32 protein-coding genes and 2 pseudogenes (1 of these 34 only partly in view) are annotated in these 57671 nt (G+C 73.5%); 13 read left to right on the top strand and 21 right to left on the bottom strand.

Going from position 1 to position 57671, the window contains the following annotated elements; genetic code table 11:
- The 7 genes from ACGFZP_RS19235 to ACGFZP_RS19205 all read right to left on the bottom strand — a co-directional run.
- Positions 1–1179: the start of an amino acid adenylation domain-containing protein gene (locus ACGFZP_RS19235; RefSeq protein ID WP_392934186.1), read on the bottom strand. Its footprint begins 8550 nt before the window's first position; 1179 of the gene's 9729 nt are visible here — the first part of the coding sequence; its start codon is at positions 1177–1179; its stop codon lies beyond the left edge, outside the window.
- Positions 1176–13661 (bottom strand): amino acid adenylation domain-containing protein, encoded by a 12486-nt coding sequence (locus ACGFZP_RS19230; protein ID WP_392934184.1) that lies wholly within the window; start codon positions 13659–13661, stop codon positions 1176–1178. Before ACGFZP_RS19230 ends, ACGFZP_RS19235 begins: the two co-directional genes overlap by 4 nt.
- A 136-nt stretch (positions 13662–13797) precedes the next feature.
- On the bottom strand, positions 13798–14787 hold the full coding sequence (locus tag ACGFZP_RS19225) for an ABC transporter substrate-binding protein (RefSeq protein ID WP_392934183.1): 990 nt from the start codon (positions 14785–14787) through the stop codon (positions 13798–13800).
- 122 nt (positions 14788–14909) lie between these two features.
- The gene (locus tag ACGFZP_RS19220) at positions 14910–15170 is read right to left on the bottom strand and encodes a phosphopantetheine-binding protein (protein WP_392934181.1); all 261 of its coding nucleotides are present in this window, start codon (positions 15168–15170) and stop codon (positions 14910–14912) included.
- 70 nt (positions 15171–15240) lie between these two features.
- Positions 15241–16599, bottom strand: a complete 1359-nt coding sequence (locus tag ACGFZP_RS19215; protein ID WP_392934179.1) for a lysine N(6)-hydroxylase/L-ornithine N(5)-oxygenase family protein — start codon at positions 16597–16599, stop codon at positions 15241–15243.
- A 259-nt stretch (positions 16600–16858) separates the two neighbouring features.
- Complete coding sequence (gene argB, locus ACGFZP_RS19210; protein WP_392934177.1) at positions 16859–17800, bottom strand: acetylglutamate kinase; 942 nt, start codon at positions 17798–17800, stop codon at positions 16859–16861.
- Between the two features lie 325 nt (positions 17801–18125).
- On the bottom strand, positions 18126–21116 hold the full coding sequence (locus tag ACGFZP_RS19205) for a hypothetical protein (protein WP_392934174.1): 2991 nt from the start codon (positions 21114–21116) through the stop codon (positions 18126–18128).
- 363 nt (positions 21117–21479) lie between these two features.
- Between ACGFZP_RS19205 and ACGFZP_RS19200 the strand changes: the two genes are divergently transcribed.
- Positions 21480–22655 carry a cytochrome P450 gene (locus ACGFZP_RS19200; protein ID WP_392934173.1) on the top strand — a complete coding sequence of 392 codons (1176 nt, stop codon included), beginning with the start codon at positions 21480–21482 and terminating at the stop codon, positions 22653–22655.
- 86 nt (positions 22656–22741) lie between these two features.
- Here the strand turns inward: ACGFZP_RS19200 and ACGFZP_RS19195 are convergent, their stop codons facing one another.
- Complete coding sequence (locus ACGFZP_RS19195) at positions 22742–23743, bottom strand: LacI family DNA-binding transcriptional regulator (protein ID WP_392934171.1); 1002 nt, start codon at positions 23741–23743, stop codon at positions 22742–22744.
- A gap of 153 nt (positions 23744–23896) precedes the next feature.
- Here ACGFZP_RS19195 and ACGFZP_RS19190 point away from each other — a divergent pair, with 153 nt between their 5' ends.
- The 3 genes from ACGFZP_RS19190 (at position 23897) to ACGFZP_RS19180 (ending at position 28173) form a co-directional block, all read left to right on the top strand.
- A complete protein-coding gene (locus ACGFZP_RS19190; RefSeq protein ID WP_392934168.1) occupies positions 23897–25633 on the top strand; it encodes an amidase in 1737 nt (578 codons plus the stop codon).
- 217 nt (positions 25634–25850) lie between these two features.
- A complete protein-coding gene (locus ACGFZP_RS19185) occupies positions 25851–27131 on the top strand; it encodes an esterase/lipase family protein (protein WP_392934167.1) in 1281 nt (426 codons plus the stop codon).
- A 13-nt stretch (positions 27132–27144) separates the two neighbouring features.
- Positions 27145–28173: an alpha/beta fold hydrolase gene (locus tag ACGFZP_RS19180; protein WP_392934164.1), complete on the top strand. Its 1029-nt coding sequence runs from the start codon at positions 27145–27147 to the stop codon at positions 28171–28173.
- Between the two features lie 149 nt (positions 28174–28322).
- Here the strand turns inward: ACGFZP_RS19180 and ACGFZP_RS19175 are convergent, their stop codons facing one another.
- From ACGFZP_RS19175 to ACGFZP_RS19155, 5 genes and pseudogenes are all read right to left on the bottom strand, one after another.
- On the bottom strand, positions 28323–32462 hold the full coding sequence (locus ACGFZP_RS19175) for an SAV_2336 N-terminal domain-related protein (protein ID WP_392934161.1): 4140 nt from the start codon (positions 32460–32462) through the stop codon (positions 28323–28325).
- 76 nt (positions 32463–32538) lie between these two features.
- Complete coding sequence (locus ACGFZP_RS19170; RefSeq protein ID WP_392934158.1) at positions 32539–33468, bottom strand: AAA family ATPase; 930 nt, start codon at positions 33466–33468, stop codon at positions 32539–32541.
- Positions 33465–35540, bottom strand: coding sequence for a hypothetical protein (locus tag ACGFZP_RS19165; protein WP_392934156.1), 2076 nt, complete (start codon positions 35538–35540; stop codon positions 33465–33467). Before ACGFZP_RS19165 ends, ACGFZP_RS19170 begins: the two co-directional genes overlap by 4 nt.
- Positions 35537–36499 carry an alpha/beta hydrolase gene (locus tag ACGFZP_RS19160; RefSeq protein WP_392934153.1) on the bottom strand — a complete coding sequence of 321 codons (963 nt, stop codon included), beginning with the start codon at positions 36497–36499 and terminating at the stop codon, positions 35537–35539. The genes ACGFZP_RS19165 and ACGFZP_RS19160 overlap by 4 nt, the downstream gene beginning before the upstream one ends.
- Before the next feature lie 367 nt (positions 36500–36866).
- A pseudogene (locus tag ACGFZP_RS19155) lies at positions 36867–37136 on the bottom strand (galactose-1-epimerase); the annotation flags it as partial.
- 707 nt (positions 37137–37843) lie between these two features.
- On the opposite strand from ACGFZP_RS19155, the gene ACGFZP_RS19150 reads away from it, so the two are divergent.
- The gene (locus tag ACGFZP_RS19150; RefSeq protein ID WP_392934150.1) at positions 37844–40306 is read left to right on the top strand and encodes an RICIN domain-containing protein; all 2463 of its coding nucleotides are present in this window, start codon (positions 37844–37846) and stop codon (positions 40304–40306) included.
- 59 nt (positions 40307–40365) lie between these two features.
- Here the strand turns inward: ACGFZP_RS19150 and ACGFZP_RS19145 are convergent, their stop codons facing one another.
- Complete coding sequence (locus ACGFZP_RS19145; protein ID WP_392934147.1) at positions 40366–41421, bottom strand: LacI family DNA-binding transcriptional regulator; 1056 nt, start codon at positions 41419–41421, stop codon at positions 40366–40368.
- A gap of 740 nt (positions 41422–42161) precedes the next feature.
- On the opposite strand from ACGFZP_RS19145, the gene ACGFZP_RS19140 reads away from it, so the two are divergent.
- From ACGFZP_RS19140 to ACGFZP_RS19120, 5 genes are all read left to right on the top strand, one after another.
- Positions 42162–43112 carry a carbohydrate ABC transporter permease gene (locus ACGFZP_RS19140; RefSeq protein WP_392934144.1) on the top strand — a complete coding sequence of 317 codons (951 nt, stop codon included), beginning with the start codon at positions 42162–42164 and terminating at the stop codon, positions 43110–43112.
- Positions 43109–43996 carry a carbohydrate ABC transporter permease gene (locus tag ACGFZP_RS19135; RefSeq protein WP_360463806.1) on the top strand — a complete coding sequence of 296 codons (888 nt, stop codon included), beginning with the start codon at positions 43109–43111 and terminating at the stop codon, positions 43994–43996. The genes ACGFZP_RS19140 and ACGFZP_RS19135 overlap by 4 nt, the downstream gene beginning before the upstream one ends.
- A gap of 75 nt (positions 43997–44071) precedes the next feature.
- Positions 44072–45418, top strand: a complete 1347-nt coding sequence (locus tag ACGFZP_RS19130; protein ID WP_392934141.1) for an ABC transporter substrate-binding protein — start codon at positions 44072–44074, stop codon at positions 45416–45418.
- 77 nt (positions 45419–45495) lie between these two features.
- Positions 45496–47247, top strand: a complete 1752-nt coding sequence (locus tag ACGFZP_RS19125) for a beta-galactosidase (RefSeq protein WP_392934139.1) — start codon at positions 45496–45498, stop codon at positions 47245–47247.
- A 214-nt stretch (positions 47248–47461) separates the two neighbouring features.
- Positions 47462–48268, top strand: a complete 807-nt coding sequence (locus ACGFZP_RS19120; protein ID WP_392934137.1) for a DeoR/GlpR family DNA-binding transcription regulator — start codon at positions 47462–47464, stop codon at positions 48266–48268.
- Between the two features lie 8 nt (positions 48269–48276).
- On the opposite strand, the gene ACGFZP_RS19115 is transcribed toward ACGFZP_RS19120, so the two are convergent.
- Both ACGFZP_RS19115 and rpe read right to left on the bottom strand, forming a co-directional pair.
- A complete protein-coding gene (locus ACGFZP_RS19115) occupies positions 48277–49236 on the bottom strand; it encodes a pirin family protein (protein ID WP_392934135.1) in 960 nt (319 codons plus the stop codon).
- 156 nt (positions 49237–49392) lie between these two features.
- A complete protein-coding gene (gene rpe / locus ACGFZP_RS19110) occupies positions 49393–50076 on the bottom strand; it encodes a ribulose-phosphate 3-epimerase (RefSeq protein WP_392934132.1) in 684 nt (227 codons plus the stop codon).
- A 218-nt stretch (positions 50077–50294) separates the two neighbouring features.
- Between rpe and ACGFZP_RS19105 the strand changes: the two genes are divergently transcribed.
- Positions 50295–51152: a hypothetical protein gene (locus ACGFZP_RS19105; RefSeq protein ID WP_392934130.1), complete on the top strand. Its 858-nt coding sequence runs from the start codon at positions 50295–50297 to the stop codon at positions 51150–51152.
- A 112-nt stretch (positions 51153–51264) separates the two neighbouring features.
- Here ACGFZP_RS19105 and ACGFZP_RS19100 read toward each other — a convergent pair whose 3' ends face one another.
- The 5 genes from ACGFZP_RS19100 to ACGFZP_RS19080 form a co-directional block, all read right to left on the bottom strand.
- A complete protein-coding gene (locus tag ACGFZP_RS19100; protein ID WP_392934127.1) occupies positions 51265–51909 on the bottom strand; it encodes a C39 family peptidase in 645 nt (214 codons plus the stop codon).
- A gap of 172 nt (positions 51910–52081) precedes the next feature.
- Complete coding sequence (locus ACGFZP_RS19095; RefSeq protein WP_392934125.1) at positions 52082–53953, bottom strand: serine/threonine-protein kinase; 1872 nt, start codon at positions 53951–53953, stop codon at positions 52082–52084.
- A 161-nt stretch (positions 53954–54114) separates the two neighbouring features.
- The gene (locus ACGFZP_RS19090) at positions 54115–54729 is read right to left on the bottom strand and encodes a DUF4188 domain-containing protein (protein WP_392934124.1); all 615 of its coding nucleotides are present in this window, start codon (positions 54727–54729) and stop codon (positions 54115–54117) included.
- A gap of 96 nt (positions 54730–54825) precedes the next feature.
- A complete protein-coding gene (locus ACGFZP_RS19085) occupies positions 54826–55434 on the bottom strand; it encodes a TetR/AcrR family transcriptional regulator (protein WP_392934122.1) in 609 nt (202 codons plus the stop codon).
- Positions 55435–55603: 169 nt separating this feature from the next.
- Positions 55604–56149: a GNAT family N-acetyltransferase gene (locus ACGFZP_RS19080; protein ID WP_392934120.1), complete on the bottom strand. Its 546-nt coding sequence runs from the start codon at positions 56147–56149 to the stop codon at positions 55604–55606.
- Positions 56150–56407: 258 nt separating this feature from the next.
- Between ACGFZP_RS19080 and ACGFZP_RS19075 the strand changes: the two genes are divergently transcribed.
- Together ACGFZP_RS19075 and ACGFZP_RS19070 are read left to right on the top strand one after the other, a co-directional pair.
- Positions 56408–57109 carry a 2-phosphosulfolactate phosphatase gene (locus tag ACGFZP_RS19075; protein WP_392934117.1) on the top strand — a complete coding sequence of 234 codons (702 nt, stop codon included), beginning with the start codon at positions 56408–56410 and terminating at the stop codon, positions 57107–57109.
- Positions 57110–57379: 270 nt separating this feature from the next.
- Positions 57380–57671, top strand: a pseudogene (locus tag ACGFZP_RS19070) (hypothetical protein); the annotation flags it as partial.

Genomic DNA, 57671 nt, shown 5'->3' with positions numbered 1-57671 from the left:
GTTCTCCACCACGAGCAGGGTGTCGAACAGGCTGCCGTCGACGGCGCTGCGGCGCTGGATCGCGCCGAGGCCGAGGTGCTGGTGGGCCATCAGCTCGGCCTGCTCGCGCTGCACCTGGGCGGCGGCGCCGGCCAGGGTGGCGCCGGGGGCGAGCCGGACCCGGACCGGCACGGTGTTGATGAACAGGCCGACCATGGCTTCGGCGCCCGGCAGGTCGTCGGGGCGGCCGGAGACGGTGGTGCCGAACACCACGTCGGTGGTGCCGGTGAGGGAGCCGACCAGGACGCCCCACAGGGTGTGGGCGAGGTTGCCGAGGGTCAGGCCGCGGCCCCGGGCGGCGGCCGCGACGCGCTCGGACAGCACCGGGTCGGCGTACCGGGTGACCAGGCCCGGCTCGACGGCGGCCGCGGTGCCGGCGCCGGGCGCCACCGGGTGGGCCTGCTCGAAGCCCGCCAGGGCGGTGCTCCAGGCGGCCTCGGCGGCGGCGGTGTCCCGGGTGGCCAGCAGCGCGAGGTGGTCCTTGTAGGGGCGGGCGGCGGCGAGCACCGAGGGGTCGCCGGCCGAGCCGTACAGGGCCATCAGCTCGCGGAACACGATCGGCATCGACCAGCCGTCGAGCAGCAGGTGGTGGCAGGTCAGGACGAGCCGGGAGCGCTCGGCGTCCAGCCGCAGCAGGGCCAGCCGCAGCAGCGGCGGGGTGTCCAGGTCGAAGCGGCGGTGCCAGTCCTCGTCCATGGCCGCGCGGACGGCGGCGTCCTGGGCGTCCCCGTCGAGCGCGGTCAGGTCGACCTCGCGCAGCGGGGTGTCCACGGTGCGCTGGACGAACTGGACGACGGCCTCCGGGTCCTCGTACCAGAAGCCGGCCCGCAGGTTGGCGTGGCGGGTCAGCAGGGCGTCCAGGGCGGCGGCGAGGCGGGGCGTGGCGAGCGGGCCCGCCAGGTCCAGGTGGGACTGGACCACGTAGACGTCGCGGGCCCCGTCGTCGTACAGGGCGTGGAAGAGCAGGCCCTCCTGGAGTGAGGACAGCGGGTAGACGTCCTCCAGGTCCGATGCGGCCGCGCCCTCGGCCTGGGGGTCGTCGATCGGTGCGGTGGAGTCGTTCATCACGGTCTTCTCGGTCCTGGGGGTGGTCGGGGCGTGGTGGTCGGTCGGGTCCGGACGGACGGGCTCGGTGCTCATCGGCGCCGCCGCCCGCGCAGCCGGGACTCCAGCCGGTCGATCTGGGCCTGCTTGAGCGAGACGAGGCTGAGGTCGGAGGGGGTGACCCCGCCGGCCCCGCCGCCGGCGGTGTGCCGGGCGAGGGCGTCCAGGGCGGCGAACCAGGCGTCGGCGAGCGCGGTGACCTCGGCGTCCGTGAGCAGGGCCTGCGGGCGGCTCCACTCGACGGCCAGCTCGGGCCGTCCGTCGGCGCCGGGGCGGACCACCGCGTCGATCTCCAGCGGGTAGCCGGCGGCCATCCGCGGGTCGGGGCCGGCGCCGGCCGCGACGGCGTCCCGCTCGGGCTGCGGGGCGAGCGGCCAGCCGCCCGGCGCTCCGGTGGCGCCGTCGGCGCGTCCCCGGTAGTTGAACAGCACCTGCGAGCGCGGCGCGGCGGCCAGCAGCGGCGCGGTCTGCGGGTTGAGGTGGCGCAGCAGGCCGAAGCCGAGTCCCTTGTCGGGGGCGGCCCGCAGCTGCTCCTTGACCTGCTTGAGCACCTGGCCGGCGGCCGGGCCGCCGGTGAGCGCGGCGGCCGGGTCGATCCCGGCGAGGTCCAGCCGGACGGGGTGGACGGTGGTGAACCAGCCGACGGTGCCGGCGAGGTCGGGGGCGAGCCCGTCGTGGCCGCCGCGGCCGTGCCCCTCCAGGTCGACCTGGAGGGCTGGGGCGGCGCCCGGGCGGGCGGTGGCCACGGCGAGCACCAGGGCGGCGAGCAGCACGTCGTCGACCCCGGCGCCGAAGGCCTTGGGCACCTCGGTGAGCAGCGGGGCGGTGCGGTCGGCGGGCAGGGTGCGGCGCAGGGTGCGCACGGTGGCGACGGTGTCGCGGTCGGGGTCGGCGCTCAGCGCGGCGAGCGGTCCGGGCGGCCCGGCGAGCGCGGTGCGCCAGTGGGCGGCCTCGGCGACCCGGGCGCGTTCCTGGGCGTGCGCCAGCAGGTGCTCGGACCAGGCGCGCAGCCCGTACGCCTCGGGTTCGAGGGCGGGCCTGCGGCCTGCGGCGAGGGCCTGGTAGGCGGCGGCGAGCCCGGGCAGCAGGGTGCGCCAGGAGACGCCGTCCACCGCCAGGTGGTGGACGGTCAGCAGCAGGCGGCCGTCCCGGGTGTCGCCCGCGTCGAACCAGGCGGCGCGCAGCACCCGGCCGGCGGCGGGGTCGAGCGCGGCGGCGCTCGCGTCGGCCTCCCGGGTCAGCAGCGCGGTGAGGTCGCCCTCGCGGGCGTCGACGCGGCGCAGGGTGTCCGGCTCGGTGGTGGCGGGTGCCTGGCCGGTCGGCAGGATCTCCTGGGTCCAGAGGCCGTCGGTCCGGTCGAGGCGCAGCCGCAGCGCCGGGTGGTGGGCGGCCAGCGCGGCCAGGGCGGCGCGCAGCGGCTCCTCCCGCAGACCGGCGGGGACGCTGACCAGCACCGACTGGTTGAAGCGGTCGACGGGGCCGCCGCGCTCGCGCAGCCAGTGCACCACCGGCAGGGCGGGCAGTTCGCCGTCGGCGGGGGCCTGCGGTGCGGCCGGGGCCCGGTCGGCCGGGCGGGCCGTCGGCAGGCCCTTGGCCTCGGCCAGGGCGGCCGGGGTGGGGTACTGGAAGACGTCCTTGGCGGCGAGCTCGTAGCCGGCCTTGCGGGCCCGGCTGATCAGCTGGATCGAGACGATGCTGTCCCCGCCGAGGGCGAAGAAGTTCTCGTCCTCGCCGACCTCGGCCAGGCCGAGCACCTCGGCGAAGACCCGCGCCAGGGCGGCGGCCGGGGACGGTCCGGCGGCCGCGGGGGCGGCCTGCCCGGTGCGGCGGCCGGGGGCGGGCAGGGCCTTGCGGTCGAGCTTGCCGTTGACGCTCAGCGGCAGCGCGTCCAGGACGGTGACGACCGCGGGGACCATGTGCTCGGGCAGCACGGCGGCGACGGCCGCGCGGACGGCCTCGCCGCCCACGCCCGCCCCGGCCTGCGGGACGACGTAGCCGAGCAGTTGGCGCGCACCGCCCTCGGTGACGGCGCGGGCGGTGACGGCGGCCTGGCCGACGCCGGGGACGGCGGCGAGGGCGGACTCGACCTCGCCGAGCTCGATCCGGAAGCCGCGGACCTTGACCTGGTCGTCGGTGCGGCCGAGGTACTCGACCTCGCCGTCGATCCGGCGGCGTACGAGGTCACCGGTGCGGTACATCCTCCCTCCTTGCCCGCCATCGGGCAGGAGGGGCCCAGTCGGCGCGAACGGGTCGGCGACGAAGCGGCTCGCGGTCAGGCCGGGGCGGCCGAGGTAGCCGCGGGCCAGCTGGACCCCGGCGAGGTACAGCTCGCCGGGGACGCCCACCGGGACGGGCCGCAGCCGGGCGTCCAGCACGTGCAGGCGGGTGTTCCAGACCGGGCGGCCGATCGGGACGACGCCGGAGCCGGCCCAGGCGCGGTGGTAGGTGACGTCGACGGCGGCCTCGGTGGGGCCGTACAGGTTGTGCAGCCCGATCTGCGGCCACAGGGCGAGGAAGCGGTCGACCGCGGCGGCGGGCAGCGCCTCGCCGGAGCAGAAGACCCGGGACACGCCCGCGAAGCCCTGCCGGACGCTCGCGTCCTGCTCGGCGGCGCCGGTGAAGGCGGTGAGCATGGACGGCACGAAGTGGCAGGCGGTGACGGACTCGCGCGCGGCGAGGGCGGCCAGGTACTCCGGCTCGCGGTGGCCGCCGGGGCGGGCCAGCACCACCCGGGCGCCGCTGACCAGCGGCAGGAAGAACTCCCAGACGGACACGTCGAAGCTGGCCGGGGTCTTCTGCAGGACGCGGTCCTCGGCGGTGATGCCGTAGACCTCGCGCATCCAGTCGAGCCGGTTGACGATCGCCCGGTGGGTGACCACGACGCCCTTGGGGCGGCCGGTGGAGCCGGAGGTGAAGATGACGTAGGCGGCGTGGTCGGCGTCCGGGGCGGCGGGCGGCACGGGCGCCGCCGCCCGGGCGTCGACGGTGAGCACCGGCACGCCCGGCACGGCGGGCAGGCCGGCCTCCAGGCCGGGGACGGTGAGCACGCACACCGGGGCGGCGTCCTCGACCATGCCGGTGAGGCGCTCGACGGGGTACTCGGTGTCCAGCGGCAGGTAGGCCGCGCCGGCCTTGAGGACGGCGAGCAGGGCGACCATCAGCTCGACGGAGCGGGGGACGGCGACGGCGACGATCCGGTCGGGGCCGGCGCCGGCGGCGGTCAGCGCCCCGGCGAGCCGGGCGGCCCGCTCGTCCAGCTCGCGGTAGGTCAGTTCGGCGCCCTCGAAGACGACCGCGACGGCGTCGGGGGTGGCGGCGGTGCGCTCGGCGATCCGGCTGACCAGGGTGCCCTCGCGGACCGCGATGGCGGTGGCGTTCCACTCCCCCGCGAGGCCGCGGCGCTCCTGGGCGGCGGTCGGCTCGATCCGGCTCACCGGCCGCTCGGGGGCGGCGAAGGCCTGCTCCATCACCCGCATCAGGCGGGCGCCGAACAGCCGGGCGGTGGCGCGGTCGAACAGGTCCTCGGCGTGGATGACGGTCAGGTCGGTGCGGCTGCCGTCCGCGGCCTCCACGAAGGTGAAGGCGAGGTCGAAGCGGGCCGCGTGGACGGGGTCGGGCAGCAGCGCGGTGGCGGCGCCGAGCAGGTGGTCCAGGCCGTCGGCCTCCCGGCGGTGCTGGACCATCACCTGGAACAGCGGGTGGCGGCCGAGCGAGCGCTCGGGGTTGACGATCTCCACCAGCCGGTCGAACGGCAGGTCCTGGTGGGCGAGCGCGCCGAGCACGCTCTCCCGGGAGCGGGCGACCAGCTCGTCGAAGTCCGGGTCGCCGGCCAGGTCGTGGCGCAGCACCAGGGTGTTGACGAAGAAGCCGACGACGGACTCCAGCACCTCGTCGGTGCGGCCCGCGACGGGCGTGCCGAGCACGACGTCGGTGGTGCCGGCCAGCTTGCCGAGCAGCAGCGCGGCGGCGGCCTGGGTGACCATGAACGGGGTCGCCCCGGTGCGCTGGGCGTAGCCGCGCAGGGCGGTGTGCAGCTCGTCGGGCAGCCGCAGCCGGACGGCGCCGCCGCGGCCGCTCGCCTCGGCCGGGCGGGCCCGGTCGGTGGGCAGCGCCAGCTCGGCGGGCAGGCCCGCCAGCCGCTCGGTCCAGTAGCGGCTCTGGTCGGCCGCCGGTCCCTGCTCGGCGGCCAGCAGCTCGCCCTGCCACAGCGCGTGGTCGGCGTACTGCAGCGGCAGCGGCGCGAACCGCGGGGCCGTCCCGGCCCGGCGGGCGGCGTAGGCGAGGTCGAGGTCGCGCAGCAGCACGCCCTCGGACCACTCGTCACCGGCGATGTGGTGCAGGGCGATGCTGAGCACGTGCCGGGTGGGCCCGGCGGTCAGCAGGGTCGCCCGGACGGGGATCTCGGTGGCCAGGTCGAAGGCGTGGGCGCCGGCCGCGGCGACCTCGGTGTCCAGGCGGTGCCCGGAGGCCTCGGCCGTGCTGAACGGCACCCCGGCGCTCTGCGGGTCGAGGATCCGCTGGTAGGGCCGGCCCTCGTGGTCGGGGAAGACCGTGCGCAGCGCCTCGTGGCGGGCCAGCACGTCGGCGAAGGCGGCGCGCAGCGCGTCCGCGTCCAGCTCGCCGTCGATCCGCAGCGCGCACGGGATGGTGTACGCGGTGCTCGGGCCCTGGAGGCGGTAGAGGAACCAGAGCCGGGCCTGGGCGGCGGACAGCGGGATCCGCTCGGGGCGCGGGCGGGCGGCGGGGGCGGTGCGCCCGGTCGCCGCGCCGTCGAGGCGGGCGGCGAAGGCCGCGGGGGTGCGGCTCTCGAACAGGTCGCGGACGGCGACCTCGCTGCCGAGGGCGGCGCGCAGCCGGCCGATCACCCGGGTGGCGAGCAGCGAGTGCCCGCCGAGCTGGAAGAAGTCGTCGTCGATGCCGACCGCGGGCAGGCCGAGCACGTCGGCGTAGACGCCGCAGATCACGGCCTCGCCCTCGGTGCGCGGGGCCCGTCCGGCCGGGGCGGCGAAGGCCTCGGCGCCGGGCTCCGGCAGGGCTTGCCGGTCGAGCTTGCCGTTGACGTTCAGCGGCAGTGCGGGCAGCGGCACGATCGCGGCCGGGACCATGTACTCGGGCAGCGCCTCGGCGAGCGCGGTACGCAGGGCGGCGGGGTCGGCGACGGCGCCGGGGGCCGCGACGACGTAGCCGACCAGCCGCTTGGCGCCTGCGGCGGCCGGGCGGGCCAGCACGGCGGCCCGGGCGATGCCGGGCAGGGCGGCGAGGGCGGCCTCGACCTCGCCGGGCTCGACCCGGAAGCCGCGGATCTTCACCTGGTCGTCGTCGCGGCCCAGGTAGTCGAGGCTGCCGTCGGGGCGGTGGCGCACCAGGTCGCCGGTGCGGTACATCCGCCCGCCGGGGGCGCCGAACGGGTCGGCGGTGAAGCGGCTCGCGGTGAGTGCGGGCCGGTTGCCGTAGCCGCGGGCCAGGCCGGGGCCGGCGATGTACAGCTCGCCGGGCACGCCCGCCGGGACGGGCCGCAGCCGGGCGTCCAGCACGTAGACCCGGGTGTTGCCGATCGGGCGGCCGACGAACGGGGTGGGGCTGTCGTCGAGCGCGGCGCCGAGGGCGTCGACGGTGTACTCGGTGGGGCCGTAGAAGTTGTGGCCGAGCACGCCCTCGGTCTCCCGGATGCGGGTCCACAGGGCGTCGCCGACGGCCTCTCCGCCGACCAGGAAGAGCAGCGGGCGGTGCCGGTCGGAGTCCAGCAGGCCCCACTCGACGAGCTGCTGGCCGAAGGACGGGGTGACGTCCAGGGTGTCGACCCGGTCCGCGAGCAGCCGCTGGACGAGGGCCTGCGGGTCGCGGCGCAGGTCCTCGCCGTAGACGTGCAGCTCGTGGCCCTGGATCAGCCAGAGCAGCTGCTCCCAGGAGGAGTCGAAGGAGAACGAGGCGGTGTGCGCGGCGCGCAGCCGGCGCCCGTCGGCCAGGGCGGCGGCCCGGGCGAAGACGGTGTTGCCGTGGTGCTCCAGCATGTTGGCCAGGCCGCGGTGCGGCACCTGCACGCCCTTGGGGCGGCCGGTGGAGCCGGAGGTGTGGATGACGTACGCCAGGTCGTCGGCGTGCGGGCGGACGGGGTCGGCGCTCAGCGTGCCGAGTTCGGTGAGGGTGACGACGCCCTTGCCGTGGGCGGCCAGCACCGGGTGGCGGCCGGCGACCTCGGCGGTGCTGAGGGTGAGCAGCGGGTCGGCGTCCGCCAGCATCAGCGCGATCCGCTCGTCCGGGTGGTCGAGGTCGATCGGCAGGTAGGCGGCGCCGGAGGCGAGGACGCCGAGCAGGGCGGCGACCAGGTCGGCCGAGCGCGGCAGGGCCAGTGCGACGACCCGGCCCGGTCCGGCGCCGAGCGCGGCGAGGTGGCGGGCCGTGCGGTCGACCCGGGCGGCGAGCTCGGCGTAGTCGAGCCGCTCGGCGCCGAAGACGACGGCGGTCTCCTCGGGCATGGTGGCCGCGCGGGCGGCGAAGGCGTCGACGACGGTGCCCTCGGGGACGGGGCGCGCGGTGGCGTTCCAGTCCTCCAGGACGGTGCGGCGCTCGGCCGGGGAGAGGACCTCCAGCGCGCCGACGGCGGTGTCCGGCGCGGTGGCGATGGCGGTGAGCAGCCGCAGCAGGCGCTCGCCGACGGCGCCGGCCTGCTCGGCGGTGAACACGTCGGGGCGGTACTCGACGGTCAGCTGCGGGGCCTCGCCGGGCAGGGTGAGGACGGTGAGCGGGTAGTGGGTGGCGCCTCGGTTGCCGATGCCGGCGACCCGCAGGCCGCGGGCGGTGAGGTGGTCGGGGTCGACCGGGTAGTTCTCGAAGACCAGCAGGGTGTCGAACAGGGTGCCGTGGCCGGCCGCCGCCTGGATGTCGGCGAGGCCGAGGTACTGGTGGTCGAGCAGGGCGGACTGCTGGGCCTGGAGGCGGACCAGCATCCGGGCGACCGGCTCGTCCTCGTCCGGTTCGAAGCGCACCGGGACGGTGTTGCTGAACAGGCCGACCATCGACTCCACGCCGGGCAGGTCGCCGGGGCGGCCGGAGACGGTGGCGCCGAAGACCACGTCGGTGCGGCCGGTGAGCCGGCCGAGGAGGACCGCCCAGGCGCCCTGGACGAGGGTGTTGAGGGTCAGGCCGTGCTCGCGGGCGGTCGCGGTGAGGGCGGCGGACAGCTCGGCGGGGATCGGCAGTTCGATCTCCCGTCCGGCGGCGGCCGGGCCGGCGGCGGGGGTGCCGAGGCCGTCGGCGAGCAGGGTCGGCGCGGCGAGGCCCGCCAGGGCCTGCCGCCAGGCGGCGGTGTCGGCCCCGGTGTCGCGGGCGGCCAGCCAGCCGAGGTGGTCGGCGTAGGGGGCGGTGGCGGGCAGCGCGGCGGGGTCGCCCCCGGCCCCGTACGCGGTGATCAGCTCGCGCAGCAGGACGGGCGTGGACCAGCCGTCCATGACGATGTGGTGGCGGGTCAGGACCAGCCGGTGGTGGTCGGGGCCGAGGGCGACCAGGGCGCAGCGCACCAGCGGCGGGCGGGCCAGGTCGAAGCGGCGGGAGGCCTCGGCGTCCTCGATCCGGGCGGTCTCGGCGGGCTGCCGGTCGGCGGGCAGCGCGGTGAGGTCGTGCTCGGTCCACGGCACCCGGACGCGGCCGGCGACCAGCTGGAGCGGCTCCGGCAGGCCGTCGCCGAGGAAGCCCGAGCGCAGCGCGGTGTGCCGGTTGACGACCGCGTCGACGGCGCGGACGAGCGCGGCGCGGTCGAGCGGGCCGCGCAGGTCGAGGGAGGTGAGCGAGGTGTAGAGCTCGTCGGCGCCCTGGTCGTCCTGGAGCAGGGTGTGGAAGAGCAGGCCCTCCTGGAGCGGGGAGAGCGGCAGGACGTCCTCGGTGTCCGGGTGCTCCTCGGCCAGATGGTCCAGGACGGCCTGGGTGACCGGGGCGAGCGGCACGTCGGAGGGGGTCAGGCCGCCCGCGTCGGGGCGGTCGGCGTAGCGGGTGAGCGCGTCGAGGTGGGCGAACCAGCCGTCGGCGATCTCCCGGACGGCGTCCTCGCCGAACACGCCCTGCGGCCAGGAGAGCTGGACGGTCAGCTCGGGGCCTGCCGGGCCGTCGTGGACGAAGGCGCCGATCTCCAGCGCGTGGACGCAGGGCAGGCCGGGGTCGGTGGAGGCGGTGATGGCGTCCCCGGCCTCCGGGGCGACGGCCCACTCCTCGCCGGTGGCGCCGAAGCGGCCCAGGTAGTTGAAGAGCAGCTGGGGCTCGGGCAGGTCGGCGAGGGCGGCGGCGGAGGTTTCGTCGAGCCGGCGCAGCAGGCCGTAGCCGGCGCCCGCGTTGGGCAGGGCGCGCAGCTGCTCCTTGACCAGCGCGAGGGCGCGGCCGGCCGCGGGCCCGCCGGCCAGCGCGGCCTCGGGGTCGACGCCGGTGAGGTCGAGGCGGGCGGGGAACTCGCTGGTGAGCCAGCCGACCGTGCGGGAGGTGTCGGCGCCGGGGACGAGCTGGTCCTCGCGGCCGTGGCCCTCCAGGCGCAGCAGCAGGTCGGGGCGGGCGTCGGCGCCGAGGCGGGCGCGGCGGCGGGCGAGCAGGGCGAGGGCCAGACCGGTGAGCAGGACGTGGTCGACGCCGGCCCGGTGGGTGGCGGGGACGGCGCCGAGCAGCGGCGCGGTGCGCTCGGCGGGCAGGGTCAGCCGCAGGCGGCGGGTGCCGGCGGCGGTGTCCCGGCCGGCGTCCAGGGCCCGCTCGCCGAGCAGCGGTCCGCCGCCGTCGGCCAGGACGGCCTGCCACAGGGGCAGTTCGGCGCGGATCCGGTCCTCGGCGGCGGCCTCGGCGAGGCCGCGGGCCCAGGCGCGCAGCGGGGTGGTGACGGGCTCCAGGGCGCGGCCCTCGTAGGCGGCGCGCAGGTCGGGCAGCAGGATGCGCCAGGAGACGCCGTCGACGGCGAGGTGGTGGACGGCGAGGACGAGCAGGCCGGGGGTGTGGTCGCCGGCGTCGAGGTGGACGGCCTGGAGGACGACGCCCAGTTCGGGGTCGAGGCGGTCGGCGGCGGCCTCGCGCTCCAGGGCGGCGGCGGTGGCCAGCTCCTCGGCGGTGACGGTGATGTGGCGCAGCCGGTCGGCGGCGGGGGCGCTGCCGACGGGCCGGACCTCCTGGGTCCAGCGGCCGTCCTCGGCGACGTTCAGGCACAGCCGCAGCGCGTCGTGGTGGTCGGTCAGGGTGTCCAGGGCGGCGGCCAGGCGCTGCCGGTCGAGGCCGGCCGGGACGGTGACGACGGTGTGCTGGCCGAACCGGGCGACCGGGCCGCGGCGCTCGCGCAGCCACTCGCTGATCGGGGTGGTGGGCAGTGGGCCGGTGGCGTCGGCGGCGCGCAGGGCGGGGGCGCCGGCCGTGCGGGTGTCCTCGGCGACGGCGGCGATGCGGGCGACGGTGCGGCGCTCGAACACCACCCGCGGGGTGATCTGGAAGCCCGCCCGGCGGGCCCGGCTGCCGAGCTGGATGGCGGAGATGCTGTCCCCGCCGAGGGAGAAGAAGTTGTCGTCGACGCCGACCTGGTCGCCGGGCAGGGCGAGGACCTCGGCGACCAGCGCGGCGAGGATGCGCTCGGCGTCGGTGCGCGGGGCGCCGCCGCCTGCGCCGCGGCCGGCGGCGGGCGCGGGCAGGGCCTTGCGGTCGAGCTTGCCGTTGAGGCTCAGCGGCAGGGCGTCCAGGCCGATCAGGACGGCCGGGACCATGTGCTCGGGCAGGGTGCGGGCGAGCTCGGAGCGCAGCGCCTCGGGGTCGGCGGGGGCGGGCACCAGGTAGCCGACCAGCTGGCGGGCGCCGCCGGGGGTCAGCTCACGGGCCGTCACGGCGGCCTGGACGACGCCGGGCAGGGCCTCCAGGGCGGCCTCGATCTCGCCGAGCTCGATCCGGAAGCCGCGGACCTTGACCTGGTCGTCGGTGCGGCCGAGGTACTCCACGGTGCCGTCGGGTGCCCAGCGGACGAGGTCGCCCGTGCGGTACATCCGCTCGCCCGGGCCGCCGTGCGGGTCGGCGGTGAAGCGCTCCGCGGTCAGGCCGGGGCGGCCGAGGTAGCCGCGGGCCAGCTGGACCCCGGCGAGGTACAGCTCGCCGGGCACGCCGACCGGCGCGGGGCGCAGGGCGGCGTCCAGCACGTACAGCCGGGTGTTCCAGACCGGGCGGCCGATCGGGACGACGCCGGCGGCGGGCGCGGTGTGGTGGTGGGTGACGTCGACGGCGGCCTCGGTGGGGCCGTACAGGTTGTGCAGCGGCACCCCGGGGAGGGTGGCGTACCAGCGGTCGACGACGTCGCCGGGCAGGGCCTCGCCGGAGCAGAACGCGCGGCGCAGGCCGGCGCAGCGCTCGGCGACCGAGGGCTCCTCCAGGAAGGCGCGCAGCATGGAGGGGACGAAGTGCAGGGTGGTGACGTGCTGTCCGGCGATCAGCGCGGCGAGGTAGGCCGGGTCCTTGTGGCCCTCGGGGCGGGCGAGGACGACGGTGGCGCCCTCGCAGAGCGCCCAGAAGAACTCCCAGACGGACACGTCGAAGCTGGCCGGGGTCTTCTGCAGGACGCGGTCGTCGGCGCCGAGCCGGTAGGTGTGCTGCATCCAGGCGAGCCGGTTGACGATGGCCCGGTGGGTGACCACGACGCCCTTGGGGCGGCCGGTGGAGCCGGAGGTGTAGATCAGGTAGGCGGCGTGGTCGGGGCCGGGCGCGGGCAGCGCGGGGCCGTCCTGGGCGGGCGTCGCGGCGGCCGCGTCGTCGATCACCAGGGCGGTGGCGCGGGCGGCCTCGGGCAGCCGCTCCAGCAGCGCGCGGACGGTGACCACGCGGACCGGGGCCGCGTCCTCGACCATGTAGGCGAGCCGCTCGGCCGGGTAGTCGGCGTCCAGCGGCAGGTAGGCGGCGCCGGACTTCAGGACGCCGAGCAGGGCGACCATGAGCTCGGCGGAGCGGGGCACGGCGACGGCGACCACCCGGTCCGGGCCGGCGCCGGCGGCGCGCAGCGCCAGGGCGAGTTCGCCGGCGCGGGCGTCGAGCTCGGCGTAGGTCAGCTCGGCGCCCTCGGCGACGACCGCGACGGCGTCGGGGGTGGCGGCGGCTCGCTCGGCGATCCGGCTGACCAGGGTGCCCTCGCGGACCTCGCGGGCGGTGTCGTTCCAGCCGTGCAGGATGTCCTCGCGCTCGGCGTCGGCGAGCAGCGGCAGGCCGGCCAGCGGCTGTCCGGGCGCGGCGGCGAGGCGGGTCAGCAGGCCGGCGAACCGGTCGGCGTGGCGGGCGAGTTCGCCGGCGCCGTAGAGCGCGGGGTTGGCGTCGAACTCCAGCACCAGGCGGTCGTCGGGGGTCTTGAGGACGGACAGCGAGAAGTCCTCGACCGGTCCGGAGGCCAGGTTGACGGTGGTGCCGGGGCTGCCCGCGAAGTCGAGGTCGAGGTCGAAGGGCTTGATGTTCAGCATCGGCCCGTGGAAGCGGTCGTCGCTGCCGACCAGGCCGAGGTCGCGGCGGATCTCCTCGCCGCGGTGGAGCTGGTGGCGGCGCACCGCCTTGAGCTCCTGCGCGGAGCGGCGCATCAGGTCGGTGAAGGCGTCCTCGCCGCCGACGGGGAGCCGCACGGGGAGGATGTTGACGGCCATGCCGGGGACGCGCAGGGTGCCGGGGGCGGTGCGGGCCATGAAGTGCATGCCGAGGACGGCGTCCGCGGTGCCGGTCATCCGGTGCAGGTAGGCGGCGAGGGCGGCGTTCGCGGCCTCGGCCCAGGTGGCCTTGGCGGCGCGGGCCGCGGCGAGCACCGCGGCGCTCGGCCCGGCCGGGAGCTCGACGCGGTGGCGCAGGCCGGCCGGGGAGGCCGCGGCGGCCTGCTCGGTGAGGCTGACGACGGTCGGGCGGTCGGCGAAGCGCTCGCGCCAGTAGGCGCGGTCGGCCTCGGCCCGCTCGGAGGCGAGGTAGTCGCGCTCGGCCGCGGCGAGCAGGGCGGCGGGGCGGAACGGGCTCTCGGGGACGTCGGCCCCGGTGGCGAGCGCGGTGTAGACCTCGGCGACCCGGCGGCTGAACAGGGCGACGCTGTAGCCGTCGACGACCAGGTGGTGGAACCACTGGAACCACAGGTGGTCGGCGGGGCCGACGCGCACCAGCAGCGAGCCGGTGAGCGGGCCCGCGTCGGGGCCCTCCAGCACGGTCGGGACGGCCAGCTGCTCGTGGACCAGGGCGGCGGCCGCGGCGACCGGGTCGGTGGCGCCGCTGGTGTCGAGCCGGTGCAGCCGCCAGGACTCGGCGTCGAACGCGCCGGGCAGCAGGACGGTCCGGTCCTGCTCCCCGGTGAGCCGGATGTGCAGGCCGTCGGCCTCGGTGAGGGTGCGGCGCAGCGCGGCCTCCAGCAGGCCCTCGTCGAGGTCGCCGGCGATGCGCACGTACTGGCCGACGTTGTAGGCCGGGTTGTCGGGGTCGATCCGTTGCGCGGCGAGGATGCCCGCCTGCGCTGCCGTCGGCTCCTGCGGAGCGTCCTGCTCGGCGTGCTGCGTCGTCGTGCCAGCCATGGGTCGGCCCTTCCCGGGTTCACGGCCCCGCCGACCGTGCCAGCCCGGGGCGCTCGTGCGCTTGGTGCGATGTGGTGGTGTCCGTCCGGGCGGCCGCGGGGGGTGGGCGGCCGCCCGGACGGGCGGGGGACAGGGCCTAGAGGCCCTTGAGGACGGTCTCGATCTGGTCGAGGACGTTCAGCGAGGTGCCGTAGCGGTCGCTGGTGGCGTAGGTGACCGGGACGACCTTGCCGGCCTGGACGGCCTTGAGGTTCTTCCACGACGGCTGCTTGTCGAGGTCCTTGGTGTCCTGCGGGACCTCGCCGGTGGCGGCCGTCCTGGGCACCAGGATGATGTCGGCGTCCGCGAGGACGTCGAGCTTCTCGGTGGAGTAGGTGACCTCGTGCTCCGCCGGGTCGGTGGAGGCCTGGGAGAACTTGGCGCCCGCGTCGTTGAGGACCCGGCCGACCCAGGAGCTGCTGGTGTCGACCAGGAACTCGCCGCCGCCGTAGGAGGAGGCGATGGTCCACTTCACGGAGTTGAGCTTGGCCGCGTAGTCCGTCTTGATCTTCGCGGCCTTGGTGTCGTAGTCGGCCTTCAGCTTCTTGAACTCCGCCTCCCTGCCGACGGCGGTGGCGATCTTCTCCTGCGCGTTGAGCAGGTCGACCGGCTTGTCGACGCCGAAGTACAGCGTGGGGGCGATGCCCTCCAGCTTCTTGACGCCCCAGTCGAAGGCGGTGGCGCCCTCGACCACGATCAGGTCGGGCTTGAGCGACGCGACCTTCTCGATGTTGATCTCGATGCCGGAGCCGATCGGCTCGATCTTCTTCGCCGCCTCGGTCTGCGAGGGCAGCAGCTCCATCGGGTTGTTGTCGTCGATGGTGCTGGTGCCGACCGGCTGCACGCCGAGGTCCAGCAGCGCGCCGGTGGCGTAGGAGACGCTGACGATGCGCTTGACGCCGGCCGGGACGGTGATCTTGCCGTTGGTGGCCTCGACCACGACCGGGCCCGACGCGCCGCCCGAGCCGGCCGGCGCCGCGGCGTCCTTGCTGTCGCCGTTGGAGCCGCAGGCCGCGAGGGTGAGCGCGGCGGTGACGGCGGCGGCGCCGACTCTGACGCTGCGGGAGGTCAGGGCACGGGTGTTCATGGTTCTCCTTGAAGGTGATACGCGGTGCGCGGCGGGTTCGCGGCAGGTCGGGCGAACCGCCGGAGTCAGGGGGCCCGGTGCGGGCGGTTCAAGCGGTTCGGGTGCTGCTGGGGGGGTGGCTCTCAGGTCCGGTTCAGGTACGCCGACCAGGAGCGGACGGTGGGTCCGGCGCCGAGGTCGGCCAGGTCGGCGAACTCGGCCCGGGCGCCCCGCCCCCGCCAGATCTCGACCAGGTGCATCAGCCGCATCGAGTCGAGGCCCAGGTCGCGCAGGTCCTCGTCGTCGGCGATGTCCTCCGGGCGCTCGCCGAGGATGTCGGCGATGTCCGCCCGGACGGTGTCCGGGTCGAAGCCCTGCGGGCCTGGTGCGGTGGTGTCGCTCATGCGGGAGGTCCGTTCGGTTGCGGGGGTGGGCGGTCCGGCGGGATCGGGGCCCGGGGGCCCTGATCCGTGCTCAGCCGGCGACGCCGAGGCGGTTGTGCTGGGCGCGCAGCTGGTGCCCGGTCTGCCGCAGCAGCAGCGAGTCGCAGATCTCGCCGGAACGGACGGCGAGCGTCGAGAGCAGCGAGGAGGTGATCCCGTGGGTGTGCTCGGTGCCGCCCTGGAGGTAGATCCCCACGTCGACGTGGTCCTCCGTCAGCACCCGGTGGTCGCGGTCGACGCGCAGCCGGCCGGACTCGTCGGTGAGGCACGCGGGGGCGAGGTCGCCGAGCAGCTCGCGCGGGTCGACGTGGGTGTAGCCGGTGGCGAGCACGACGGCGTCGCAGGCCAGCACCTGCTCCTCACCGGTGGTCAGCGAGCGGACCCGCGCGCTGACGCCGTCCGCCTCGTGGCCGACACCGGTCAGGCGGTTGGCGTTGAGGATCCGCAGCCGCTCGGTGCCGGCCACCTTCTCCTGGTAGACCGTCCGGTACAGCTGCTCGATCAGGTCGCCGTCGACCACCGAGTAGTTGGTGTTCGCGTGGTAGCCGAGCAGCGCCCGCTTGGCCTCCTCCGACGCCCCGTAGAACTCGTCCACCGCGGAGGGGTCGAAGATCCGGTTGGCGAACGGGCTGTCGTCCGCCGGGCTGTAGCCGTAGCGGGTGAGGACGGCGCAGATCTCGGCGTCGGGGAAGGTCCGGTGCAGGTACTCGACCGTCTCGGCGGCCGACTGCCCGGCGCCGACGACGGCGATCCGGCGGTGGCGCAGCTCCTGGCGGGCCAGCGCGGGCGCCTTCACCAGCAGGTCCCGGGTGTGCCAGACGCGCTCGCCCACGGTGGCGCCCTCGGGCACCCGCGGGGTCAGCCCGGTGCCCACCGCGATGTTCCGGGCCCGGCGGACTTCGCGGTCGCCGCCGGAGACGGCCTCGGAGACGACCTCGACGCCGTCGATCCGGCCGTCCGACTCCACCGGGCGGATCGCGGTGACCTGGCGGCCGTAGCCGGTCTGGTCGGCGAACTCCGCGGCGCACCACTCGAAGTAGTCGTGGAACTCCAGGCGGGTCGGGTAGAAGGACTTCAGGTTGATGAAGTCGACCAGCCGGCCGCGCTCCTGGAGGTACGTCAGGAAGGTGAAGCGGCTGCGCGGGTCGCGCAGGGTCACCAGGTCCTTGAGGAAGGACACCTGCATCGTGGCGCCGTCGAGCAGCATGCCCCGGTGCCATCCGAAACGTTCCTGCTTCTCCAGGAAGCGGACCCGCATCGACTGCTCGGGGTTGCGCCGGTTGTGGTCGTCGATCGCGATGGCCAGGGCCAGGTTGGCGGGGCCGAAGCCTATGCCGACCAGGTCGTCGGCGCTGCCGCCTCCGTAGATTGCGCCGTTCTCGCGCGACATGACTCGTCCTTCCGTCTACCTGCTGCTCGTTCGCGGACCCGGAGACGGGCTCCGGGACTTCAAACCCCCGGCGAGACCACCGAAGACCCTTTGGTTAGGCTTGCCTAAGTTCTCTTATCGGAGCAGCAGAGTCAAGTTCGCCACCGCCGGCCGCCCTCCGCCACACCCTCCGGGACCAGCCCGAACAGGCTTCCTGACGCACGGTCGGCCCCGCCTGGACCCGTCCCGGCGCCGTCCCGACACGCGCCGGGAGGCCGGCTCACCGCAGGGCGAGCTCGCCCGGCACCGCGCTCCGCGCCCCGGCCTCCCGGTCCGGCGCCCGCCCGACCGCCGAGGGCACCACCTGCGTGCCCGGGGCCGAGGCGCCGAAGGCCCGCAGCACCGCGTACGGCACCCGGCCGTCCAACACCCGCACCCCGCCCACACCCGAGCGCAGCGCCGCCAGACAGGCCTCCATCTTCGGCACCATCCCCCCGGCCAGACCGGGCATCAGGGCGGCCAGCTCCTCGGAGGTGAGGCGGGGAATCACCTCACCGTCCGTGGGCCACTCCCGGTAGAGGCCGGGGACGTCGGTGAGCATCAGGAACACGTCCGCGCGCAGCGCACCCGCCACCGCGGCCGCGGCCGTGTCCGCGTTGACGTTGTAGACGTTCCCGTCCCCGCCCGGCGCCACCGAGGACACCACCGGGATCCGGCCGTCCGCGAGCAGGGACTCCAGCAGCGCGGGCCGCACGGACACCACGTCCCCGACGAGCCCGATGTCGACCCGCTCCCCGCCGACCTCCGCGAACCGCTTCGCCGCGGTCATCGTGTGCGCGTCCTCGCCGGTCATACCGACCGCGAACGGCCCGTGGGCGTTCAGCAACCCGACCAGCTCGCGCTGGACCTGACCGGCCAGCACCATCCGCACCACGTCCATCGCCTCGGGCGTGGTCACCCGCAGGCCGCCGGCGAACGAGGAGGCCAGCCCCAGGCGGTTCAGCTGCGCACCGATCTGCGGGCCGCCGCCGTGGACGACCACCGGGCGCAGCCCCGCGTACCGCAGGAAGACCACGTCCCGGGCGAAGGCGGCCTTCAACCGCTCGTCCACCATCGCGTTGCCGCCGAACTTCACGACGACCGTGGACCCCCGGAAGCGCCGCAGGTCCGCCAGGCACGTCTGAAGGTCGGGGGGATGCCGCTCGGCCCCGGACCGACCCAAGCCGGAAGGGTTCACGCTCTCTCCGCCCACCAGTCCCCCGCGCCAGCGATCTGGCCCCTTACGGCGCTAACTGCGCCGCAGCCCGATTCCCCTGTTCGGCGACCGCAGTGGAAGCGGTCCGACCTCCCCTCGGGCAATTAGGCAAGGTTTACCTTACATCCCCTCTTCGGCCCCGTCACGACCGCTGCCCCGACGAACCAACCCGACGAACCGGCCCGGCCGCGCGGGAGACGACGGAGGCCTCCACCCGACCGGTCACCCGGTCGGACGGAGGCCTCCACCGGGCTCGGCCCGGGTTCGGTGCGGGGTTCGGTGCGGCCGGGCGTCAGCCCCAGTTGCCCACCAGCGGGCGGTCGCCGGTGTTGCCGAAGGTCGCGCGGTAGACGGTCAGGCCGCCGCCGGCGTCCGACCCGAAGAAGGTCCGGTCATCCGGCCGGTAGACGCCGACGGTGTCGATGCCGGTGCCGTCCCAGTCGCCCTTGACCGGGGTGTCCCCCGGGTTGCCGTACTTGACGGCCCGGACGTTCTCGGTCCGGTTGGAGTCGTTGAGGTAGAAGTACTGCGTCGTGGGGTCGTAGACGGCCACGGTCGTCGTGCCGTTGCCGTCCCAGTCGCCGACCAGCGGGGTCCAGCCGGGATTGCCCAGCTTGATCCAGTCCGTGACGGAGGCGTTGTCGTCGCTGAGGTAGAAGGTCTGGTCGCTCTTCCGGTAGACCCCGATCGTGGTCCGCCCGTCCCCGTTCCAGTCGCCGGCCAGCGGGACGTCGCCGACGTCGCCGAACGTCACCGGGGCGGCCGGGGTGCCGTCGGCGTTCGCCAGCACGAACTCCCGGGTGTCCGGCCGGTAGACGCCGACGGTGTCGACGCCCGGTCCGTTCCAGTGGCCGGTGAGCGGGATGTCTCCGGCGCGGCCGAAGACGGCCCGGGCGATCGTGGCCCCGTTGTGCGAGCCCTCGGCGAAGAGCTGCTCGGACGGGCGGTAGACGCCGACCGAGGAGGGGCGCCGGGTGGGCGTGGCGTTGACGACCTCCCTGCCGGTCGCCTGCTGGTGGGCGACGGTCAGCGGCACCCGGGCCGGTATCGCCGCACCCGTCCAGCGGAAGGGGTGCAGGTAGACGAGGCGCGGGTCCTGCGCGGCGGCGGCCCGGTACTCGGCGTTGAGCTTCACCAGCGGGCCGTCGGTGACGGCCTCGCAGTTGTCCGAGCCCCCCGGCCCGACGAGCGTCTCCGGGTAGAGCATCAGGTGCTGGTCGGGCGAGGCGAGCTTGGTCTTCAGCAGGGCCAGCAGGTCCTGGACGTTGCCCCGGCCCAGGCAGTACTGGTTGGCGCTGATGATGTCGACGCCCCGGGGGGCGGGGTTGGTGCCCGCGCCTGCGGCCCGCAGGCTCCACGCGTCGTAGTCGAAGATGAGCAGCTTGCCGGGGAAGGCCGCCCGGATCTGGTCGGCCTGGGTCTGGACCTGCTGGGGGGTCATCTGGCGCCAGTAGGCCTCGTCGGTCAGGTAGACCGCGCCGATCTTGTCCAGGTTGGACCCGATCCTGTCGACCAGCCCGGCGAGGTTGGCCGCGGCGTCCGGCTTCGGCTCGACCCGCTGCCAGTCGACCTTCGAGACGACCTCGTGGTTGACGTCGATGACGCAGGAGGCGGGCAGGCAGCGGTCCAGGAAGTCCAGCCGGGGGTCGTCGCCGCGCAGGTAGCCGTTGAAGTTGGTCCAGGAGGCCACCTCGGCGGTGTGGTCGGCGCCGTTGTCCTCATCCGGGTCCCGGATGTCGTAGTACCCGTAGTAGCCGAGCCCGCCGAGCATCGACACCCGCAGGTCGTCCACGGTCGTGACCTGGCCGGCCGCCGACTGGTGCGAGCCCAGCACGACGTACCCGTCGCGCGGCAGCTCGGCCGCGGTCGGACCGGAGAACACCGTCGTCCCGTTGACCGTCACGGTCGCCCGCTCGGCCGACCCGCTCGCCACCGCGACGGACACCGCGTAGGAGGGGGCCGCCGGGACACCCGGCAGCGCGGTCGCGGCGCCGCCCTGGTAGAGCGCCAGCCCGCCGTCGGCCCGCACCCGCAGGCCGAGCGCAACGTCGGGCGCGTCCACCGCGCCCGTCCCGTTGGAGGCGCGGCTGACGGCCAGCGAGGCCCAGTCGGCGCTGGTGGTGCTCCCGACCACCGGCGTCAGCACCGCGTGCACGGTGTAGCGGCCGTCGAGGTCCGCGGTGGCCGGCTTGGTGAGGCGCACCGCGGCGGTGCCCCGGGGGAAGGAGAGCACGTTCGGGTGCGCGGGGGTGTTCACCTGCACCGCGCCCGGCGCGGGGTCGGCGACCAGGCCGTCGATGCCCGACTCCGCGGAGTAGTTCGCCGAGACCAGGCTCGGCTGACGTGCGCTGAGGCCCTGGTTCAGCCCGAAGTCCGCGGCCGTGGCGGACGCGCCGTCGAAGGTGTCGACCAGCGGCTTGGCGCTCGCGCCGACGGCGGTGTCGACCCGGCTGACCGACAGGCCGTTCCCGGCGCCGTCGCCGAAGGTGGTCACCTTGGCGGTGCCGGCGTCGAGGTAGGCGCCGAGGTACAGGAACGCGCTGCTCGGCCAGCGGGTGACCCCGGCCGGGGCGGTGGCGTTCAGGGTGGTGCCGTTCACGGTCAGCGCCACCGAGCGGTCCGCGCCGGTGGAGACGGTGAGGGAGACCGCGTAGTCGGCGGCCGGGGCGACGGTGCCGCTCCAGAACGGGGCCTCCCCGCCTCCCCCGTGAAAGAGGCTCAGCCTGCCGCCCGAGGTGACGGTCAGTCCGAGGTCCACGTCGGCGCCGGTCACGTAGCCGGTGCCGCGGTGGCCGCGGCTGAGCACGATCGAGGCCCAGTCCTGGCTGGTGGTGTCGCCCACCGAGGGGTCGACCACCGTGGAGACGGTGTAGTGGCCGGAGTCGTCCGCGACGGCGGGCGCGCCGAGCATGACGGCCGACAGCCCCTTCGCGAACACCATCCGGTCGGGGTGGTCCGGGTGGCTGACCTGGACGCACCACGGGTCCGCCGGAGCGGCGTCGTACCAGTTGCCGGAGACCCGGGTGTAGGAGATCGGCCGCTGTCCGGCCGGCGGCGACTGCCGGGCCTGCAGGCCGACGTTGAGCCCGTAGAACGGGTCGGTGTCGAGCGAGGGGTCCTGGTGGAAGGTGTCGGTGAAGGCGCGGGCGGCGGTCAGGTCCGCCGGTACCGGTCCGTCGACGGCGGCGGCCGAGGCGGTGCCCGGTCCCGCGGGTATCAGGGCCAGGGTCAGTACCGAGGCCGCGGCGGCGAGCGCGCGGCGGGCACGTTGAGCGAGGATCACCGAGTCTGTCTCCCGATCATCGGAGCGTCCGGTCGGCGACGCACCCGCGCCGCCGACGGGGGGCGGGCACGCTGGCGCACCACGACGCGCCCCTCCCCCGCGCCGGATCATAGAGGATGGACGCGAACGGCCCTTGCTGCCAGGGCGATCCTGGCCCCTGTCGTACCCGGCGCGTCCGCACCGGCGCCGCTGGGCAGGGCCCCCTGGACGGCCGGGCGCCGGGTACGCGCCGGTGTGCGGGCGGATCGTGGGGCGGGAAGGCGCCGTCTGGCTACGCTCGGTGGCACGGGCGGGCGCCGCGGGCGATATCGTCCGGACGGCCTCGCGTGAGGCACCGGCGCTCCAGACGGCACAGGGATCAGCATGAGCAACCCACTTCAGGACCCGGGGTTCTTCCGGGACCCGTACCCCGCCTTCGCGGCGCTCCGAAGCGTCTCGCCGGTCCAGGAGGTGCCCGGCGGAGGAGGGCGGTCGAGCTACCTCGTCACCGGCTACGCCGAAGCGCGGGAGGCGTTCACCGATCCGCGGCTGTCCAAGGACACGGCGGCCTTCTTCGCCGGCAGGGACACCGGCCGCAACCTGCACCCCGCCGTGTCCCGGAGCATGCTGGCCACCGATCCGCCGCAGCACACCCGGCTGCGGAGCCTGGTGACGAAGGCGTTCACACCGGGCGCCGTCGCGCGGCTCCGCCCCTACATCGCCGCCGTGACGGACGAGCTGCTCGACGCGTGGGTGCCCGGAGAGTCGGCCGACGCCATCGAGGGGCTCGCCGTCCCGCTGCCCGTCACCGTCATCTGCCAACTGCTCGGGGTCCCCGACGCCGACCGCGCGGCGGTGCGCACCTGGTCCAACGAGCTCTTCGCGGCCGGGCAGCCCGACCGGATCGACTCCGCCTCGCACGCCGTCGCCGGATACATGGCCGACCTCATCGCGGCCAAGCGCCGCACCCCCGACGACGGCCTGCTGGGCGGCCTGATCCGAGCCCGCGACGGCGAGGACCGGCTCGGCGAGGACGAGCTCGTCTCCCTCGCCGTGCTCCTTCTGGTGGCCGGGCACGAGACCACCACCAACCTGATCGGCAACGGCCTCCTCGCCCTGCTGCGGACGCCGGATTCCCTGCAGCGCCTGCACGATGAGCCCGGACTGGTCGACACGGCCGTGGACGAGCTGCTCCGCCTCGACCCGCCGGTGAGCACGGCCACCTTCCGGTTCACCACCGAGGCCGTCAGCCTCGGCGGCACCGAGATCCCCGCGGGCTGCCCGGTGCTCATCGCGCCCGGCGCCGCGAACCGCGACCCCGCGCGCTTCCCCGACCCGGACCGGCTCGACCTCGACCGGGACGCCCGGGGCCAGCTCGCCTTCGGGCACGGCATCCACCGGTGCCTGGGGGCGCCCCTCGCCCGCGCCGAGGGCGAGATCGCGTTGCGGCGCATCGCCGCCCGCTTCCCGCGGCTTCGCCTGGCGGTGCCCGGTGCCGAACTGCGCTGGCGCCACACCCGGCTGATGCGGGGCCTGGAGTCGCTGCCCGTCCTGCCGTAGGGCCCGCCTTCAAGCCCCGCCTTCAAGCGCCCTCCTGCGGGCCCCGCTTTCAAGCCCCGCCTGCGGGCCGGCGCCGGGGAGCGGCTTCAGGGCCGACCGGCGGTGGACGCCCGGAGGTTCAGCGCCCAGTCGTGGCGGCGGACGACACCCGGTTCGGCCGTCCCGGCCAGCAGGTCGCTCAGCAGGGCCGCGCACGCGCGCCCGTACTCCGCTGCCCGCAGGTCGACCGCGGTGACCTGCGGGCTCGAACCGCGCGCCGCCGCACCGTCCACGCAGGCGGCCACCAGCAGGTCGGTCCCCGTCCGCAGGCCCGCCCGTGCGGCCCCCGCCAGGACGCCGGAGACCGCGCCGTCGGGGGCGCACACCACCGCGTCCAGGCCCGGGACGCCGGCGATCAGCTCCGCGGTGGCGGCCTCGGCCTCGGTCGGCGTGGCGGCGAACGGGACCGTCCGCACGATCACCTCCACGCCCTGGGTCCGGCTCCAGGTCTCGGCGGCCTCCCGCAGCGCGCCGGCCCAGTCGGAGCCCGGGCCGGGGGCCAGGAGGGCGGGGCGCCGGGCGCCGCGCTCGGCGAGGTGGTCCAGCAGCGCGGCCAGCGAGGCCGCGTTGTCGCACACCACGGCGCCACTCGGCGCGACGCCCCCGCCGAGGTAGCGCTCGCCGGTGACCACCGGCACGCCCGCGTCCAGGAGGTCCGGGATCTCCGGGTCGTCGACCTCGGGGTCGATCACCAGCAGGCCGTCCACCCGGGAGGCGAGTCCGCCGCCGGAGGCGGTGCCGGGGGCCAGCAGGACGAGGTCCAGGCCGTCCTCCCTGGCCCGCTCGACCGCGCCGAACGCCAGGTTCATGTAGTAGTCCAGGCGGGTCGCGGTGCGCGGAAGGTGCAGCCCGATCGCGCCGGTGCTGGACCGGCGCAGGCTGCGTGCCGCGGTGTTCGGCCGGTAGCCGAGCTCCCGGGCCACGTCCTGGATGCGCTCGCGGGTCGCCTCGGACACCCGGCCGGAGCCGCCCAGCGCGTTGGAGGCGGTGCTCTTGGACACCCCGGCCGCCCGGGCGACGTCGATCAGGGTCACGGAGCGGCTGGTCACAGCCCGGAAGTCTAGACGCAGCCCGGCGCCGATCTCCCGGTCCGGTCCCGCAGTCTCTTGCTGGAACGTTCCAGCACTGTTTAAGGTGCACCTGCTGGAACGTTCCAGCACCAGCTGCCCGACCACCTGCCCGACCACCCAGGAGACAGCCGCATGACACGCGGATTCGATGTTGTGGAGACCGGTATCGCCGACCTGCGCGCGGCGCTGGAGAAGGGCGAGACCACCGCGGTCGGGCTGCTCGACGCCTACCTCGCGCGGATCGCCGCGTACGACGGCCCCGGCACCGCCACCGCCCTCAACGCGATGGTCGTGATGAACCCGGACGCCCGCGCCGAGGCGGAGGCCTCCGACGCCCGCCGCGCGCGCGGCGAGAGCCTCGGCCCGCTGGACGGCATCCCCTACACGGCGAAGGACAGCTACCTCGCCAAGGGCCTGACGGCCGCCGCCGGCTCACCCGCCTTCGAGCACCTCGTCGCCCAGCGCGACGCCTTCGCCGTCGAGCGGCTGCGCGCGGGCGGCGCCGTCCTCATCGGCCTGACCAACATGCCGCCGATGGCGAACGGCGGCATGCAGCGCGGCGTGTACGGCCGCGCGGAGAGCCCGTACAGCGCCGACTGGCTCACCAGCGCCTACGGCTCCGGATCCTCCAACGGCTCCGGCACCGCGACGGCCGCCTCGTTCGGCGCGTTCGGCCTCGGCGAGGAGACCTGGTCCTCCGGCCGGGCCCCCGCGTCCAACAACGCGCTGTGCGCCTACACCCCCAGCCGCGGAGTGATCTCGGTGCGCGGCAACTGGCCGCTCGTCCCGACCATGGACGTCGTGGTCCCGCACACCCGCACCATGGCCGACCTGCTCGAACTGCTCGACGTCGTGGTGGCCGACGACCCGGAGACCCGCGGCGACCTGTGGCGCGCCCAGCCGTGGGTGGAGCTGCCCGCGCCGTCCCAGGTGCGGCCCGCCTCCTACCCGGCGCTCGCCCCCGCCGACGCTCCGGCGGCGCGCGCCGCACTCGCCGGCAAGCGCGTCGGCGTGCCGCGGATGTACATCAACGCCGACCCGGAGGCCGGGACGAACCCCGAGGGCGGCATCGGGGGCCAGACCGGTCAGCGGATCGAGACCCGCGCCTCGGTGATCGCCCTGTGGGAGGCCGCGCGCCGCGACCTGGAGGCGGCCGGTGCCGAGGTGGTCGAGGTCGACTTCCCCGTCGTGTCGAACTACGAGTCCGACCGCCCCGGCGCGCCGTCCCTGTTCACCCGGGGGCTGGTCGGCCGCGACTTCCTCACCGTCGAGATCGAGGACCTCTCCGCCTGGGCCTGGGACGACTTCCTGCGCGCCAACGGCGACCCGGAGCTCGGCACCCTGGCCGAGGTCGACGCCGACCGCATCTGGCCCAAGCAGCAGGGTGAACTCCCGGACCGCTACGCCGGTTTCGACGACACCATCGGCGACTACCCGCGCCTGGTGCGCGAGCGGCCGTACCCGTCCTTCACCGACATGCCGCACCTCGAGGCGGGCCTGCGCGGGCTGGAGGAGACCCGCAGGGTCGACCTGGAGGAGTGGATGGACGAACTCGGCCTGGACGCCGTGGTCTTCCCCGCCGTCGCCGACGTGGGCCCGGCCGACATGGACGTCTCCGAGCCGTCCGCCGACCTCGGCTGGCGCAACGGCGTCTGGGTCGCCAACGGCAACCTCGTGCCGCGCCACCTCGGCATCCCGACCGTGACCGTGCCGATGGGCACCATGGCCGACATCGGCATGCCGGTCGGCCTGACCTTCGCCGGCCGCGCCTACGGCGACAACGCCCTGCTCACCCTCGCCGCGGCCTTCGAGGCCACCGGCACCCGGCGGACGGCGCCCCCGCGCACCCCGCGACTGACCGCCGAGTAACGCGCTGCACGTCGCGGCACCGCCTGAGGGGGTGCCGCGACGTGCCGGTGCGGCTTCCCGCGGCGTGCCGGTGCGGCTTCGCCGGGGACCGCGCCTGGCCAGGTGGCCGACGCCCATACCGCGGCGCCCGGGGTGTGGGCCGCCGACATAGGGAGGACACTGCGCCATCCCTAGGGTGTCACGCACTGATACCTCGGTGTGGAGGAGTGAAGGCGGCATGTGGGGAAGCGGACGTGGTAGGCGGAAGGGCTTCGGCTGGCTGCTCGCGAGCGTGCTCGCGCTGATCGGCGCGGTCGTCCCGTCGGGGCCGGCCTCGGCGGCGGTGCCGTCCAATCTGACACTGGAGGCGACCTACACCACCGTCGCCAACGGCTGGGACCGCGTCGAGCGGTACGTCGACACCACCACCGGCTTCAAGCAGGAGCAGTACCCGCCGGACGGCCGCGGGAACCAGGACGGCCAGCGGCTCACCTTCTTCGGCGGCGTCAAGCAGCCCTACTCCGGCCGCTTCCTGCTCTACTCGGCCCCGGGCTGGAACACCGGCGCGCACCAGGTCCCGGTGCTGCTGGTGCACGGCGCCAACGACAACCCCGACCGGGCCTGGGCCAACCCCGGTGAGTCCGGCGGCTACGGCTGCGGCTCCCTCTCCTGCCCGAACACCGGCCTGATGCAGTACCTCTCCAGCCGGGGCTACCGGGTCTTCGCCATCGGCTTCGCGCACAAGCAGGGCGACAACCTGATGCAGGCCCAGGCGGTCGGCGACGCCGTCGCGCTGATCCGCGCCAAGCTCGGCGTCCCCCAGGTGGACGTGGCGGGCTGGAGCAAGGGCGAGATGTCCGCACGCTCCTACGTGTCCTCGGTCAAGCCCTCCTGGGGCCGCCCGTACGCGGGCGACGTCCGCAAGCTGATCACCATCGGCGGCCCGAACGGCGGCTACGACTACCCCTTCGCCCACGGCTGGGCGCACGACTTCTCCATCTGGCCGCAGTGCGGCGGCCAGGTCAACGCCCCCTCGCCGCACCTTCGGATGACCTGCTACGGCACCTACACCGCACACCCGGAGTTCTCCTTCACCCCCTCGGGCGGCTACGACGTCTACCCCGGGCAGCGACAGATGCTGGCCCGCTGGGACTCGGTGTTCGGCCTCGACCAGTCCCAGCAGGACTGGTACACCACGTACTACGGCGGGCAGGGCTTCTACACCGACGGCGGCGGCATCCAGCCCGCGATCAACGCCGGCTCGCTGATCGCCCCGCTGCACCAGGCCGGGGTGCCCGCCTCGGTGACGACCTACCTCCTGGCGGGCGGCACGCCGAGCATCGTCGGCATCTTCAACGAGAACCGCGGCCCCAGCGACGGCGTGGTCTTCGTGGCCAGCGCGCTGGACACCACCGGCATCGCCACCGTCGGCGGCACCGCGCTGATCACCCTCGCCAACCACCTGCAACTCGGCTGGGACAGCGCCGCGAGCGCGCAGGTCGCCGGCTGGCTGAACTAGGAGGACAGGTCCGATGATCACCGATCGACCGATAGCCACCGACCGGCTGACCGTGAACCACGCCGAGATCGAGGGCCGCACGGGCGAGCCCGTGGTCCTGGTGCACGGCAACGTCTCCTCCGGCGTCTTCTGGCACCCGACCATGACCGGCCTGCCCGACCGCTACCGCCCGCTGGCACCCGACCTGCGCGGCTTCGGCGGCACCGAGCCGCTGCCGGTGGACGCCACCCGCGGCCTGCGCGACCACAGCGAGGACCTGCTCTCCTACCTCCAGGCGCTCGGCCTGGGCCCGGTGCACCTGGTCGGCTGGAGCATGGGCGGCGGGGTGGCGCTGCAACTGCTGCGCGACCACCCGGAGCTGGTCCGCTCGCTCACCCTGGTCAACCCGGTCTCCCCGTACGGCTTCGGCGGCACCCACGGGGTGGACGGGAGGCTCAACTCGCCCGACGGCGCGGGCTCCGGCGCAGGCGGCGCGGCCCCCGAATTCGTCCGGCTGCTGCGCGAGGGCGAGTCGGGCGCCGACTCACCGTTCGCGCCGCGCTCGGTGCTGGACAGCGCCTACGTCAGCAAGCCGCTGGCCGAGCCGGACCGCTACGTGGCCGCCATGCTGACCACCCGGACCGGGGACGACCACTACCCCGGCGACACCCGCCCGAGCGACACCTGGCCGGGCTCCGCACCCGGCGCTCGGGGCGTCCTCAACTCCATGGCGCCGACCCACTTCCGGATCGACGACCTGGAACTGGTCGACCCGAAGCCGCCGATCCTGTGGATCCGCGGCTCGGCCGACGTCATCGTCTCCGACACCTCGCTCTTCGACCTCGCCCACCTGGGAGCCCTCGGCGCGGTCCCGGGCTGGCCCGGCGAGGCCACCTGCCCCGCACAGCCGATGGTCTCGCAGACCCGCGCCGCCCTCGCCCACTACGCCGCCGCCGGCGGCCGGGTCCGCGAGGTCGTCATCGAGGACGCCGGCCACAGCGTCCACCTGGAGCAGCCGAAGCAGTTCCTGGCAGCACTACTGGAAACCCTCGACGGAGCCTGACGGCACCCGTCCGGGCATCCCCGAGCGGCGTGTCGGGTAGGTGTGGCCCACCTACCCGACACGCCGTCCCGCATTTCCGCGCAGGGCGGCGTCGTTGCCGTCCTCAACAACCGCCACGCGGTTGGTCCCGACGCCTGGACCCCTGACGATCAACCGCCGGCCTCCGGCTCGTCCCCGAAGGGGAAGCTCACGGCGAACCCCACGACCGGGGTACCCGGGGCATCGGCCTCGGGGATCGGCGATTCGAGCAGGTAGATGGTCAGCAGTGGTTGGTCGGGGCGCCGTACCGCTCTGACGGCTGGTCCAGCAGGTACCTCGGGAACACGGACAGCACCGCGGTACTCCGCGTTCTCCCGGGTCATCCTCAGTGCGTCGAGGTACTGCTGCTGGTCGAGGTCCCGGCTCTCGTCGCGCGGGTTCATCAGGATGCGTACCGTGTAGGGGGCATCAGCTGCGGGGGGATCCACAGCTCTGCGTGTCACGGGGCCGATGCGATGGCCGGCGACGTCGTGCTCGTGTGATGCCGCCGCCTTACTGATGAGCTGGACGTTCCAGGCTAGGAGCTCGCCCTGGGGCACGCGTCGCCGGATGTAGGCGGCGACTCGTTCAGCCGGCGCCAGGGTGCCTTCGGCGCGGGGCAGATAGGTGTCGAAGAAGCGCGAGAGGACCAGCTCGTGCGGCACACCCCGCCACATCACGCTCCCGTTGGTGGGCTCGGCGGTGTGGTGGCCGACTTCGTCGAGCGACCTGACGAAGTCCTCCAGTGTGCGGAGGTTCTTCTGCAGCACCGCGGGCAACAGGCTGAACCGCAGGGTGTCGACACGGGAACCGGCGAAGTCCTGGGGGGTTCTCACCGCGGGCGGTTCGGAGCCGGTCGGCTGACGGGCTTGGCGAACGGGCGCATCGGCCGACGAGCGCGTACTCGAGTAACTGCTCGCCGCGTCCATGGTGGTGTAGTGACGGCAGAGCTCTTGATCCCCTTGGAGGGCCCTGAACGCCAGCGCCCTCCTCATGTTGTGCGGCAGGAGGTTGTAGCTGATGGCCAAGCCTTCGAGTGCCGGGCCCTGTCCGAGCTTCGTGCCACCGACCACTACCACGCTGAGGACGCCAAGGTGGTAGTCGAGCCGGTAGTCGTCGGAGGCGCTGTTCAGCGCCACGACACGAACTCTTGCGGCCTCGGCCGCCAGATGCTCCGCCACCTCGCTCCATGACGTCTCCGTCTGGGCGAAGACGGACAGCCACATCGCTCTGAGGTCCGCCGTCAACTGGGCCGCCCCTTTTGTGCGGTGGTCACGCAGAGCGGTTGCGATGAACTCCAGCCGTGCCGTCACCTGCTCGCGCACCAGCGCCTGGACACTGGTGAAGCGGCTGACGGAGATCGACATCGAGTTGCACGACCGAGGCCAGTTCCGGACCCGACGAGCGGCACAGACAAGGACGAAGGCGTTGATCGCGTCGACTAGCGAGGGGGGAAGTTCCGCCGCCGGTACGGAGTTCACGGTGTGCCGGCTCGGCAACCACCGCTCGTGGTCCGTGACAAGTTGCACGACCGCAGTCGGGTCGGCGCCCGTCCGAGTTGGTTCGTCGCCCTGTGACGCGAACAGGCGTAGCTGTGCTTCGAGATCCGGAGACTGCGGCGAGGTGGGGAAGCGGCACGCGAACGTATCCGGGAACCGGTGGAACAGCGCCGGCTCATAGGGTGTGGACGGGTACGACACCAACGCCGCCTTCGCGAACGACGAAACCAGCTTGTAGACGCTGCTCTCGGCGACCAATGGGACGTTCGCCCGCCGTTTGGGCAGGTAGTCGTAGGACATGCCACCACCGTCGATGACAAGCAAGGGAAGGCCGCGGACGACGAGCTCCCCGGTGACCGGGTCGGGCGTACCTCTCAGGTGGGTGAGCCAGTCCCGCAGGGAGTCGATGATCCGGCGGTTCTTCTTGATGACGAGGACTATGGGGATGGTGCCCAGGGAGGGGTTGAGCCGTGCCGCATCCGCCCCGACGAAGTCCCCTCCCATCGTCCTGCTCGTCAAGGAAAGAATGCTGGGCTGCTCGGCATGGGCCAAAGCACCGGCGCCGATTCGAAATCCCGCCGCACCGTCCTGGACCGACCGTCGGATGCTGGTGTCGAAACCGAGCAGGCCTTCGTCGACCCGCTGTTGGGTCTGATTCCGAAGGACGTTGGTGGTACCGCTCAGGAACACGATCAGGCGGTACCCCGCATCGATGGCCTTGGCGGCCAGGCCGATGCCGTGACTGGTACTGCCCGACCCGGGATGGGTCACGACCAGGCCCGTACGGCGCCAGCTGCCGGGCCGACGCGGATCCTCAAGTCGGCCCAGTACGTCGTCGGTCGACTCGTCGAGGAATCGAACCCAGTCGGTCCGCGCGGATCGGCTCTCTTGAAGGTATCGCAGGTAGCGCTCCCAGAAGCCCCGGCTGCGGTCCTCCGTGCGGCGATCCGCCCAGGGGATGTGCGTGGTGATGTCCGGTGACCCGGGGACGGGCTCCTGATAGGTGGTCACCAAGGTCTCGAGTTGCCGTAGCAGCTCGGTACGGTCCAGGCGGCCGTACACCCCCAGCTCGGCCACGACCAGGTCCACAACGGCCGCCAGTTCGTCCGAGCTCGACCGGGTGGTCGGCGGCAGCATGGCCAGCGCCAGCTGCACGGCGAAGCCGGCGAGGCCGGCGCGGTCCCCGGGTGCCGAGTCGGCGGGCGTATCCGCGGTACCGGTGCTACTCGTTGCAGTGAGCCCCAGCAACTCCCGTGTCCGCTCCAGCGCCTGGCCGAACGGCACCGGGGCCGCCGGTACCTCCTGTTGTCCGTTCCGGTGCCGGGCCACCGCCGGCAGCCGTCCCCGGCCACCGCTCTGCAAGGAGACGGAGCGACTCAGCACACGGTTGAGGCGCCACACCTCGTGCTCCGTGAGGTCCTGCCGCAGCCGGGCCTGCGCCTGCTGCGGCACGACCACCTGCGCCGAGCCGTCTACATCCGTCTCCCAGGTGAACACGCCACTCGTCAGCACCTCGGCGAGGTCTGCCGTGGTGGCCCGAGGGACGAGTTCCTCGCGGATGGTGTGCAGCAGCCCCAGGCTCAGCCGGTCGAACTGCGAGCACAGGACGGCCAGTCGAGCGGCCGCGGGTGCCGCCGTCCGCAGGAAGCCCTCTGCCCGTTCCGCAGGCCCCCTGGATGCCGCAGGACGCACCTGGACGGGCCGGCCCGGCATGCGGCCGCCGGGCGGGACGAGGACCGCGGCACAGCCTTCGGGAGCCGCGAGCACCACCGTTCGCGACCACCGATCAAGCTGGTGCGGTGACAGTGAGACGACGGGGAGGGGGAGCCAACCGCCATCGGCGCCGTCCCGGTCGGCCTCCGGCAGCAGGAGCGGAAGACGGAAGGAGAGTTGGGAGCTGTCCGCACCCGGCGGGCCAGGAGCGACCCGAACCGTCGGCAGATCGAGGCCGCCTCGGCGCCACAGCTTGGTCGGCAGCGGGTTGAGCAGGGCGACCGGTGTCGTACGGGCCCAGGCACGCAGTTGGCGCCAGACCTCCGGCGCCCGCCAGGCGTCGGCGGCGCAGTCCGAGACCGTCAGCATCAGGCGGCGGCCGTTCGGGGAGCGCAGCTGTCCTGCGGTGCTCGATCGGCCCTGTGGGTCGCGTAGTCGGATGGTGGAGTCGGTGCCGAAGGTCAGGTCACGCACCTGGAGCGTACGGAACGCTCCGAGGCGGTCCAGCGTCCCGGTCAGGGCGTCAACGGTCGCTCCCCAGACCTGCATTGAGGGTGACCGGTCCACGACCAGGACGAGGTCGAACCACCGCTCCGGTGCCGCGCTGAACACCGGGAGCAGCTCACCGCTTCGCGCATAGCCGTCCACCGTCGCTCCGACGTCCAGGACGTTACGCCGACCGGCGCGCCAGAGCCGCTTCCACGGACGCAGCGCCCTGCTCACCTCCAGCGCCCGCGGCAGCGCACCCGCACGCGGAATGCTGCTCACATCACCGCGGACCAGCGAGTCCGACCCGGGTAACCGCTCGTGGAGCGTCACCGTGGGCGCGCCGCTCTCGGGCACGGCTGGAGGGGCGCTCGGCGGTGCTGGCCGGTGTTCCGGGGTGTCCGGAACCTCGGTGCCCGGTGCGTCGGCCGACGCACCGAAGCCGGTGCCCACCGGCGGCGGTGTTGCCGAGCCCAGCCGCGCAGCCAGCCAGAGCGACTCCGCAACGGCCGTGGCGTCCAGCTCCGGATCCGCCGCGTGCAGCGCCGCGACAACCCGCTCCAGTGGCGTCACGGCCGGCCCCGTCCCCGGTCGGGGCGGTGGTCGACCGTCGTACCGGCGTGCGGCCCTCCCGTCCGAGGCCGGCCGGTCAGGCACGGGACAGCTCGTTGAGGACCAGGTCCAGGACGGCCTGAACGTCCTCGTCGGTCGGAGCGCTCGCGCTGGTCACCAGGTGGACGGCGTTCAGCAGTTGGTCCACGGCGAGGCTTTCGCCGGCCGCCAGCCGCTCCACGAAGCCTGTGACGACCGTGTCGACGGAGTCGGACAGGTCGTCGGAGATCTCCAGGTGCGCAGCCACGATCTGGTGCAGCGCCTCGGCCGTCGGCTCCGGCATCGTGTAGCGGATGCAGCGGCGCAGGAACGCGGCCGGGAAGTCCCGTTCGCCGTTACTCGTCATCACAATGAACGGGAACCCGCTGCAACGGACCCGGCCCTTTGTCACGGGATGGCGGGCCTCGCCACCCCACTCGCGGACGTGGACGACCTCCTCGCGGTACCTGGCCAGCTCGGGGACCTCGAACTCGCCCCGTTCCAGCACGTCGAGCAGGTCGCTCGGCAGGTCGAGGTCGCTCTTGTCGATCTCGTCGATCAGCAGGGCACGAGGTCGCCCGGCCGGCAGCAGTGCCGTCCCCAGCGGCCCCATCTGCAGGAAGGGGGCGATGTCGTCGCTACCCGTGCTGCCCTCGAGCCGCTGGGCGTGGATCCGGCCGAGCGCGTCGTAGCGGTAGAGCGCCTCCGTAAGCGTGCTGCGGGAGGTGATGTGCCAGCGCAGCACGTCGCCGAGCGTCAACTCGGCTGCCACCTGCTCGATGACCGTGGACTTGCCGGAGCCGGGTGCACCGGTGAGGAGCAGTGGACGACGCAGTGCGAGCGCCGCATTGACCGCCTCGATGAGGCCCGCCGGCGGTCGGAACTGGCGGTGCAGTGCCGGGCGGGGAAAGCTGCGCCAAGGCGGCGGGTCTCCGAGGTGCACACTCCGGGGTTCCCCGTCGCCGACGTAGAAGGGGCTCCAGGTCATAGCGCGTTCTCTCCATCGGTTGGGCGGGTGTCGAACCAGTCGCAGAAGTCCAGCCAGTCGGTGTCATGCCACACGGACCGTATCCGCGCCAGCGCGGCAGGCCCCTCCGCGCACTCCTGCCCGGCTCGTTCCTTCCAGGTGCTGCGATAGGCGGCGCTGAACTCGTTCGGGAGCCTGCTCCAGTAGCGTTCCACGCTCTCACGGGCTGCTGCGGCCAGTTCGCCCTCATGCCCGGGCCAGAGCACGATCGGTGCCAGGGCGAGCAGCAGCGGCATGGACTCCTCCATCCGGTTCGGTAGATGACTGAGCGCCAGCGCCCGCGCATGGGCGCCGTCCCGCACTCGTCTGGTCAACTCCTCGATGTTCCCGGCCTCCGACCGGCCGAGCCAGTCCACCGGGGTGCCGTTGCCCTGCTCGGCCGTCATCGCGGCGAGCTGGTCACGAGCGGCGACGTTGATCCACCAGAGATGAGCGGGCAGGTACAGTCTGTCGCTCCACCGGAGCCCGACATCGTGGAGGGCTCCCAGCCGGACTCCGAGGTTCGTCTCCTCCGGTCGCCAGCGCAGCAGCAGGGTCGAGGAGGCCGCGATCTCGACACGCCTGAGGCTGGCACCGACCTGTCGGGCATGACCATGGGCCCACTTCAGTACGGCCGCGAGCTGCTGTTCGACCCCGCGCTGGGTGGGGGAGCAGTCGAATTCCTTGTGTTCCACCAGCCGACCGCCGTCGAGCAGCCAGGCCAGCAGGGTCTCCGGCCACTCGTCGGCAACCGCCGCATGCAGGCTGACCACCAGTCGCAGCCGGGAGCCGGCCTGCTGCCTGGCCAGGTGCTCGAAGGCGTCGTTCAGCTCGATGACGGCGTCGGCTTCCTTGGCCCAGAGGGAAAGCGCCGGTTCGTCAGACCTCAACCCATCCTCGACGGCAAGCGTGGCGATGAACGCGGCAAGCGGTGCGACGCGGCTGTCCCCGACCCGCGGAGCCCGGAGCCGGAGCAGTTCGACACAGTCGCGTAAGAGCTCGCTGCCGCTGGCTCCCTGGCAGGAGAGCGCGGTGCCGCCGACCGCCGACACCGCGCGCCGCAACCGCTCCGACGTCAGCGCCCCGCCGGGCCAGGACCGGAGCAGAGCGGCAGCGCGCGAGGCGTCGACAAGGCCGTCGACGACCCGCAGGGCATAGGCGATGTCGTCGGGGCCCGCCGCCTCGGTTGGTGCGAGAGCCTGGAGCTTCTTCCGAAGGTCCGCCAGGTCCGCCGAACCGGAGACCGGCTTTGGGAGCAGCCCCTCGTCGAGCGGCAGCAGCGCTCTCTGCAGGTCCTCCGTGCCGACCTGGCCCAGTAGCCGCTCACCGCCTTGCGCATAGCGGTTGTTGTGAGCCAGCCACAGCCGCCCCCCGAACGGATCGCCGTTTGCCTCCACGACCCGGGCACTGGTGTTCATCGCCTGGTTGACGGCGTCCCGGACGTCTTCCGCCGACAGGTACCTGCCGGCCCCCGGGATGCCGGCGCGCAGCACCTGCGTCAGGCCTTGGGTGAACGCGAGGCCGTGCGCCCCCTCGTCGACCCCGACCGACATCAGCAGCGCCAGGTTGATCGTGCCCCTGCGGATCCCCGTGCCCAAGGCGGCGATGTCCGGGATGGCACCGCCGGCATGGCAGGTGTCCACCAGTGCGATCACCCCCTGGACCCCTTGGGTGTCCAACGCCTGGGTCAGGAGCTCGCCGACGTCCACATCTGTGGTCGGCTCGTCACGGTGCGAGTCGCCCGCCATCATGAACAGCTTGGGAATCCCGCCGTGGGTCATGCCGTGACCGATGAAGGCGAGCACGAGTTCGGCTCCGGCCGCGCCGGCGCGGCGTGCCGCGCCGCGGACCGCCTCCTCGATCTGCGCCTGCGTCACCGACTGGCCGTACAGCAGCGAGGCTGCTCCGGGCACGGGCACGCAGCCGCCCACCCGGTGGTCCAACAGGGTGGCGTGCAGGGACTCCGCCCTCTCCTCCAACCCGGTCAGTAACCCCATGTCCGGGCACTGCGGTGCGATCACCAGGAGGTGGCGAGGTGACGACAGGGCGGTCATTCGGCCGTGGCTGCCTCAAGAGCCTCGAGGATGGGCCCGGCCACGCCGGGCTGTGCGAGGTACTTGAGCGCCGCGTGGACCAACACCCCGTCGGAGTCGACCCGACGGCTCACCGGGCTGACCGAAGTGCCGTTCGCGGTGATGGACTTCTCCAGGTGAGGGTGCCCGGCGATGAGGTCGTCACGATCCCAGAAGTTCAGCCACTGAGCCACCGGCGCGGGGACCTGTAGCGGTTGCGGACGCATCCGGTGACGCACCGCCGTGCGCATCCCGATCGGCGAGCCCAGGGTGACCAGCAGTGGCACGGTGCCGGAGTGATCGTGCAGCGCCTCGAAGGTGACCACCGTTCCCAGGGAGTGGGCGACGACGACGGTGGGGCCCGTGGGATTCAGCTCCGCAGCGACTCGGCCGCGAATGCGCTGGTCCAGGCTGAGCCCGGCCCCGTCCCTCTCCTGACGGGCCAGGTAGCGCTTGACCTGACCGAGGTAGCTGACCATGATCCCGGCACTCGCCCATCCGCCGAACGTGCGCAGGCCGGGCAGTGCCAGCACGGTGTTCGCCGCGTTGAGCGTCCGCCGGAATGCGTCGCCGATCCCCTGCTGCTCTCCCTCGGGGGACAGTTGGGCCCTGGCCCGCCGCAGTACTCGCGCCTCGTGCTCACCCTGGGGGTCGACCAGCCGCGTGTCGAGTGCGTCCAGCAGCAGCTCGGCCACTGACTCCGCCTCGGCGCCGTTCACATCTTCCGGGGGTGCCGCATGCTGGGCACCATCCGCGGTGAACAGATCCGTGTAGTAGGCGAATCGGACGTCCACCTGGTCGCCTCGCAGTAGCGCTTCGGCGCGCCGGAGATGCCCGGCAGCCCGCGCACCACTGGTCAGCGCATCCAGCCACGCGTCCAACTCCGAGGCGGCGTCCCGCGGTTTGCCGATTCCATGCACGAACACCAGACGCGGCTTCATTGCTCCCCCGGACCCCCGCGAGCCTCGCCCAGGCATGTCACTGGGCGAAACGAGGATAGCAGCGGAACTCGCCGGACATCTCGCCCGCGCGAGCTGGAGGGCTCAGCGGATACCCGTCCGTCCACCACCTCCACCCCGCCTTCCGCAGCCGCCGGATGGGCACCTTAGGCCTACGCGCCCCCTCAAGCACCGCAAGACCGGCGACTACCGCGACGTCCCCGTTCCCGCCCGCGTCAAGCACAGCATCCAGTGGTACGCAAACACACACGGCACCATCGACGGCTACCTGCTCCGGCATCCCCGAGACCTGACCAATCCTCTGCCGTACCACTTCATGCACAACTCGTACCCGCCCGGTGGCGCGCCGCTACTCGGCCGAAAAGCGGTACACCGTCCTCGACCGGTACCTCTCCCCAGGGCGCAGCAGGGTGGAGGGGTAGTCGGGCCGGTTGGGCGAGTCCGGGAAGTGCTGGGTCTCCAGCGCGATGCCCGCATATTTGGTGTATCGGCGGCCGGAAGGACTGGTCAGGGAGCCGTCGAAGTGGTTCCCGGTGTAGACCTGGAGTCCCGGCTCGGTGGTCAGGCACTCGACGCGCCGGCCGCTCACCGGGTGGCTCAGCAGGGCGGCCCGCCGCAGGCCGGTGCCGTCGAGCACCTGGAGGCGGGCGCCCAGGCTGAGCACCTCCGCCGTCACCCCGGTCCGGGAGCCGAACCTCCAGCGGGTGATGCGCCGGCCGTCCGGCATGGCCGCGGCGGCCTCCTGGGTCACCATCAGGTCACCGGGGGAGACGACTACGTCCCTGGACACGGGGGCTGCTCTCCGTTCGGCAGGGTGTGGAAAAGGGGCGCGGAAACGGGACGATGCCCGCCGTGCGGACGACGGGGGCCGCAAGTACTGCCGCGGCATCGCCGGCCCCCTTCCCGCGTTGTTCGAATCCGTGCGTTTACGTTCGATCATGATGCTTCCCGTACCGTCGAATCCGACGGATTGCCGTTCACCTTCGGTCACACTCCCTCGGCGACATAGCGGGTCCGCCCACCGTGAGCTGCTGAAACGGCAGCCGTCGGTGCCTGGATGTTGACGTCCCGCCACTTCCGCCCGCATGGCGGTCGCCCGAGGACGCGCCGACCGGCCACACGCCGCAGTGCGCCCCTTGACATGAACGAACAGGACTCCGACACTCTCCCACACAAGTTGTTTGCGTCAACATCGCGGACGTGAAACGGCAGTCGCCCGGCCCCGATCCGTCGTCGGACGCCCCACGCGCGCGGCACGTCCTCCGGTCTCCGGGGGCGTGCCGTGTCTCTGCCTGCCCTCGTCCCCCCGCCCCTCACGGAGAACCGATGCCCCCACATCACCGACCGGCCGTCAGGCGGCGCTCCCGCCGCAGGCTTGGCGCGGCCCTCGTCGCCGCGGCGGCCCTCGCCCTGGGCGGCCTGGCCGCCCCGCCGGCCGTCGCCGCCACCACGGCCGAGGCGGCCGCACACGTCACCGTCCGGCTGGACCCCAGCTACCAGCAGCAGCCGTTCCAGGGCTGGGGCACCTCGCTCGCCTGGTTCGCCAACGTCACCGGCGGCTGGCCGGACAGCGAGCGCGGTCAGCTCGCCGACGCCCTGTACAGCGCCGACGGCCTGGGCTTCACCGTCGCCCGCTACAACATCGGCGGCGGTGACAGCCCCGAGACGAAGCCGTACCTGCGGCCCGGCGCCGCGGTACCGGGCTACTGGAACCGGCCGGCCCAGTTCGGGCCGCCGGCGAGCGGCACGGCCGGCTGGACCGAGCCCGCGAACTGGTGGAACCCCAACAACCCGGACCACTGGAACCACCAGGCCGACGCCAACCAGCGCTGGTGGCTGACGGCGGCGAAGGCGCGCGGCGCCGACACCTTCGAGGCCTTCTCGAACTCCGCGCCCTACTTCATGACCAACAGCGGGCTGGTCTCCGGGGCGGCGACGGGCGCCTGGGACGACAACCTCCGCTCCGACCAGTACGACCGCTTCGCCGCCTACCTGGCCGGCTCGCTGAAGCTGGCCCAGGCCGGAACCGGTGTCACCTTCGGCTCCATCGAACCGGTGAACGAGCCCACCTCCACGGGCTGGAGTGCCGGCAACGGCCAGGAGGGCTCGAGCTGGTCCCCCGCGTCCCAGGCGCACATCGTGAACAGCCTGCACGACGCGCTCGCCAAGGCCGGCCTGAGCACCCCGATCGCCGCGATGGACGAAGGCACTCCGGATGGCATGAGCTACGACTGGTCCACCTACCCGGCCGCCACCCGGGCGGCCGTGACCAGGCTGAACACCCACACCTACGGCGGCAGCAACTGGGGCGCGGCCCGGGACGTCGCCAAGGGCGCCGGCAAGCCGCTGTGGATGTCCGAGGTCGACACCGGCGGCTACGTGCCGCAGAACTTCACCGACATGCGGCCGGCGCTGAGCTTCTCCGGACTGATCAACGACGGCTTCCGGTACCTGGAGCCCGGTTCCTGGGTCATGTGGCAGGCCGTCGAGGACTACGCGAACATGACGCCCGCCCGCGAGAACTCCAACTGGGGCCTGATCCAGGTCGACCTGACGTCCGCCGACCCGGCCAACGAGCCGATCCGCAAGAACAAGAAGTACTGGGCGATGGCCAATTACAGCCGGTTCATCCGGCCCGGCGCCCGGGTCATCGGCACCGACTCCACGAACACGCTCGCCGCGCTGCGGCCCGGCGGCACCGGGGCGGTGGCGGTGTACACCAACTCCACCGGCGCGGCCCAAACCGTCACGCTCGACCTGGCGGGGTTCCAGAGCATCGACACCTCCGTACCGGTGCAGCAGTACACCACCGACGCGGCCCGGAACGTCGAGCGCGGCGCGGACCTCACCGCCACCGCCGCGAAGACGCTCACCGCGCAGGTCGGCCCGGGCTCGGTGACCACCTTCGTCCTGCCCGGCGCCACCGGCGTCAGCACCACGGCCGCGACCGCGCCGACCGGCACGACCCGCCAACTGGTCAGCGACAACAGCGGCATGGCCCTCGCGGCCGACGCCGCCCAGAGCAGCCCGGTCCAGCACCTCGCCAACCCGGCCGACCCGGCCCAGCAGTGGACCTTCACCAGGGCCACCGGCGGCTGGGACAGCACGGCGACGTACGGCATCACCAATGCCAGGACCGGCCGGGCCCTCTCGGCGGCCGCCACCACCGTGAGCCTCGCCGCACCGGACGGTTCGACCGCCCAGCAGTGGATGCTCTCCACCACCGGCAACGGCCACGTGACCCTGATCAACAAGGCCACCGGGCTCCTGCTGGACGTCTCGGGCGCGTCGAAGAGCGACGGGGCGCCGGCCGACGCCTGGCAGGCGACCGGGGCAGCGAACCAGTCCTGGACCGTTCCCGGCGCCGCCCCGGATTCCTGGACGTCACTGACGGCGCGTCACAGCGGCAAGTGCGCGGTCGTGTCGGGCGCCTCCACCACCCCCGCGTCGCCGGTGGTGCAGTCCACCTGCGGCGGCGCCGACAACCAGCAGTGGTCGCTGCGCCCCGGCAGCCCCGGCTACGTGACCGTGGTGTCGCGCAGCAGCGGGCAGTGCCTGGACGTCGCGGGCGTCTCGACCGCCGACGGCGCACTGGCCGACCAGTACCCGTGCAGCGGCGCCGACAACCAGCAGTGGTCGGTGCGCGACATGGGCGCCGGCTACGTCACGCTGGTGGCCCAGCACAGCGGCAAGTGCCTGGACGTGGCGAACGTTTCGGCGGCCGACGGGGCCGCGGTGGAGCAGTGGACGTGCAGCGGGAGCCCGAACCAGCAGTTCCGGATCGGCTGAGCACGGCCGCATGACGAAGCGGGTGCCGCCCGGTCGGGGGGCACCCGCTTCGTTCATCGTCAGGCGGATCGGTCGGGTGCCCGTGCCGTGCTGGCGCGGACGACCAGGTCCGGGGTTACCGTGACGGTCCGTTCGGCGGCCGGCGCGTCGGACGTCCGATCGATCTGGGCGAGGAGCTGGGCGACGCACTGCCGTCCGACCTCCTCGAAGTCCTGACGGATCGTGGTGAGCGGCGGAAGGTAGTAGGCCGCTTCGGGCAGGTCGTCGAAGCCGACGACACTCACGTCCTGCGGCACCCGGCGGCCCGCCTCGTGGAGGGCCCGAACGAGCCCCAGGGCCAGTTGGTCGTTGGCGGCGAAGACCGCCGTGACGTCCTCGCGGGTGACCAGTTCCAGGCCGATCTCGTACCCGGAGGCGGCCGTCCAGTCGCCGTAGCGCAGCGGCGGGACGGGGGCTCCTGCCGCCTTCAGCGTGGCGTGCCAGGCGGCGGCGCGGCGGCGGGCGGCGTAGGAGTCCTGCGGTCCGCCGACGTGCCAGACGGTGCGGTGCCCGAGGTCGAGCAGGTGGCGGGTCGCCGCGGTGGCCCCGGCCGCCTGGTCGGTGTCCACCGACGGGAAGCGCCGTTCCGGGTCGCCGTCGGCGACGACGACCGGCACGCCGGAGTGGAGGTCGAGGCCCGGGCGGTCGAGGATCTGCGCCTCGATCACGATCAGACCGTCCACGGCCTGCTCGGTGAGCTGCCGGACGGCCTGCTGCACGGCCTCCTCGGTCCGGTCCTCCACGCACACCACGTTCAGCGAGTACCCGGCGCGCTGCGCGGCGCGGGAGATCGCGGCGAGGGTCCGGGCGTTGCCGTGCGCGGCGACGTCGAAGGTGACCACCCCGAGGACGTGGAACCGCCCGAGGGTGAGCGCGCGGGCCGCGCTGTTGCGCTGGTAGCCAAGAATCCGCATCGCCGTCAGCACCCGCTCCCGGGTCTCCGGCTCCACGTTGCTGCGGTTGTTGGCGACCCGGGACACGGTCTGCGAGGACACCCCGGCGAGGGCCGCGACGTCCGCCTGCGAGGGCGGCCGCGACCTGCCCCGGGCGGTGCCGGGCGTCTCACTCTGGTCCATACCGGTCCTTTCACAATGTCAGCGTGAACATGGTAGCGCCGGACCATGATCGGCGGGAGTCCGCAGCTCCGGGCATGCGAAAGGGCCGCCGCCCCGCCTGCGTGCGAACAGGGGAACGGCGGCTGGGCGACCGGGTCGACCCTCGGCGACCCGGCGCCCGCCCGGCCCCCGATCGGTCCCGGGCCACCACTCCTGCGGGGCGGCCCGTTGGGCGGATCGATCGGGTGATCGGACGTGCTGATCACCGGCCGGACGAGCGGCGGCGAACTGGGACGGGGTGGTGCCCGCGTCGGACGCGCAGGGGATGCGTCCGACGCGGGCGGCCGAAATCCGGTTCCGACACAGGGATTCGGGACCGGTGGACCGCGAGGCGGCCGGGCCGGGAACCGAGCCCGCCAACCTCCGGATGGCACAAGAATAAACGCATTCGAACGCAATGCAACAAGCAGGTGCCCCGGCCCGCCCCCGGAGCCGCCCCGATCCGCGGGACCGATACCGGATAGCAACCTCCCCCGCCCGGTCGGCGCAGCGCCCGGACGCCTTCGGTCGACGCCCTGCCACGGCCCCTCTGGCCAGGCATTTTCCCTCCGAATCGAACCGGGACGACACGCCACCCCGCCCGGATGTCCGGTTACGAAGGCGCATCACACCAGTGCGACGGCTTGACGCGTTCAGTGCGCGCAGTAACACTCAACGCCGACGCCATGTTGGCGTAAACATCCGCCGAAGGGCACGAACGCGTGAGCACGTCGCACACCTCCACCCCACCCAGTCAGAGCCGGTCACGACCCCGGCCGCGTCCGGCAGCACGGGCCGACCGGTCCCGCCACGGGGCAGTCGGCTTCGCCTTCTTCGCACCGTTCCTGGTGGTGTTCGTGATCGGCATCGCCGCGCCGCTCGGCTACGCCGCGTACCTGAGCTTCTTCCAGGACCGGATGATCGGCGGAAACGTCTTCGTGGGGTTCGACAACTACCGGCGTGCGCTGGGCGACGAACTCTTCCGCGCCGGCCTGTGGCGGGTGCTGCTCTTCCTGCTGCTCCAGGTGCCGGTGATGCTCGGCCTCGCCCTCGTCGCCGCCCTGGCCATCGACAGCGGACGCCTGCGCAAGCCCGGCCTGTTCCGGATCGGCATCTTCGTCCCGTACGCCGTCCCCGCCGTGGTGGCCTCACTGATGTGGGGCTACCTGTACGGCGACCGCTTCGGGCTGGTCGGACAGATCGGCGACCTGCTGGACGTCGACATGCCCGACTTCCTCGACTCCTCCTGGATGCTCGCCTCCATCGGCAACGTGGTGACCTGGGAGTACGTCGGCTACAACATGCTGATCCTCTACGCCGCCCTGCGCACCGTGCCGCACGAGCTCTACGAGGCGGCCGAGATGGACGGCGCCGGCGAGTTCCGCAAGGCCTGGAGCATCAAGCTCCCGGCGGTGCGCTCCGCGCTGATGCTGGCGACGGTGTTCTCGATCATCGGCACCTTCCAGCTCTTCAACGAGCCCAACGTGATGCAGTCGCTCGCACCGGGCGTGATCTCCACCAGCTACACCCCCAACATGTACGCCTACAACCTGGCGTTCAACGGCCAGCAGTTCAACTACTCGGCAGCCGTCGCCGTGGTCCTCGGGGGCGTGACCGCCATCGTCGCGTACGCCGTCCAGATCCGGTCGACGCGGAAGGAACAGGGCAAGTGAGCGTCAACACCCCCGCCCGCCGACGCCCGCGGCGCGCCAGCAACGCGCTCACCATCGCCATGGGGCTGATGCTCCTGTACGCGCTGCTCCCGCTGGTCTGGCTGTTCATGTCCAGCACCAAGGACAGCGCCTCGCTGACCAGCGGCTTCGGCCTCTGGTTCGGCCACGGCTTCCACCTCTTCGACAACATCGGGGACGTCCTGTCCTACGACGACGGGATCTACCTGCGCTGGTTCGGCAACACCCTGCTCTACGCGGTCGTGGGTGCCGGCGGAGCCGCGTTCCTCTCCACCGCCGCCGGCTACGGGCTCGCCAAGTACCGCTTCCGCGGCCGCACCGCGCTCTCCGCAGTGGTGCTCGGCGCCATCGCCATCCCCGGCACCGCGCTGGCCGTCCCGACATACCTGCTGTTCAGCAAGGTCGGCATCGTGGACACCCCGTGGGCCGTCCTGCTGCCCTCGCTGGTCAGCCCGTTCGGCGTCTACCTGATGCGGGTCTACGCCGCCGAGGCCGTGCCGGACTCGATGCTGGAGGCCGCCCGCATCGACGGCTCGGGCGAGGTGCGCACCTTCTTCACGATCTCGCTGCGGCTGCTCGCGCCCGGCTTCGTCACCGTGCTGCTGTTCGCGCTGGTCGCGACCTGGAACAACTACTTCCTGCCGCTGATCGTGCTCAGCAACCCGAAGTGGTTCCCGCTCACCGTCGGCCTCAACCAGTGGAACTCCCTGGCAACCGGCGCCGCGGGCAGCGGCGCCACCACCACCAACTTCTACCCGCTGGTCATCACCGGGAGCCTGCTCGCGATCGTCCCGCTCGTCGTCGCCTTCCTCTTCCTCCAGAGGTTCTGGCAGTCCGGCCTGGCTGCGGGCAGCGTCAAGGAGTGACCGCCCCCTGACCGTTCCCCACCCCCGGCTCAACCCACCCCCGGCTCAACCCACCCTCACAGCAAGGAGCCATCCATGCCCCCCGTGCGCACTCGTTCGCGCCGCAGACTGCTCGCCCTCGTCCCGGCCGCGGCCCTTGCCTTCGGCCTCGCCGCCTGCGGGTCCGGCGGGGGTTCCGGCTCCGGTGACGGTTCCGCCGACCCGGCCGCCGCCCTGGACACCCCGGCCACGATCACCTTCTGGACCTGGGCGCCGAACCTCGACAAGACCGTCGCGCTGTTCGAGCAGAAGTACCCCAAGATCAAGGTCAACATCGTCAACGCCGGCCAGTCGGCCACCGAGTACACCAAGCTGCAGACCGCGATCAAGGCCGGCAGCGGCGGCCCGGACGTGGTCCAGGTCGAGTACTTCGCGCTGCCCGAACTCGCCCTCTCCAAGCGGCTGGTGAACCTCAAGGACTTCGGCGCGGCGGGCCTGGAATCGAAGTTCACGCCGTCCGCCTGGTCGCAGGTGTCCGTCGGCGGCGGCGTCTACGCCATCCCCCAGGACACCGGCCCGATGGCGATGTTCTACAACAAGAAGATCCTCGACGAGCTGGGCCTCGAACCGCCGAAGACCTGGGCCGAGTTCGAGGCGGCCGCGGTCAAGATCAAGGCGTCGGACCCGAAGCGGTTCATCACCTCGATCGACCCGGGCGACGCCGGCGGCATGGACAGCCTGATGTGGCAGGCCGGCAGCCGCCCCTTCCAGCAGAAGGACGCCTCCGCGGTCGCGGTCAACCTCCAGGACCCGGGCGCCAGGAAGGTCTCCGATCTCTGGTCCTCGCTGCTCTCCCGCAAGCTCGTCGACCCCGCCCCCGGCTGGACCAACGAGTGGTGGCAGGCCATGGGCAGCGGGCAGTACGCGATGTGGCTGACCGGCGCATGGGCCCCGGGCAACATCGCCTCCACCCTGCCCGACAGCGCCAAGGACTGGCGGGCCGCCCCGATGCCGCAGTGGAGTGCCGGCGAGAACGTCTCGGCCGAACAGGGCGGTTCCGCCGTCGCCGTGCCGTCCACCAGCAAGAACAAGGCCGCCGCAGCCGCCTTCGCGATCTGGCTCGACTCCGACCCGCAGGCGGTCCGGTCGCTCAACGACAACGGCCTCTTCCCCGCGAGCAGCGAACTGCTCAAGGACCAGGCCTTCCTCGACAAGCCGCTCGCCTCCCTCGGCGGCCAGCAGGCCAACCAGGTCTTCGCCGCCTCCTCCACCGCCGTCGGCCAGGGCTGGCAGTACCTGCCCTTCCAGGTCTACGCCAACTCGGTCTTCAAGGACACCGTCGGCCAGGGCCTGACCGGTGACCTCGCCGCCGGTCTGACCGCCTGGCAGAAGCGCATCACCGACTACGGCAACCAGCAGGGCTTCAAGGTCACCGCACCGTGAGCACCGGCCGGTGCCCGTCCGGACTCCTCCCCACGGGCACCGGCCACCTCAGCCACCATCCCCCCAGGAGCACCACCATGTCCGTCCTCCAGATCGACGGCGACGACTTCACCCTCGACGGCGAGCCGTTCCGCATCATCTCCGGCGGCCTGCACTACTTCCGCGTCCACCCGGACCAGTGGGCCGACCGCCTGCACAAGGCCCGCCTGATGGGCCTGAACACCATCGAGACGTACGTCCCCTGGAACCTCCACCAGCCCCGCCCGGACGTCTTCCGGCTGGACGCGGAGCTGGACCTCCCGGCCTTCCTCGACCTGGCGGCCGCCGAAGGCCTGCACGTCCTGCTGCGCCCCGGCCCGTACATCTGCGCCGAGTGGGAGGGCGGCGGCCTGCCGTCCTGGCTCCTCGCCGAACCGGACATCCGGCTGCGCAGCCAGGACCCGGCGTACCTGCGCGCCGTCAAGGCGTACTTCGAGCAGCTCCTCCCTCCGCTGCTCGACCGGCTGGCCACCCGCGGCGGGCCCGTCCTCGCCGTGCAGGTGGAGAACGAGTTCGGCGCCTACAGCGACGAGACCGCCCACCTCGCCCACCTCGCCGACCTGCTGCGCCGACTGGGCGTGGACGTCCCGCTGTTCACCTGTGACCAGCCCGCCGACCTGGCCCGCGGCGCGCTGCCGGGCGTCCTCGCCACCGCCAACTTCGGCAGCCGCTCCCGGGAGGGGATCGCCGCCCTGCGCGCTCACCAGCCGACCGGGCCGCTGATGTGCACCGAGTTCTGGATCGGCTGGTTCGACCGCTGGGGCGGCCACCACGTCGTGCGCGACCCGGCCCAGGCGGCCCAGGAGCTGGACGACCTGCTGTCCACGGGCGCCTCGGTCAACCTCTACATGTTCCACGGCGGCACCAGCTTCGGCTTCACCAACGGCGCCAACGACAAGCACACCTACCACCCCACCGTCGGCTCCTACGACTACGACGCCCCGCTCGACGAAGCCGGCGAACCCACCGCGAAGTACCACGCCTTCCGCGAGGTCATCGCCAAGTACGCCCCTGTCCCGGCCGAGCCGGTGCCGGCCGGCGCCCCGAGGCTCCCGGCGGCCACAGTGGCGCTCACCGAGAGCGCCCCGCTGTTCACCTGCCTGCCGGCGCTGGGCTCCCCGGTGACCTACGAGCGTCCACTCACCATGGAGCAGTTGGGCCAGGACTTCGGCTACATCCAGTACGAGGCGGTGCTGCCGGCCGCCGGCCCCGTGCTGCTGGAGCTGGAGGAGGTCCGCGACCGCGCCCAGGTGTTCGTCGACGGGCAGCCGGTGGGCGTGCTGGAGCGCGAGAACCACGAGCGGGCGATCGCCTTCACGGTGCCCCGGGCGGGAAGCGTGCTGGGGCTGCTGGTGGAGAACCAGGGCCGGGTCAACTACGGCCAGGGGATGTACGACCACAAGGGCCTGCCGGGCCGCGTCCTGCTCGACGGCGTGGAGCTGACCGGGTGGAGCACCCTGTCGCTGCCCCTGGACGACCTCGGCGGGCTGGCCTTCACGCCGACCGCGGGCTCCGCCACCGGGCCGGTCTTCCACCGGGGCGCCTTCGAGGTCGAGGAGCCGGCGGACACCTTCGTCCACCTGCCCGGCTGGACCAAGGGCAACGTCTGGGTCAACGGCTTCCACCTCGGCCGCCACTGGTCCCGCGGGCCCCAGCGGTCGCTGTACGTTCCCGGCCCGGTCCTGCGCCCCGGGCCGAACGAGATCGTCGTGCTGGAACTGCACGCCGGCCACTTCGCCCGCACGGTGGAGCTCCGCGAGCAGCCGGACCTCGGCCCGACCGAGGAGTAGCCGGAACGTCGATGATGAGGCCGGGTGGCCCGTGGAACACCCCACGGGCCACCCGGCCCGTCGGCATGCTCCCGGGCGCGCGCCCTGCGGGACCGTCGTCGGCGATGAAGTCGTGCGCCGGGGCCGGTGATAATGGTCCCGGCCGACCCGGCCGTGCTCCTGGTCGCCGACACCACGCCGCCCCCCGCGTGCCCGGCCGACCGGAAGGACCTCCGTGGCTGACCAGACCCTGTTCGCCACCCAGCGCCGCGCGCTGGTCCTCGAAGAGATCGGCCGCACCGGCGCCGTGCGCGTCGCCGACCTGGTCACCCGGTTCGGCGTCTCCGACATGACGATCCGCCGGGACCTGGACACGCTCGCCCGGGAGGGCATCGCGCAGAAGGTCCACGGCGGAGCCGTCGCCGCCGGGGGCGCCAGCAGCTTCGAGCCCGGCTTCGACGTCAAGTCCGGGCTGGAGGAGGGAACCAAGGCCGCGCTGGCGGACGCGGCCGCGCAACTCGTGGAACCGGGCAGCGTGGTGGCTCTGTCCGCGGGCACCACCACCTACGCGGTCGCGTCCCGGCTGCTGGAGGTCCCGCAGCTGACGGTCGTCACCAACTCCCTGCGGATCGCGGACCTGCTCTGGGCAGCGGAGAGCGACGGGAGGGAGGCCGTCCCGTCGCTGCTGTTGACCGGAGGGGCACCGACCCGCTCCGCGGCCCTGGTGGGAGCCCTCGCCGACCAGACGATCCGCACCCTCCACGTGGACCTGCTCATCCTCGGCGTGCACGGCGTCAGCGAGCACGCCGGACTCACCACTCCCAACCTGGCCGAGGCGCAGACCAACCGCGCCCTGATCGCCTCCTCCCGCCGTACCGTCGTGGTCGCCGACCACACGAAGTGGGGCGTCGTCGGCCTGAGCAGCTTCGCGGCCCTGGCGGAGGTCGACTGCCTCATCACCGACGACACCCTCCCGGCGGCAGCCCGCAGCGTGCTCGCCGATGCCGTCGGGGAGCTCGTCGTGGTGCCGGCCGCCGGCTGACCGGGAGGTCAGCGCACCCGCCCGCGCGGCTTCAGCGGGAGCGGGGGGAGCTCCGGGGCCCGCAGGCGGGCGCCGTCGTAGCCGTGTACCTCGCCGAAGCGGGAGGTCTGTTCCCAGTCCTCGCGGGCCTGGGTGATCTCCTCGCCGGAGCGGCCGATGAAGTTCCACCACATGACCAGCCGCTCCTCGAACGGCTCGCCGCCGAGGAGGAGGACGGAGGCGTTCGTGCGGGCCAGCAGGGGGAGTTCGCGGCGGCCGCAGCCGAGGTAGAGCATCGAGCCGGGCTCGACGCGGACGCCGTCGACGTCGACGCTGCCGGACATGGACAGCACGGCGTACTCGAAGCCGGGCTCCAGGGGGAGCTTGAGGTCGGCGCCCTCGGTGAGGGCGAGGTCCGCGCCGGTGAGGGGGGTGTAGGCGGTGCCGGGGGAGGTGGCGGTGTCGAGGGTGCCCATGATGACGGTGCCGCGCAGGCCGGGGGCGGTGACGACGGGCAGCTCGGCGTGGTGCTCGAAGGTCGGGGCGGTGTGCCGGTGGGCGTCCGGGAGGGCGACCCAGAGCTGGGCGCCCTCCAGGAAGCGGGCGTGATCGCGCGGGGACTCCTCGGAGTGGGAGATCGCCCGGCCGGAGGTCATCAGGCCCAGCTCGTACGGGCGGACGGTCTGCAGGCTGCCGAGGCTGTCGCGGTGCAGCACCTCGCCCTGGTGCAGCCAGCTGACCGTCTGCAGGCCCATGTGCGGGTGCGGCGGGACCTGCATGCCGGGCTCTTCGGCGATGTCGTCCGGGCCGTAGTGGTCGACGAAGCACCAGGCTCCGACCATCCGCCGGCCGAGGTTGGGGAGCAGTCGGCGGACGACCGTGCTCTCGCCCAGCGGGACCTGGCGGCCGGTCAGCAGTTCCTTCACCGGGCCGCTGTCGGCCTCGCCGCCGCAGCGGCTGGGTGCGGGCTTGAGGTCGAGGTTGCTCATGGCGCTGGTCCACCACCGTACGGGTCGGGGCCGGCCGGGGGCCGGGGGTCGTTCCCGATCATGCAGCACCCGGCCGTGTTCTGCGAGCCCCGCAGACCACGGCCGGGTCAGGGTCGAAGCAGGAGCAGGACCAGGACGGCGCCCCCGCCCCTGCGCTCAGTGCGCGCAGCCCCAGGGCGCGTCCGCCGTGGCCGCGTCGGCGAGCGCGCGCAGGTTGCGGACGGCCTCGGCCGGGTCCGCCGCGCCGTACACCGCCGAACCGGCCACGAAGACGTCCGCGCCGGCCTCGGCGCAGCGCTCGATGGTGCTCGCGGAGACGCCGCCGTCCACCTGCAGCCACAGCTCCAGGCCGTGCTTCTCGATCAGCTGCCGGGTGCGGCGGATCTTCGGCAGCATGATGTCCAGGAAGGCCTGGCCGCCGAACCCGGGCTCGACCGTCATGATCAGCAGCATGTCCAGCTCGGGCAGCAGGTCCTCGTACGGCTCGATCGGCGTGGCCGGCTTGAGCGCCATGGACGCTCGGGCGCCCTTGGCCCGGATCTCGCGGGCCAGCCGGACGGGTGCGGCGGCGGCCTCGACGTGGAAGGTGACGGATCCGGCCCCGGCCTCGACGTACTGCGGGGCCCAGCGGTCCGGGTCCTCGATCATCAGGTGGCAGTCGAGCGGGATGTCGGTGGCCCGGGCGAGCGACTCGACGATCGGGACGCCCAGGGTGAGGTTGGGCACGAAGTGGTTGTCCATCACGTCGACGTGCAGCCAGTCCGAGCCCCTGACGGCCTCGGCCTCGTCGGCGAGCCGGGCGAAGTCCGCGGACAGGATGCTGGGGTTGATCTGCGCCATTTCCGTTGCCTTCACACGAGGGTCGGGGTGGCCGGGAGCGGGCACCCCGCACCATCATCTCGCGGGGCGCTGGCGCAAAGTGAACAGTGAGACCTCCCCGTGACCCTCGTCACACCATATGCGCAGTATCGTGACCGCCGCCGTGGTCCCCGTCGGCGACTCCCCGTACCTGCAAGTCCCCGCAAGTCCCTCCGAGTCCCTCCGAGGAAGGTCTTCCGTTGGCCGATCTGGTCCACCCCGCCCGGGCCCTGTGGTGGCTCTTCGAGCCGGTGCACGCCGTCACCTACTTCTCCCCCGAGGGCCGTGCGGCCTTCGAGGCGGCCGGACTGCGCGGCGGCTGGCGCGGCTACTTCGCCGGCCGTTCGGCGCCACTGGGCGCGGTGGACGCGCCGCCGGTGATCGCCGCGTTCTTCAGCTTCGCGCCCTCGATGGTGGAGCGCGCCCTGCCGGACGTCTGGACGCGGGCCGCGCCCGAGGCCGCACTGGCCGCCCGGGTCGAGGGCTCCTCGGCGGCGCTCGCCCGGCTGCTGGAGCATGTGAAGCCGGAGCAGATCGAACTGGTGGCGGACCTGTTGGAGCAGGCGGTCGCCCGCCTGGACTGCGGCGGCCGGGTGCTCGCCGCCGCCAACGCCGCCCTCCCCCACCCGGTCGGCCCGTACGGGCGCCTGTGGCAGGCCGCCACCGTGATGCGCGAGCACCGGGGCGACGGGCACGTGGCCGCGCTGGTCTCGGCCGGGCTGGACGGCTGCGAGGCGCTGGTGGTGCGTTCCGCGCTGGACGTGCGCCGCGAGGTGCTGCAGCCGATGCGCGGGTGGACGGACGAGGAGTGGGAGGCCGCCGCCGCCCGCCTGGTCGAGCGCGGCTGGGTGACCGAGCGCGGCACGATCACCGAGTGCGGCCGGATCCGCCACCAGTCCCTGGAGGCCGCCACCGACCTGGCCGCCGCCCGGGTCTGGGAGGGCTACCCGCGCGCCGAGCTCGACCGGCTGGCCGCCGCGCTCAAGCCGATCTCGGCGCTCTGTCGCAGCGCGCTGCCGCCCATCAACCCGATCGGCCTGCCGGCGGCCACGGCGTAGCGGGTCGGCCTTTCCAGAGCGGTCGAGCGGCCGGCCCTTCCCAACCAGTCGAGGGCCCGGTCGAGGGCCCGGTCGCAGGCCGGCCGGGGGCCGACCACAGCCGAGCCGACCGCTACTGCGGGCCCGGGGCCGGGGGACCGAGCACGATCCCCCGGCCCGCCGAGAACCGTTCGAACCGCCGCCACGGCACGTGCGCGTAGTCCTGCGACTCCCCCGCGAAGCCGGACGGGTTGTGGATCACCAGCCCGGTCCCCGTGGCACCGACCACCAGCACCAGGTGCCCGCCCCGCCGCTGCGGCTCCGGCCCGCGCGGGTCCCGGATCGCCGGGTGCACCGACACCATCGCCAGCCGCCCCTGGGCCACCTCCCCCGCGACGGCGGCGGCCGGCAGCTCCGCCCGGGTCTGCGCCGCCAGCCCCCACCGCTGCCGCACGTACCCGGCGAACGGCTCGTGGACCAGGCCCGCGAGCCGGTCCCCGTCCCGCACGTAGGCCCCGGCCTCGACCAGCTCGCCGGCCAGCGTCACGGCCGCCGGCGCGACCCCCCACCAGTAGTCCAGGGCCATCCGCAGGCACGCCACCCCGCACAGCCGCCACGACCAGAACGCGTACTCCTCGGGCGTACTCGCCCCGGAAGCCCCCCACCGCGGGTCGTCCTCGGCGTGCACCGCGCCCTCGATGATCTCCCGTACCAGCCCCGCCGATTCCCACTGCGCGTAGTACGGCACCTCGTGAATGACCGCCTCACCATCCGCCATCCCCCGACGCTCTCACGGCGGGCGGGCGGGGCCGTTCCACGACACCTGTTCAGCGGACCCAACCGGACCGAGACCCAACCCGAACCGAACCGAACCCGACCGAACCGAACCCGACCGGGCCGAAACCCGACCGGCCCGAACCGGACCCGACCGACCGCGACCGGGTGCCCCCTCAGCGCCGGTAGTTGGGCGGCCCGGCCTGCGACACCGCGGCGTCCGCCGCCGCCTGCACCCGCGGCTTGCCGGCCGAGTCCTCGCTGAAGTTGATGAACAGCGCCCGCGTGTGGATCAGGTAGCGGTGGTGCAGACCCCGGTAGCCGGAGTCCGTGACGCGGCTGATGTCCCGGTCCTCGCAGAGCTGCGATCCCGGGCCGTCCTGGGGGCACCAGAGGCCCCAGTCCCCGGAGGAGGAGTCGTCGAGCGCGTCGTAGGCGGTCTGGGCCGTCGCCTTGTCCGCCATCGGTACGACCCAGACGGAGACCAGGACCTCGTTGGCCTCGTCCACGAAGGAGCCGGTGACGACGATGTCGCAGCCGGAGGCGCGCAGGACCCTGCGGACGGTCTCGTCCTGGGAGTCCCGGACGCACGGGTGCGTGCCGGAGGCCTTGCGGGTGTAGCGCACGTTCCGGGAGTCGGTGAAGGAGGTGGGGAGCAGTCCCGCGGGGGTCAGCGCCGTGGTGTCGGTGGACTTGCGGTCGAGACTCGCGGGGTCGAAGACCGGCACGGTCGTCGGATCCGAGGGCGGGGGCGTGCGGGTGACGGGGCTCGGGGTGGTCGGCCCCGGGGCGGGTGACGACGGCGGGGCGGTGTCGTCGACCGGGTCGGGCACAACCCCGGAGGTCGACCTCGATGCGACGCAGAGCCTCGGGGCGGCAAGGCCGCCGGACCCCCGGATGACCGTGCCCCCGGACGGGCCGCAGCCCCGGTCGCCGGAGACGGCGGACAGCACCACCGTGTGGTCGGCGGACGCGGAGAAGCACGGGACCTGCACCCAGGGGTCGTCCACGCCGGCCCGCTTGTCGTGGTGGAGGCAGTCGCCCCGCTTGGCCGACCAGGCGTCGTCGGCCAGCTTCAGCTGCTCCGTGGCGAAGTCCGCGAAGCCCTGGTTCCAGTGGTAGAGCCCCACGGTGAGGGCGACGGCCAGGGCGAGCACGGTGCCCCAGACGGCCCAGTTGGACGCGGTGGCCGGCGGTCCGGGCGGGGCCGGCGATACGGTCAGGCGGTCGGTCGGTGCGGCGTTCAGCAGCTCCAGCCCGCCGGCGACGTCGGGGCGGTCCTTCGGGTCCTTCTGCAGGAGTTCGCCGATCAGCCGTTCGAGACGGCCGGCCCGCCGCATCGCGGGCGCCTCGTCGTACGCGACCGCGTGGAGCGAGCCGAGCGGGTTGTCGCGCAGGAACGGTGAGACGCCCTCGACGGCGTGGAAGAGCGTGACGCCGAGCGAGAACAGGTCGCTCGCCGCGTCCCCGGCCTCGCCGCGCGCCCGTTCCGGGGCCATGTACTCCGCCGAACCGATGATCATCCCGGACGGTGTCAGCGTGTTGTCCGTGTGGTGGACGGCGATCCCGAAGTCGGTGAGGAGGATGCCGCCGTCGGAGGCCAGCATGATGTTGGCGGGCTTGATGTCGCGGTGCACGACGCCCGCCCGGTGGGCCGTGCCGAGCGCGTCCAGCAGCGCTGCGGCGACGTCCACCGCGCGTTTCTCGGGCAGCGGGCCGCGCCGCAGGTGCTCGTGCAGCGAGCTCCCCTCGACCAGCTGCATGACGATCCAGGGCACGCCGTCCTGGATCACGACGTCGTGGACGGTGACGATGTTCGGGTGGTCCCGCAGCCGGGCGGCGTTGCGCGCCTCGCGTTCGGCGCGTTCGAGCCGCTCGGCCCGCTCACCGGCCGAGACCGCCTCCGGCATGCGCAGTTCCTTCAGCGCCACGTCGGTGTTCAGCAGCAGGTCGTACGCCTTCCAGACCCGCCCGAACCCGCCGACGCCCAGCACCTCCTGGAGGCGGTAGCGCTCGCCGATCAGCCGGTTCCGATGCTCGAATGCCACGCCGCCCCCGGTCACCGCCGGCCGCCCGTTCCCGTGAGCCGGCCGGAATGATTTCTGGATTCCCCTTCTACCACGGCCGGCGCCCCCGAGTAAGGGCGCGACTACCGATCGCGAGAAAGGCGCGGGGCGGATGTCCGACATCCGCCCCGCGCCCTGGCCGCTCAGATCAGCCGCTTCTCCTTGGCCGGCACAGCCTCGGCCTGCGCGGCCTCGACCGGTGCGGCCTCCGCCAACGGACAGCCGCCTGACGCCCCCTCATCCGCCTTCCCTTCGCCACCCGCACCCGACCGGAACGCGAGCCGGGCCCGCGCGCTCTTCCCCCGGCTCTCCACCGGCAGCGAGCCGTGCGCCGCCGCCAACCCGAACGGCGGCATGTCGAAGTAGACCGACTCGTACGCCCCCTCCGGCGCCATGTACGTCTCGTGCCACAGCCCCACGTGCTGCCGGAGCCTGCCCTCGCGCAGCTTGCGGTTGGCGATCCCCCACACCGTGTGGTGGAACCCGTCGGGCGCCGACGCGTACGCGTACAGCTTCTCCTTGGACTCCCAGTACTGCACCACGTAGTAGGTGCGCGGCGAGGCGGTCAGCAGGATGCGCCCGCGCAGCCCGCGTTCGGGCTGCTTGGCCAGCTCGTACAGCATCCGCAGCATCGCGAAGAACACCGGGCCCCAGTGGTGGACGGCCCAGAACCGGTTGATGCGCATGCCGATCAGCAGGACCACGGCGTCCCCGGTCGCGGCCGCGGTGGTGTAGCCCGGAGTCGGTTTTGCGAACATCGCTGCCTCCAGCTGTCTCCATCCCCCATGTAAGCGGTGATTACATCAGCGCACGGAGACCCGGTCAAGGCTCGTCACACCCCAAAGGCCTTTAAATCAACGGGGGTTGGCGATTCCCTGGCCGAAGGTGTCCAGCACCTGCGCGGCCAGCTTCTCCGCCTCCCCGACCGGCAGGTAGCCGTCGATGATCATCTGGGACAGCCCGTACACCAGTGCCTGCCCGGCCAGCCCCACCATCTCCGGATCCCCCGGCCGCAGCCGGCCGGCCTCCTGGTCGGCCGCGATGAACCCCGCGTACGCCTGGTCGATCCCGGCCAGCCGCTGCTCCAACTCGGGCTGCCGGGAGGTGGCGAACACCCTCGACCGGACCAGCTCGAACCGGTGCGGATGATGGATCGCGTACCGGACGAAGCCCAGGCCCATCGCCCGCAGCGCCCCGCGCCCGCCCTCGTCCTCCTCGACCTCGGACCGCTGCCACCGCTCGAAGTCCGCCAGCACCCGGTCCGCGACCTCGGTGAGCAGCGCGTCCCGATCGGCGAAGTGCCGAAACGGCGCCGCGGGCGACACCCCCGCCCGCCGCGCCACCTCACGCATCGTCACCTTCTGCTGCCCCAGCTCGTCCAGCAGCCCCAGCGCCACCGCCACCAGCGCCTCGGGCAGCGAACCGTGGTGGTATCCGCCCCGCTCAACCGGCCTGTCCGTCATGCGTGCAGTGCTACCACAGCACCCCCTGGTGACCGACGAGTACGCCCCAGGCCCACCGAAAGCCCGCAACGAGGAATACGGGGAGACCCCGCCCACCGACGCCTTCCGTCGACACCTGCGGGTCAGGCAGCCGACGGCAGCCCCCCGACGGGCGCGAGGCGGCCACGGGTCACAGCGGCGTGAGGACCATCAGGATCTCGTCGCGGTCGTCGCCCGGGGCGAGCCGCAGTGCGCGCGGCCACCGCCCGATCTCCGTCCAGCCGAGCCGGCCGTAGAAGTCCTCGAGCCCGACTCCGCCCCGTGCGGCGAGGCGGAGCTGTTCGAGGTTCATCTCGTCCCGGGCCACCTCCCGGGCCCGCTTCATCAGGGCGGTGCCGATGTTGCGGCCGCGGAGGTCCGGGTGGCTCTGGACGTGGCTGACGGTGCCCCAGTGCGCCACGAGCGGGCCGAGGTCGCGGCGGATGCCCAGCCAGCCGGCGAGGACGCCGTCGACGACGGCGAGCAGGAGCCGACCGCGCTGCGGATCGAGGTCGGCGATCAGCCGGTCGGCGACGGGAGCGACCTGGTCCACGTCGACAGGCGGGAAGGGAAACCCGGCGGCGCCACCGGCGTTGGTCACGGCGATCCAGCAGTCGATCAGTTGGCGTCTCAGTTCGACCGTGAGCTCCTGCGGGTGGACGATCTGGCGGAGGACGGGCGCGTTGGTGCTGGTCATGGGAGTGTCGCATTCGGGTCGGTCACGGCGGTCCCCGGCGGACGCCTGCTGCCATTGAACGGCGACCCGGCCGTGGATGCCGGACATTCGGACACTCGGCGCTCGGGTGCTCGGGCGCTCGGGCACTCGGGCACCGGACGAGCACGGCGGCACAGGGTCGACGGGCGGGGCCGCCGACGGTCGAGCCACCCGGCGCCACGGTGTGACGCGCACCACTGTCCGGGCGCTGCGGGGCCGGGCATGCCTGATCATGATCCGATGGATGCTCGTTTTCTTGGTATCGCCGGGTTGGTCGAAGTCCCGTCCGTGGCGGTCGTCGTCGACGTCATGCGCGCTTTCACGGTGGCCGCCTGGGCCTTTGCCCAGGGGGCGGAGAAGATCGTTCTTGCCGGGTCGCTGGACGAGGCCATGGCACTCAAGGCCCGTCACCCGGACTGGGTGGCGGTCAAGGACGGTCCGGCCACGCCCGGGTTCGACACCGTCAACTCCCCGGGCCTGATGCGGTCGATCGACCTTGGCGGACGGACCGTTGTGCAGAAGACCACGGCAGGGACGGTCGGCGCGCTTGCGGTCAAGGAGGCCTCGCTGGTGCTGTGTGCCAGCTTCGTGGTGGCGGAGGCGACGGCCCGGCTGTTGCGGACACGCGGGTGCGACAGCGTCACGTTCGTGGTCACGGGCGAGGAGGGGCAGGCCGACGAGGACCTGGCGTGCGCCCAGTACATCGCCCGGAGGGCCACCGGGGCCGAGGCGGATCCGGCTGGGTTCATCCGCCGCGCCGACGAGTCGCGCGCCGCCGCGGAGCTGAGGACCGGGGTGCGCGAGGGGGTCCATCCTGACGACGTCGCGCTCTGCCTGGAGCTCGACCGGTTCCCCTTCGCCATGGTGGCGACCCTGGAGGACGCGCTGATGGTCCTCCGCCCGTACGCCGCGCCCTCGCCGACCGACGAGACGTCGATCTGACCTCTGGTGAGGTCCGGCTCCTGCCATGGGACGGCGGGCGGCCGGTCGGGGCACCGGCCGGCCGGTGGTCCCACGGCAGGGCAGGCCGGTCGGGGCACTGGTCCCGGGACACATCCGGGACCACGGCCTCATGCTCCGGTCGAGGCGAATTCCTAACGTAGGAGCACGCGTTGAGCACTCGGTCCGGGACGCCGGTCGAGGCCTCACGCGACCCGGGCCGGGATCTTCGGCCCGGCTCTGTTGGGACAGCGCACTACTGGAGGATCCAAGATGAGTTGGAACCAATTCACTCTCTCGTCGGCCGACAGCGCGGCGCAGTCGAGCCGCCTCGCGGCGGTCTCGCGGATCGACGGCAGCATGGAGGTCTGGTGGGTCGCCTCGAACGGATCGGTGCAGGGCGCGTACTGGTACGACGGGTCGCCGTGGAAGCGCTATGAGGTGGCGCCGCCCGGCAGCGCCTCCCCCACCGGGGGAATCGCGGCCGTGTCCCGCATCCCCGGCAGCATGGAGCTCTGGTGGGTCGGCGCCAACGGCACCGTCCAGGCCGCGTACTGGTACGACG

Origin of the sequence: Kitasatospora sp. NPDC048239 (assembly GCF_043202015.1) — a bacterium.
Taxonomy (GTDB): Bacteria; Actinomycetota; Actinomycetes; order Streptomycetales; family Streptomycetaceae; genus Kitasatospora.
This window is presented reverse-complemented; position numbering and strand designations above follow the sequence as displayed.

What these genes read in the sequence shown, in the direction of transcription:
- rpe (WP_392934132.1), bottom strand. Translation starts at nt 50,076, where the DNA reads ATGGCGCAGATCAACCCCAGCATCCTGTCCGCGGACTTCGCCCGGCTC.
- ACGFZP_RS19220 (WP_392934181.1), bottom strand. Translation starts at nt 15,170, where the DNA reads ATGAGCGACACCACCGCACCAGGCCCGCAGGGCTTCGACCCGGACACC.
- ACGFZP_RS19190 (WP_392934168.1), top strand. Translation starts at nt 23,897, where the DNA reads ATGACACGCGGATTCGATGTTGTGGAGACCGGTATCGCCGACCTGCGC.
- ACGFZP_RS19125 (WP_392934139.1), top strand. Translation starts at nt 45,496, where the DNA reads ATGTCCGTCCTCCAGATCGACGGCGACGACTTCACCCTCGACGGCGAG.
- ACGFZP_RS19200 (WP_392934173.1), top strand. Translation starts at nt 21,480, where the DNA reads ATGAGCAACCCACTTCAGGACCCGGGGTTCTTCCGGGACCCGTACCCC.
- ACGFZP_RS19075 (WP_392934117.1), top strand. Translation starts at nt 56,408, where the DNA reads ATGGATGCTCGTTTTCTTGGTATCGCCGGGTTGGTCGAAGTCCCGTCC.
- ACGFZP_RS19185 (WP_392934167.1), top strand. Translation starts at nt 25,851, where the DNA reads ATGTGGGGAAGCGGACGTGGTAGGCGGAAGGGCTTCGGCTGGCTGCTC.
- ACGFZP_RS19115 (WP_392934135.1), bottom strand. Translation starts at nt 49,236, where the DNA reads ATGAGCAACCTCGACCTCAAGCCCGCACCCAGCCGCTGCGGCGGCGAG.
- ACGFZP_RS19150 (WP_392934150.1), top strand. Translation starts at nt 37,844, where the DNA reads ATGCCCCCACATCACCGACCGGCCGTCAGGCGGCGCTCCCGCCGCAGG.
- ACGFZP_RS19145 (WP_392934147.1), bottom strand. Translation starts at nt 41,421, where the DNA reads ATGGACCAGAGTGAGACGCCCGGCACCGCCCGGGGCAGGTCGCGGCCG.
- ACGFZP_RS19165 (WP_392934156.1), bottom strand. Translation starts at nt 35,540, where the DNA reads ATGACCGCCCTGTCGTCACCTCGCCACCTCCTGGTGATCGCACCGCAG.
- ACGFZP_RS19130 (WP_392934141.1), top strand. Translation starts at nt 44,072, where the DNA reads ATGCCCCCCGTGCGCACTCGTTCGCGCCGCAGACTGCTCGCCCTCGTC.
- ACGFZP_RS19230 (WP_392934184.1), bottom strand. Translation starts at nt 13,661, where the DNA reads ATGGCTGGCACGACGACGCAGCACGCCGAGCAGGACGCTCCGCAGGAG.
- ACGFZP_RS19215 (WP_392934179.1), bottom strand. Translation starts at nt 16,599, where the DNA reads ATGTCGCGCGAGAACGGCGCAATCTACGGAGGCGGCAGCGCCGACGAC.
- ACGFZP_RS19180 (WP_392934164.1), top strand. Translation starts at nt 27,145, where the DNA reads ATGATCACCGATCGACCGATAGCCACCGACCGGCTGACCGTGAACCAC.
- ACGFZP_RS19090 (WP_392934124.1), bottom strand. Translation starts at nt 54,729, where the DNA reads ATGTTCGCAAAACCGACTCCGGGCTACACCACCGCGGCCGCGACCGGG.
- ACGFZP_RS19080 (WP_392934120.1), bottom strand. Translation starts at nt 56,149, where the DNA reads ATGACCAGCACCAACGCGCCCGTCCTCCGCCAGATCGTCCACCCGCAG.
- ACGFZP_RS19170 (WP_392934158.1), bottom strand. Translation starts at nt 33,468, where the DNA reads ATGACCTGGAGCCCCTTCTACGTCGGCGACGGGGAACCCCGGAGTGTG.
- ACGFZP_RS19225 (WP_392934183.1), bottom strand. Translation starts at nt 14,787, where the DNA reads ATGAACACCCGTGCCCTGACCTCCCGCAGCGTCAGAGTCGGCGCCGCC.
- ACGFZP_RS19100 (WP_392934127.1), bottom strand. Translation starts at nt 51,909, where the DNA reads ATGGCGGATGGTGAGGCGGTCATTCACGAGGTGCCGTACTACGCGCAG.
- ACGFZP_RS19085 (WP_392934122.1), bottom strand. Translation starts at nt 55,434, where the DNA reads ATGACGGACAGGCCGGTTGAGCGGGGCGGATACCACCACGGTTCGCTG.
- ACGFZP_RS19160 (WP_392934153.1), bottom strand. Translation starts at nt 36,499, where the DNA reads ATGAAGCCGCGTCTGGTGTTCGTGCATGGAATCGGCAAACCGCGGGAC.